The sequence below is a fragment of the Actinomadura terrae genome, assembly GCF_022751215.1.
Taxonomy (GTDB): domain Bacteria; phylum Actinomycetota; class Actinomycetes; order Streptosporangiales; family Streptosporangiaceae; genus Spirillospora; species Spirillospora terrae.
Genome location: NZ_JAICDG010000006.1, coordinates 169,315 through 226,766, shown reverse-complemented (window position 1 = coordinate 226,766; position 57,452 = coordinate 169,315). Strand labels below are relative to the sequence as shown.

At 73.1% G+C, this 57,452-nt stretch carries 49 protein-coding genes (2 of these 49 only partly in view); 21 read left to right on the top strand and 28 right to left on the bottom strand.

The genetic code is table 11. The features are described 5' to 3' along the window. Both K2F47_RS32995 and K2F47_RS32990 read left to right on the top strand, forming a co-directional pair. Window positions 1-35, top strand: the end of a protein-coding gene (locus tag K2F47_RS32995; protein ID WP_242909976.1) for a QsdR family transcriptional regulator. 637 nt of this gene lie to the left of the window's left edge; only the last 35 of its 672 coding nucleotides appear in the window; its start codon lies beyond the left edge, outside the window; it ends in the stop codon at window positions 33-35. 92 nt (window positions 36-127) lie between these two features. Continuing rightward, complete coding sequence (locus tag K2F47_RS32990; RefSeq protein ID WP_242909975.1) at window positions 128-1,486, top strand: ABC1 kinase family protein; 1,359 nt, start codon at window positions 128-130, stop codon at window positions 1,484-1,486. 21 nt (window positions 1,487-1,507) lie between these two features. Here the strand turns inward: K2F47_RS32990 and K2F47_RS32985 are convergent, their stop codons facing one another. Further along, window positions 1,508-2,353, bottom strand: a complete 846-nt coding sequence (locus K2F47_RS32985) for a siderophore-interacting protein (RefSeq protein ID WP_242909973.1) — start codon at window positions 2,351-2,353, stop codon at window positions 1,508-1,510. A gap of 150 nt (window positions 2,354-2,503) precedes the next feature. On the opposite strand from K2F47_RS32985, the gene K2F47_RS32980 reads away from it, so the two are divergent. The 7 genes from K2F47_RS32980 to K2F47_RS32950 all read left to right on the top strand — a co-directional run bounded on the left by K2F47_RS32980 (window position 2,504) and on the right by K2F47_RS32950 (window position 9,501). Then, entirely contained in the window at window positions 2,504-3,277 is a 774-nt protein-coding gene (locus tag K2F47_RS32980; RefSeq protein WP_242909971.1) for a cyclase family protein, read from the top strand. Continuing rightward, window positions 3,274-4,992: a thiamine pyrophosphate-binding protein gene (locus K2F47_RS32975; protein ID WP_242909970.1), complete on the top strand. Its 1,719-nt coding sequence runs from the start codon at window positions 3,274-3,276 to the stop codon at window positions 4,990-4,992. The genes K2F47_RS32980 and K2F47_RS32975 overlap by 4 nt, the downstream gene beginning before the upstream one ends. 84 nt (window positions 4,993-5,076) lie before the next feature. Further along, window positions 5,077-5,925, top strand: coding sequence for an MIP/aquaporin family protein (locus tag K2F47_RS32970; protein WP_242909969.1), 849 nt, complete (start codon window positions 5,077-5,079; stop codon window positions 5,923-5,925). A gap of 62 nt (window positions 5,926-5,987) precedes the next feature. Further along, entirely contained in the window at window positions 5,988-7,502 is a 1,515-nt protein-coding gene (gene glpK / locus K2F47_RS32965) for a glycerol kinase GlpK (RefSeq protein ID WP_242909968.1), read from the top strand. A gap of 125 nt (window positions 7,503-7,627) precedes the next feature. Further along, window positions 7,628-8,494 (top strand): S1 family peptidase, encoded by an 867-nt coding sequence (locus K2F47_RS32960; protein ID WP_242909966.1) that lies wholly within the window; start codon window positions 7,628-7,630, stop codon window positions 8,492-8,494. A gap of 75 nt (window positions 8,495-8,569) precedes the next feature. Beyond that, window positions 8,570-9,142, top strand: coding sequence for a fluoride efflux transporter FluC (locus tag K2F47_RS32955; protein ID WP_308198506.1), 573 nt, complete (start codon window positions 8,570-8,572; stop codon window positions 9,140-9,142). Continuing rightward, window positions 9,139-9,501: a fluoride efflux transporter FluC gene (locus tag K2F47_RS32950; RefSeq protein ID WP_242909964.1), complete on the top strand. Its 363-nt coding sequence runs from the start codon at window positions 9,139-9,141 to the stop codon at window positions 9,499-9,501. The genes K2F47_RS32955 and K2F47_RS32950 overlap by 4 nt, the downstream gene beginning before the upstream one ends. Before the next feature lie 188 nt (window positions 9,502-9,689). Here the strand turns inward: K2F47_RS32950 and K2F47_RS32945 are convergent, their stop codons facing one another. Next, complete coding sequence (locus K2F47_RS32945) at window positions 9,690-11,171, bottom strand: MFS transporter (RefSeq protein ID WP_242909963.1); 1,482 nt, start codon at window positions 11,169-11,171, stop codon at window positions 9,690-9,692. Between the two features lie 106 nt (window positions 11,172-11,277). Here K2F47_RS32945 and K2F47_RS32940 point away from each other — a divergent pair, with 106 nt between their 5' ends. After that, a complete protein-coding gene (locus tag K2F47_RS32940; protein WP_242909961.1) occupies window positions 11,278-12,159 on the top strand; it encodes a helix-turn-helix transcriptional regulator in 882 nt (293 codons plus the stop codon). A 39-nt stretch (window positions 12,160-12,198) separates the two neighbouring features. On the opposite strand, the gene K2F47_RS32935 is transcribed toward K2F47_RS32940, so the two are convergent. Continuing rightward, complete coding sequence (locus K2F47_RS32935) at window positions 12,199-13,737, bottom strand: aldehyde dehydrogenase family protein (protein WP_242909959.1); 1,539 nt, start codon at window positions 13,735-13,737, stop codon at window positions 12,199-12,201. A 127-nt stretch (window positions 13,738-13,864) separates the two neighbouring features. Between K2F47_RS32935 and K2F47_RS32930 the strand changes: the two genes are divergently transcribed. After that, window positions 13,865-16,021, top strand: a complete 2,157-nt coding sequence (locus K2F47_RS32930) for a thiamine pyrophosphate-dependent enzyme (RefSeq protein WP_242909956.1) — start codon at window positions 13,865-13,867, stop codon at window positions 16,019-16,021. Window positions 16,022-16,156: 135 nt separating this feature from the next. Next, window positions 16,157-18,070, top strand: a complete 1,914-nt coding sequence (locus K2F47_RS32925) for a glycine betaine ABC transporter substrate-binding protein (protein ID WP_242909954.1) — start codon at window positions 16,157-16,159, stop codon at window positions 18,068-18,070. A gap of 4 nt (window positions 18,071-18,074) precedes the next feature. Here the strand turns inward: K2F47_RS32925 and K2F47_RS32920 are convergent, their stop codons facing one another. Next, window positions 18,075-19,451, bottom strand: coding sequence for an NADP-dependent succinic semialdehyde dehydrogenase (locus tag K2F47_RS32920; RefSeq protein ID WP_242909953.1), 1,377 nt, complete (start codon window positions 19,449-19,451; stop codon window positions 18,075-18,077). A 105-nt stretch (window positions 19,452-19,556) separates the two neighbouring features. Continuing rightward, a complete protein-coding gene (locus K2F47_RS32915) occupies window positions 19,557-20,585 on the bottom strand; it encodes a lactonase family protein (protein WP_242909951.1) in 1,029 nt (342 codons plus the stop codon). A gap of 328 nt (window positions 20,586-20,913) precedes the next feature. Here K2F47_RS32915 and pgi point away from each other — a divergent pair, with 328 nt between their 5' ends. Next, window positions 20,914-22,545, top strand: coding sequence for a glucose-6-phosphate isomerase (pgi, locus tag K2F47_RS32910; RefSeq protein ID WP_242909949.1), 1,632 nt, complete (start codon window positions 20,914-20,916; stop codon window positions 22,543-22,545). A 66-nt stretch (window positions 22,546-22,611) separates the two neighbouring features. Here the strand turns inward: pgi and K2F47_RS32905 are convergent, their stop codons facing one another. The 7 genes from K2F47_RS32905 to K2F47_RS32875 all read right to left on the bottom strand — a co-directional run bounded on the left by K2F47_RS32905 (window position 22,612) and on the right by K2F47_RS32875 (window position 29,246). Then, window positions 22,612-22,869: an EF-hand domain-containing protein gene (locus K2F47_RS32905; protein WP_242909947.1), complete on the bottom strand. Its 258-nt coding sequence runs from the start codon at window positions 22,867-22,869 to the stop codon at window positions 22,612-22,614. Between the two features lie 134 nt (window positions 22,870-23,003). After that, the gene (locus K2F47_RS32900; RefSeq protein ID WP_242909945.1) at window positions 23,004-25,274 is read right to left on the bottom strand and encodes an Orn/Lys/Arg family decarboxylase; all 2,271 of its coding nucleotides are present in this window, start codon (window positions 25,272-25,274) and stop codon (window positions 23,004-23,006) included. Between the two features lie 132 nt (window positions 25,275-25,406). Then, window positions 25,407-26,162 (bottom strand): sugar isomerase domain-containing protein, encoded by a 756-nt coding sequence (locus K2F47_RS32895; protein WP_242909943.1) that lies wholly within the window; start codon window positions 26,160-26,162, stop codon window positions 25,407-25,409. After that, window positions 26,155-26,592, bottom strand: coding sequence for a PTS sugar transporter subunit IIA (locus K2F47_RS32890; protein WP_242909941.1), 438 nt, complete (start codon window positions 26,590-26,592; stop codon window positions 26,155-26,157). The genes K2F47_RS32895 and K2F47_RS32890 overlap by 8 nt, the downstream gene beginning before the upstream one ends. Further along, the gene (locus tag K2F47_RS32885) at window positions 26,589-26,891 is read right to left on the bottom strand and encodes a PTS sugar transporter subunit IIB (RefSeq protein WP_242909940.1); all 303 of its coding nucleotides are present in this window, start codon (window positions 26,889-26,891) and stop codon (window positions 26,589-26,591) included. Before K2F47_RS32885 ends, K2F47_RS32890 begins: the two co-directional genes overlap by 4 nt. An 88-nt stretch (window positions 26,892-26,979) precedes the next feature. Further along, window positions 26,980-28,413, bottom strand: a complete 1,434-nt coding sequence (ulaA, locus tag K2F47_RS32880; protein ID WP_242909939.1) for a PTS ascorbate transporter subunit IIC — start codon at window positions 28,411-28,413, stop codon at window positions 26,980-26,982. Window positions 28,414-28,514: 101 nt separating this feature from the next. Further along, the gene (locus K2F47_RS32875) at window positions 28,515-29,246 is read right to left on the bottom strand and encodes a GntR family transcriptional regulator (RefSeq protein ID WP_242909938.1); all 732 of its coding nucleotides are present in this window, start codon (window positions 29,244-29,246) and stop codon (window positions 28,515-28,517) included. Between the two features lie 186 nt (window positions 29,247-29,432). On the opposite strand from K2F47_RS32875, the gene K2F47_RS32870 reads away from it, so the two are divergent. The 3 genes from K2F47_RS32870 (at window position 29,433) to K2F47_RS32860 (ending at window position 32,949) form a co-directional block, all read left to right on the top strand. Next, complete coding sequence (locus tag K2F47_RS32870; RefSeq protein ID WP_242909937.1) at window positions 29,433-30,758, top strand: hypothetical protein; 1,326 nt, start codon at window positions 29,433-29,435, stop codon at window positions 30,756-30,758. A gap of 975 nt (window positions 30,759-31,733) precedes the next feature. Further along, the gene (locus tag K2F47_RS32865; RefSeq protein ID WP_242909936.1) at window positions 31,734-32,210 is read left to right on the top strand and encodes a hypothetical protein; all 477 of its coding nucleotides are present in this window, start codon (window positions 31,734-31,736) and stop codon (window positions 32,208-32,210) included. A 76-nt stretch (window positions 32,211-32,286) separates the two neighbouring features. Further along, window positions 32,287-32,949: a hypothetical protein gene (locus K2F47_RS32860; protein ID WP_242909934.1), complete on the top strand. Its 663-nt coding sequence runs from the start codon at window positions 32,287-32,289 to the stop codon at window positions 32,947-32,949. Here the strand turns inward: K2F47_RS32860 and K2F47_RS32855 are convergent. Together K2F47_RS32855 and K2F47_RS32850 are read right to left on the bottom strand one after the other, a co-directional pair. Continuing rightward, window positions 32,946-33,413, bottom strand: a complete 468-nt coding sequence (locus K2F47_RS32855) for a hypothetical protein (RefSeq protein ID WP_242909932.1) — start codon at window positions 33,411-33,413, stop codon at window positions 32,946-32,948. The genes K2F47_RS32860 and K2F47_RS32855 overlap by 4 nt on opposite strands. A 496-nt stretch (window positions 33,414-33,909) precedes the next feature. Continuing rightward, the gene (locus K2F47_RS32850) at window positions 33,910-34,140 is read right to left on the bottom strand and encodes a hypothetical protein (RefSeq protein ID WP_242909931.1); all 231 of its coding nucleotides are present in this window, start codon (window positions 34,138-34,140) and stop codon (window positions 33,910-33,912) included. Window positions 34,141-34,945: 805 nt separating this feature from the next. Here K2F47_RS32850 and K2F47_RS32845 point away from each other — a divergent pair. Then, window positions 34,946-35,881 (top strand): hypothetical protein, encoded by a 936-nt coding sequence (locus K2F47_RS32845; RefSeq protein ID WP_242909929.1) that lies wholly within the window; start codon window positions 34,946-34,948, stop codon window positions 35,879-35,881. A gap of 169 nt (window positions 35,882-36,050) precedes the next feature. Here K2F47_RS32845 and K2F47_RS32840 read toward each other — a convergent pair whose 3' ends face one another. The 9 genes from K2F47_RS32840 to K2F47_RS32800 all read right to left on the bottom strand — a co-directional run bounded on the left by K2F47_RS32840 (window position 36,051) and on the right by K2F47_RS32800 (window position 48,753). Next, window positions 36,051-36,803, bottom strand: coding sequence for a phytanoyl-CoA dioxygenase family protein (locus K2F47_RS32840; RefSeq protein WP_242909927.1), 753 nt, complete (start codon window positions 36,801-36,803; stop codon window positions 36,051-36,053). 18 nt (window positions 36,804-36,821) lie between these two features. Continuing rightward, on the bottom strand, window positions 36,822-39,419 hold the full coding sequence (locus K2F47_RS32835) for a YcaO-like family protein (RefSeq protein ID WP_242909925.1): 2,598 nt from the start codon (window positions 39,417-39,419) through the stop codon (window positions 36,822-36,824). Beyond that, window positions 39,416-40,609: a JmjC domain-containing protein gene (locus K2F47_RS32830; RefSeq protein ID WP_242909923.1), complete on the bottom strand. Its 1,194-nt coding sequence runs from the start codon at window positions 40,607-40,609 to the stop codon at window positions 39,416-39,418. Before K2F47_RS32830 ends, K2F47_RS32835 begins: the two co-directional genes overlap by 4 nt. Beyond that, a complete protein-coding gene (locus K2F47_RS32825; RefSeq protein ID WP_242909922.1) occupies window positions 40,606-42,174 on the bottom strand; it encodes a radical SAM/SPASM domain-containing protein in 1,569 nt (522 codons plus the stop codon). Before K2F47_RS32825 ends, K2F47_RS32830 begins: the two co-directional genes overlap by 4 nt. 32 nt (window positions 42,175-42,206) lie before the next feature. Beyond that, window positions 42,207-43,880 carry a JmjC domain-containing protein gene (locus tag K2F47_RS32820; protein ID WP_242909921.1) on the bottom strand — a complete coding sequence of 558 codons (1,674 nt, stop codon included), beginning with the start codon at window positions 43,878-43,880 and terminating at the stop codon, window positions 42,207-42,209. A gap of 133 nt (window positions 43,881-44,013) precedes the next feature. After that, window positions 44,014-44,265: a hypothetical protein gene (locus tag K2F47_RS32815; protein ID WP_242909920.1), complete on the bottom strand. Its 252-nt coding sequence runs from the start codon at window positions 44,263-44,265 to the stop codon at window positions 44,014-44,016. Window positions 44,266-44,509: 244 nt separating this feature from the next. Next, on the bottom strand, window positions 44,510-45,031 hold the full coding sequence (locus tag K2F47_RS32810; RefSeq protein WP_242909919.1) for a GNAT family N-acetyltransferase: 522 nt from the start codon (window positions 45,029-45,031) through the stop codon (window positions 44,510-44,512). Window positions 45,032-45,127: 96 nt separating this feature from the next. Then, window positions 45,128-47,023 carry an ABC transporter ATP-binding protein gene (locus K2F47_RS32805; protein ID WP_242909918.1) on the bottom strand — a complete coding sequence of 632 codons (1,896 nt, stop codon included), beginning with the start codon at window positions 47,021-47,023 and terminating at the stop codon, window positions 45,128-45,130. Beyond that, entirely contained in the window at window positions 47,020-48,753 is a 1,734-nt protein-coding gene (locus tag K2F47_RS32800; protein ID WP_242909917.1) for an ABC transporter ATP-binding protein, read from the bottom strand. The genes K2F47_RS32805 and K2F47_RS32800 overlap by 4 nt, the downstream gene beginning before the upstream one ends. Window positions 48,754-49,140: 387 nt before the next feature. Between K2F47_RS32800 and K2F47_RS32795 the strand changes: the two genes are divergently transcribed. Continuing rightward, window positions 49,141-49,698 (top strand): hypothetical protein, encoded by a 558-nt coding sequence (locus tag K2F47_RS32795; RefSeq protein WP_242909916.1) that lies wholly within the window; start codon window positions 49,141-49,143, stop codon window positions 49,696-49,698. Further along, complete coding sequence (locus K2F47_RS32790; protein ID WP_242909915.1) at window positions 49,695-50,201, top strand: hypothetical protein; 507 nt, start codon at window positions 49,695-49,697, stop codon at window positions 50,199-50,201. The genes K2F47_RS32795 and K2F47_RS32790 overlap by 4 nt, the downstream gene beginning before the upstream one ends. Here K2F47_RS32790 and K2F47_RS32785 read toward each other — a convergent pair. Continuing rightward, window positions 50,140-51,102 carry an AraC family transcriptional regulator gene (locus K2F47_RS32785; RefSeq protein ID WP_242909914.1) on the bottom strand — a complete coding sequence of 321 codons (963 nt, stop codon included), beginning with the start codon at window positions 51,100-51,102 and terminating at the stop codon, window positions 50,140-50,142. The genes K2F47_RS32790 and K2F47_RS32785 overlap by 62 nt on opposite strands. 81 nt (window positions 51,103-51,183) lie before the next feature. Between K2F47_RS32785 and K2F47_RS32780 the strand changes: the two genes are divergently transcribed. Continuing rightward, window positions 51,184-52,050, top strand: coding sequence for an NAD(P)H-binding protein (locus K2F47_RS32780; protein ID WP_242909913.1), 867 nt, complete (start codon window positions 51,184-51,186; stop codon window positions 52,048-52,050). A gap of 42 nt (window positions 52,051-52,092) precedes the next feature. Next, on the top strand, window positions 52,093-52,596 hold the full coding sequence (locus K2F47_RS32775) for an anthrone oxygenase family protein (RefSeq protein WP_242909912.1): 504 nt from the start codon (window positions 52,093-52,095) through the stop codon (window positions 52,594-52,596). 19 nt (window positions 52,597-52,615) lie between these two features. Here K2F47_RS32775 and K2F47_RS32770 read toward each other — a convergent pair whose 3' ends face one another. From K2F47_RS32770 to K2F47_RS32755, 4 genes are all read right to left on the bottom strand, one after another. Then, complete coding sequence (locus K2F47_RS32770; RefSeq protein ID WP_242909911.1) at window positions 52,616-53,986, bottom strand: sulfite exporter TauE/SafE family protein; 1,371 nt, start codon at window positions 53,984-53,986, stop codon at window positions 52,616-52,618. After that, window positions 53,983-55,308, bottom strand: coding sequence for a tetratricopeptide repeat protein (locus K2F47_RS32765; RefSeq protein WP_242909910.1), 1,326 nt, complete (start codon window positions 55,306-55,308; stop codon window positions 53,983-53,985). Before K2F47_RS32765 ends, K2F47_RS32770 begins: the two co-directional genes overlap by 4 nt. A gap of 65 nt (window positions 55,309-55,373) precedes the next feature. Next, window positions 55,374-56,876, bottom strand: a complete 1,503-nt coding sequence (locus tag K2F47_RS32760) for a DUF4331 domain-containing protein (RefSeq protein WP_242909909.1) — start codon at window positions 56,874-56,876, stop codon at window positions 55,374-55,376. 167 nt (window positions 56,877-57,043) lie between these two features. Further along, window positions 57,044-57,452, bottom strand: partial view of an RNA polymerase sigma factor gene (locus K2F47_RS32755; protein WP_242909908.1) — the 3' portion only. Its footprint extends 182 nt past the window's final position; the window shows 409 of its 591 coding nt (coding positions 183-591); its start codon lies off the right edge, out of view; the stop codon is at window positions 57,044-57,046.

Genomic DNA, 57,452 nt, shown 5'->3' with positions numbered 1-57,452 from the left:
CCGCCGGGGAATCTCCGCGCCGTCCCGGACGCTGAATGTCCCGCAGGGCGGATGACCGCTTTGTCGTGTTCGGTGGCCGTGAGAGGCTGGAGCCCCCGACGCGCCGCCGAACGAGGGAGGGCAGGCCGTGACCGATATCCCCCGCCGCGCCGTGACGCGGACAGCCAAGCTCGCCACGCTGCCGCTCGGCTTCGCCGGGCGCACCGCCCTCGGGCTCGGCAAGCGCACGATCGGGCGGCCCGCCGAGGCCGTCGCGCTGGAGGTGCAGCGCCGCACCGCCGAGCAGCTCTTCGCGGTGCTCGGCGAGCTCAAGGGCGGCGCGATGAAGGTCGGGCAGCTGCTGTCGATCTTCGAGGCGGGGCTGCCCGAGGAGGTCGCCGGGCCGTTCCGCGCGAGCCTGACCCGGCTCCAGGAGGCCGCGCCGCCGATGCCCGCCGCGACCACCCACCGGGTGCTGGCCGAGGCGTTCGGCGACGGCTGGCGGGACCGGTTCGCCGAGTTCGACGACCGCCCCGCGGCCGCCGCGTCGATCGGGCAGGTGCACCGGGCCGTGTGGCACGACGGGCGCGCCGTCGCGGTCAAGGTGCAGTACCCCGGCGCCGCCCAGGCGGTGATGAGCGACTTCGGCCAGATCTCCCGCCTGAGCCGCCTGTTCACGCCGCTGTTCCCCGGCGTCGAGGTCAAGCCGGTCGTCGCCGATCTCAAGCGGCGCCTGGAGAAGGAGCTGGACTACGCCGACGAGGCCCGCGCGCAGACCGCCTTCCACGAGGCCTACGCCGGCGACCCCGACATCGTCGTCCCCGCCGTCGTCGCGCAGGCCGGCGACGTGCTGGTCACCGAGTGGCTGGAGGGCACCCCGCTCTCCCAGGTGATCGCCGGGACCGACCAGGACCGGCGCGACCGCGCGGGCCTGCTGCTGTTCCGCTTCCTGCTGTCGGGCCCCGCCCGCTGCGAGATGATCCACATCGACCCGCACCCGGGCAACTTCCGGCTGCTGGACGACGGCCGGCTCGGCGTCCTGGACTTCGGCGGCGCCGCGCGCGTCCCCGCCGAGCTGCAATGGTCGATCGGGCGGCTGCTGCGCATCGGGACGCTCGGCGACCCCGACGAGATCGTCGCCGCGCTGCGCGAGCAGGGCTTCCTCGCCCCGGGCGGCGAGGTCGACGCCGAGCAGGTCGCCGCGCTCGTCGCCCCGCACGCCGCGCCGTTCGCCGCCCCGCGGTTCCGCTACTCGCGCGAGTGGCTGCGCGAGCAGACCGCGCGCGGCCTCGGCCTGGCCTCGGACCTGCGCCCGGGCGCCCTCGCCCGGCAGTTCCGGCTGCCGCCGCAGTACCTCGCGGTCAGCCGGGCCCTTTCGGGTTGCGGCGGCGTACTGTGCCAGCTGGAGGCCGAGGGCCCCTTCCGAGCCGAGGCCGAGCGGTGGCTGCCCGGCTTCGCCGACGACGAGGGGCCGGGCGCGGGCGGCACCGAGCAGGCGACCGCCTGACCCCCGGCGCCGGAACGCGGGTCAGTTCAACGCGCCGGCCTCTTCCTCCTCGACCTGGCGGTTCCACTCGCGCTTGGAGGACTGCCAGCCGTCCTCGTCGCGGCCCCGCCGCCAGTACCCGGAGATCGACAGCCGCTCCAGCGGCAGGCCCCGGTCGACGCGCAGGTGGCGCCGCAGCGCCTTGACGAAGTTGGCCTCGCCGTGCACGAACGCGTGCACGTCGTCGCCGGGGAAGTCGAGCTTCCGGACGGCGTCGACCAGCAGCTCGCCGACCTCCCCGTCGCCCCGGTGCAGCCACACGACCTCGGCGCCGCCGGGAGCCCGCAGGTCCTGCTCCTCCTCGGGCCCGGCCACCTCGACGAACACCCGCGCCGGCGCGTCCTCGGGAATGCGCTCCAGCGACGCGGCGATCGCCGGGAGCGCGCTCTCGTCCCCGACCAGCAGGTGCCAGCCCGCGTCCGCGCGCGGCGCGTAGCCGCCGCCCGGCCCGTTGAAGTAGATCTCCTCGCCCGGTGTGACCCGCGCCGCCCACGGCCCGGCGAGCCCCTTGTCGCCGTGGTGGACGAAGTCGATCACCAGCTCCACCGCGTCCGGGTCCCACGAGCGGACGGTGTAGGTCCGCGTGGTGGGCCACTGCTCCCGGGGCATCTCCTCCCGGACCTTCTCCATGTCCAGCGGGTCGGGGTAGGTGACCCCCGGCTGGGGGAACAGCAGCTTCACGTAGTGGTCGGTGAAGTCGCCCGCGCCGAAGCCGGCCAGGGCCTCACCGCCGAGGACCACGCGGATCATGTGCGGTGTGATCCGCTCGGTGCGCAGCACCGTCCCACGGTGGAGCTTCGGCCTCCTGCGCGCCGGTTCCGTCGCCATGCGCCCTCCGATGATCGATCGATATTAGGCAAGCCTAACCTGTGGGCCCGGGCGCTGGTGACGGGCGGCCGGGGTGCCTCTCCCAGGGAACCATCTGCGGTACGTTCGGTGCACGCCGGAACCGCAGCCGCCCGTGCCGCCGGAGGAACGATGTCCGTGCTCGCCCAGCTCCTCGACGCCGTCGCCGGAGGCACGGTCGAGGTCGTCGACCTGACCGCGCCCCTGTCGGAGCGGACCCCGATCCTGCAACTCCCCGAGCCGTTCGCCAACACCGTCCCGTTCTCGCTCCGGGAGATCAGCCGCTACGACGAGCGCGGCCCCGGCTGGTACTGGAACGACTTCACCACCGGCGAGCACGTCGGCACCCACTTCGACGCGCCCGTGCACTGGGCCACCGGACGCGGCGGCGAGGACGTCTCGCAGGTCCCGCCCGGCCGTCTCGTCGCGCCGGCGGTGGTGCTGGACGCCTCGTCCGAGGCCGCCGCCGACCCCGACTTCCTGCTGGAGATCGACCACGTCCGGGAGTGGGAGCGGGCGCACGGCCCGCTGCCGCCCGGCGGCTGGCTGCTCTACCGGACGGGCTGGGACGCGCGGTCCGGCGACCAGGAGAGCTTCCTCAACGCCGACGAGACCGGCCCGCACACGCCGGGGATCTCCGCCGAGTGCGCCCGCTGGCTCGCCGAGGAGACCCCGCTGCTCGGCCTCGGCACCGAGACCGTCGGCACCGACGCGGGCGCCGCGCACTCCTTCGACCCGCCGTTCCCCTGCCACTCCTACTTCCTCGGCGCGGGCAAGTACGGCCTCACCCAGCTCCAGAACCTCGCGCTGCTGCCGCCGCGCGGCGCGGTGCTGCTCGCCTCGCCGCTGCCCATCGTCGGCGGGTCGGGCAGCCCGGCCCGCGTGCTCGCGCTGGTCGAGCGATGAACGTCGCGGAGGGCGTCGGCGAGGCCCTGCTCCGGCTCGGCGCCCACACCGTCTTCGGCGTCGTCGGCAGCGGCAACTTCCACGTGACGAACGCGCTCGTCGCGGGCGGCGCCCGGTACGTCGCGGCCCGGCACGAGGGCGGCGCCGCGACGATGGCCGACGCCTACGCGCGCGTCACCGGCGGCCTCGGCGTGCTGTCGGTGCACCAGGGCCCCGGCCTCACCAACGCGCTCACCGGCATCACCGAGGCCGCCAAGAGCCGTACCCCGCTGCTGGTGCTGGCGGGAGAGGTCGCGGCGTCCGAGATCCGCTCCAACTTCCGCGTCGACCAGGCCGCCCTCGCCGCCGCCGTCGGCGCCGTCCCCGAGCGGATCCACTCGCCCGAGACCGCGCTCGCCGACGTGGCCCGCGCCTGCCGCGTCGCCGTCGCCGAGCGCCGCACGGTGCTGCTCGGGCTGCCGCTGGACGTCCAGGGCGCCGCGTTCCCGGGGCCCGCGGCCCTGGAGCGCCCGTTCGCCGGGCACCAGGCCGGGCACCAGGCGGGGCACCGGCCCCGGCCGGCCGCGGTGCCGCCGCTGCCCGTCCCGACGGCGGGCGCCGTCGCCCGGTTCGCCGACGCGCTCCAGGACGCGGAGCGGCCGGTGTTCGTCGCCGGACGCGGCGCGCGGCTGTCGGGCGCCGGCCCGGCCCTCGCCGACCTGGCCGAACGCTGCGGCGCGCTGCCCGCGACCTCCGCCGTCGCGCGCGGGCTGTTCGCCGGCGACCCGTTCGGGCTGGACGTCAGCGGCGGCTTCGCCACGCCCGCCGCCGCCGAGCTGATCGCCGCCGCCGACCTGATCGTCGGGTGGGGCTGCTCGCTGAACGCGTGGACGACCCGCCACGGCGCCCTCGTCGGCCGGGACGCGCGGGTCGTCCAGGTCGACGTGGACGCCCAGGCGCTCGGCGCGCACCATCCCGTCGACCTCGGCCTGATCGGCGACGCCGCCGAGACCGCGCTCGCCGTCACGGCGGAGCTGGAGGCCCGCGGGCACGCGGCCACCGGCTACCGGACTGAGGAGGTCGCCGCGCGGCTCGCCCGCGAGGGCCGCTGGGGCGACGTCCCCTACGAGGAGGACCCCGCCGAGGAGCCCGGCGCCGACGGCCCCCGCATCGACCCGCGCACGCTGACGATCGCGCTCGACGCCCTGCTGCCCCGCGAGCGGACCGTCGCCGTCGACTCCGGGAACTTCATGGGCTACCCGGCGATGTTCCTGGACGTCCCCGACGCCGACGGGCTCGTGTTCACCCAGGCGTTCCAGTCGGTCGGGCTGGGCCTCGCCACCGCGATCGGCGCGGCCGTGGCCCGGCCCGACCGGCTGACGGTCGCCGCGCTCGGCGACGGTGGCGCGCTGATGGCCGCCGCGGAGCTGGAGACGGCCGTCCGGCTGGGCCTCGGCCTGCTCGTGGTCGTCTACGACGACGAGGCGTACGGCGCGGAGCGGCACCACTTCGGGCCGGACGGCCACCCGCTGGACACCGTCACGTTCCCGCCCGCCGACCTCGCCGCGATCGGGCGGGGGTTCGGCTGCGCCGCCGCGACCGTCCGGGCGCCGGGCGACCTCGACGCGGTGGCCGACTGGCTGGCCGGTCCCCGCGACCGCCCGATGCTGGTCGACGCGAAGGTCACGCGCGGGCGTCCGGCCTGGTGGCTGGAGGAGGCCTTCCGCGGCCACTAGCGAGTAGTCGTGCGGTCACCGACCGTGTAAGTGACCTTCGGGTGGGAATGATCGCTGGCCTACGCCGCATCCTGAGGGGGACAGATGACGCGTGGGCCCGCGATGCCCGAACTCGCCCGGGAGCTGGCGGCCGAGTTCGCCGGCACGTTGATCCTCATCCTGTTCGGCGTGGGCGTCGTCGCCCAGGCCGTCGCCGGGAGCGGGCTCGGCGACCCGCAGAGCCTCGGCGGCCACGACAGCATCGCCTGGGCGTGGGGCATCGCGGTGACGCTCGGCGTCTACGTCTCCGCCCGGATCAGCGGCGGGCACATCAACCCGGCCGTGACGTTCGCGCTCGCGGTGTTCAAGGGGTTCCCCTGGCGCAAGGTCGGGCCGTTCTGGGTCGCGCAGTTCCTCGGGGCGTTCGTCGCGGCGCTGATCGTCCGGTGGGACTACAGCGAGATCCTCGCGAAGTTCGACCCCGGGCACACCGCCAAGACGCAGTTCGTGTTCTCCACCATGCCCGGCAACGGGTCGCTTCCGGTGGGCACCTGGGGGGCGTTCCGCGACCAGGTGATCGGCACCGCGATCCTGCTGTTCCTCGTGCTCGCGCTCACCGACCTGCGCAACTCCCCGCCGCTGGCGAACATGGCCCCGCTCATCATCGGACTCGTCGTGGTGGCGATCGGGATGGCCTTCGGCTCCGACGCCGGGTACGCGATCAACCCCGCCCGCGACCTTGGCCCGCGCCTGGCCCAGTACCTCACCGGATACTCCGACGCCTGGCGCGACCAGCACGGCGACTTCTATTTCTGGGTGCCGATCGCCGGGCCGCTGATCGGCGCCATCGTCGGCGCGGCGCTCTACATCCTCCTGATCGGGCGCAACATCCCCGAGGACGAGCCGCCGCAGCCGGGCGGCGGCGAGCCGAGGCCCGAATACGACGTCACCTGACCGGCCCCCCGTCCCCGTCGGCATGACCGAGCGCGAAACGGCGCGAGAAAGGCAGAGCCCGCATGGCTGACTTCGTCGGTGCGTTGGACCAGGGCACGACCAGTACCCGGTTCATGGTGTTCGACCACGGCGGCAACGAGGTCGCCCGGCACCAGCTGGAACACGAGCAGATCCTGCCGCGGGCGGGCTGGGTGGAGCACAACCCCACCGAGATCTGGGAACGCACCCGCGCGGTGATCCAGACCACCCTCAACAAAGCCCATCTGGGTCATGGGGATCTGGCCGCGCTGGGGATCACCAACCAGCGCGAGACCACGGTGGTGTGGAACCGCCGCACCGGCCGCCCCTACCACAACGCGATCGTGTGGCAGGACACCCGCACCGACCGCATCGCCGCCGCCCTGGAGCGCGACGGACGCGGCGACACCATCCGCCACCGCGCCGGACTACCCCCCGCCACCTACTTCGCCGGCGGCAAGGTCCAGTGGATTCTGGAGAACGTGGCGGGCGTGCGGGAGGCCGCCGAGGCGGGCGAGGCGGTGTTCGGGACCATCGATAGCTGGGTGCTGTGGAACCTGACCGGCGGCACCGACGGCGGCGTGCACGTCACCGACCCCACCAACGCCAGCCGCACCATGCTCATGGACCTGGAAACCCTCGACTGGGACGAGGAACTCCTGTCGTTCTTCACCATCCCCCACGCCATGCTCCCCACCATCAAGCCTTCTTCGGCACCCGACCCCTACGGCGTGACACGCCCGGACGTGTTGGGCGGCGAGGTGGTGTTGACGGGCATTCTGGGGGATCAGCAGGCGGCCACGGTGGGGCAGGTGTGCTTCGCGCCCGGCGAGGCCAAGAACACCTACGGCACCGGCAACTTCCTGCTTCTCAATACGGGTGAGGAACTGGTGCGGTCGCGCGCGGGGATGCTCACCACGGTCTGCTACCAGTTCGGGCAGGATCGGCCGGTGTATGCGCTGGAGGGGTCGATCGCGGTGACCGGGTCGGCGGTGCAGTGGCTGCGCGACCAGCTGGGCATCATCTCCGGCGCCGCCCAAAGCGAGGCGTTGGCGCGGCAGGTGGACGACAACGGCGGGGTGTACTTCGTGCCCGCCTTCTCCGGCCTGTTCGCCCCCTACTGGCGCTCGGACGCCCGCGGCGCCATCGTCGGCCTCTCGCGCTACAACACCAACGCCCACCTGGCCCGCGCCACCCTGGAGGCCATCTGCTACCAGTCCCGCGACGTGGTGGAGGCCATGGCCAAGGACTCGGGCGTCCACCTGGAGGTGCTGAAGGTCGACGGCGGCGTCACCGCCAACGAACTGTGCATGCAACTCCAGGCCGACATCCTGGGCGTCCCGGTCTCGCGGCCCGTCGTCGCCGAGACCACCGCCCTGGGCGCCGCCTACGCCGCCGGACTGGCCACCGGCTTTTGGACCGGTACCGAGGAACTGCGCGCCAACTGGAACCAGGACAAACGCTGGCAGCCCACCTGGACCGACGACCAACGCCAACACGGCTACGCCGGATGGAAGAAAGCCGTGGAACGGACGTACGGCTGGGTGGACGTCGAATAGCCACAGCGGAGTCACCATTCCTCAGCGTGTCCTGTCCTTCTCCGGCGGCGGGCGATGTCCTAGCATCCGGCGGGACAGTGTCGTCCCCGGCCGCGCGTCGGCGCCGGCCCGCCGAGAGGAACCACATGACCAGACGACTCGCAGGAGCCGCGCTCGCCGTCGCCGCGGGCGCCGCCGTGCTCGGCGCGGCCGGGACCGGCGCGGCGCAGGCCGGGCAGCTCGGTCAGCTCGGTCAGAGTGGACGCGGCAAGGTCGACTTCACCGGCATCGTCGCGCTCGACAACTGCTCGGGGTCGCTCGTGCGCGGGCCGCGCTCCCGCGACGCCGACGCCGCGCTGGTGATGACCAACGGCCACTGCCTGGAGTCCGGCATGCCGAAGGCGGGCCAGGTCATCGTCGGCCAGCCGTCCAGCCGGACGTTCACGCTCCTCTCCCCGGACGGGCAGAAGGACCTCGGCACGCTCAAGGCGACCCGCGTCGAGTACGCGACGATGACCGACACCGACGTCACGCTCTACCGGCTGAACACCACCTATGCCGCCATCCAGCGCCGGTACCGCATCCCGGCGCTGCGCCTGTCGACGTCCCGGCCGCACGACGGCACCGAGATCCGCATCGTGTCCGGGTACTGGCACAAGATCTACGGCTGCAAGACCGACGCGACGATCTACCGGCTCCGCGAGGGCGAGTGGACCTGGAAGAACTCCATCCGCTACGCGCCCCAGTGCCAGACGATCCACGGCACGTCCGGCTCGCCGATCATCGACGTCCGGACCCGCCGGATGGTCGGCATCAACAACACCGGCAACGACGACGGCGAGCGCTGCACGCTCAACAACCCGTGCGAGGTCGACCGGAAGGGCAACGTCACCGTGCGCCAGGGCATCCACTACGGGCAGCAGACCTACCTGCTGGCCCGCTGCCTCGGCAAGGGCAACCGGATCGTGCTGGGCAAGCAATGCGCCCTGCCGAGGCCCGCTGCCAAGCGCTGACGGCCGGGGCGTGCCCGGGCGGCGGCGGGGTGATCGGTAAACTGGTCGCCGGTTCGTCGCTGGCAGGAGTGGCCCGTGTCCGAGAGAGCCCCCGACGGCGCCTTCGGCGAGGTCGATGACGACGAGGGCGTGTCCGCCGCCGGGTCCGGCCCGCTCGTCGACCCCGACGTCGATCTCCACGTCCCCCGGCAGCGCTTCGAGCTTCGCCGGGCCCCGTGGTCGACGCTCGGCGCGATCTCGGCGGGCGGGATCGTCGGCGCCCTGTCCCGCTACGGGCTGACCGACGCCTTCCCCTACGGGCCCGGGGACTTCCCCTGGCCGGTCTTCGGGATCAACGTCGGCGGCTGCCTGCTGATCGGGGTGCTGATGGTGCTGATCACCGAGGTCCGGCGGGCGCACCGGCTGGTGCGGCCCTTCCTCGGCGTCGGGGTGCTGGGCGGCTTCACGACGTTCTCCACCTACGTCGTGGACATTCAGCGGGCCGTGGACGCCGAGGCCGCCGGGACCGCGCTCGGCTACCTCGCCGCGACGCTCGTCGCCGCGCTCGCCGCGACGGCCGCCGGGCTGCGGCTGACCCGCGCGCTCGCCCGGCCCCGCGCGGGCGACGCCGCCGCGCCCGGGGCCGCCGGGTCGGGGGAGCGGCCGTGACGATCCTGCTGGTCGCGCTCGGCGCGGCGCTCGGTGCCCCGCTCCGCTACCTCACCGACCGGGCCGTGCAGGCCCGGCACGACTCGGAGTTCCCCTGGGGGACGCTCACCGTCAACGTCTGCGGGTCGGCGCTGCTGGGGTTCCTCGTGGCGCTCCCGGCGGACGGCGGCGTGATGTCGTTCGCCGGGACGGGCCTGTGCGGCGCGCTGAGCACCTACTCCACGTTCGGGTACGAGACGGTGCGCCTCGTCGAGGACGGGGCGCGGTTCTACGCCGTCGTCAACGCCGCCGCGAGCATCGCGGCGGGGCTCGGCACCGCCTACTGCGGCATGACGGTCGCGGCGGCCGTCACCGGCTGAAGGGCAAGGGCGGGGAAGCGTGGCGCGGCCCAGGCTCGCAGTCCAGAGCACCAGGCTCCGAGCTCGCGAGTGGGCCGCGCCGTGACTCTGCCCATGCGCCGGTTCGAGTAAACCGGTAGGTATCGTCACTGTCTCCCCGGAGCCAGGGTTGTGGGACCCCCGTGCCGCCCGGCCCGGCGGGCGCCGCCCTAGCGGGCGACGTCCACCACCGGATCGTCGGCGGTGGACGCGGGACGTCCGGGCTTCTCCGCCTGTCCGCGCGCCAGGATCAGTGCGAGCGCGGCGCCGACCAGCACGACGGCGGCGAGGGCCCAGCCGGTGCCGTACTCGGCGTGCCGGGTCGACCCGCCGTCCTCGGCCATGGTGAGGAACAGCGTCCCGACCGTGGCGACGCCGACCACCTGGCCGATCTGCATGAGCGTCAGCAGCAGGCCGCTGGCGTCGGCCGCGTCCTCGGCGGGGACGTGGGTCAGCGCGACCGTGATGACGATCGGCAGGACGCCGAGGCCGAACCCGATGACCGCGGTGAGCACCTCGTAGGGCACGCCGCCGCCCGCCAGCGGGCCGACGCACAGGTAGCCGGCCGAGGCCAGCGCGAACCCGAGCGGGATGACGCGGCGGTGCCAGCGGGCGGGCAGCCGCTGCCAGGTCAGCCCGACCGCGCCGAACGCGGTGACGCACGGGACGAACGCCAGCCCCGACTTCAGCGGCGACAGCCCCAGGTCGCCCTGGAGGTGCAGGGTCGTGGTGAACAGGAACGCGCCCCACGTGCACGGTCCGAACACCAGCACCGCGCAGGCCGGGATCAGCCTCGGCGCGCGCAGTACCCGCCCCGAGATGAGGGGGCGCCTGCCCCGGGCCGCGACGCCGCGTTCCACGGCGGCGAACGCGCCCAGCAGGAGCACGCTCGCGGCGAGCGACGCCCACCCCCACAGCGGCCATCCCAGCTCGTGGCCGAGGATCAGCGGGACGACCAGCAGCAGCACCGCCGGGGTCAGCGTGGCCAGGCCGCGCAGGTCGAGGCCGCGCAGGGTCATCTCGGCGCGGGTCTGCCGGTCGCGCGGCAGCACGCGGGGCCCCACCAGCAGCAGCGCGACGCCGATCGGCACGTTCACGAGGAAGACCGTCCGCCAGCCGGTGCCGAACAGGTCCGCGCTGACCAGCAGGCCGCCCGCCACCTGCCCGATGACGACGCCGCCCGCGATGATGGCCGTGTAGTAGCCGAGCGCGCGCGCCCGCGCCGCGCCCGTGTAGTTCCGCTGGATCATCGACATGACCTGCGGCGTCATGAGCGCCGCGCCCGCGCCCTGCAGGAAGCGGAAGACCACCAGCGTCCAGGTGGAGGGCGCGAGCCCGCAGGCCAGCGAGGTCACCGTGAACGCCGCGAGGCCGGCGTGGTAGGCGCGGCGGTTGCCCGCGATGTCGCCGATCCTGGCCCCCGTGATCAGCAGGACGGCGTAGGAGATGATGTACCCGGCCACGATGAGCTGGATGCCCGCGCCGGAGGCGTGCAGGTCGGCACGCATGGTCGGCAGCGCCACGTTGACGATGTTGACGTCGAGGATGGCCATGAACTGCCCGAGCAGGATGAGGGCGAGCATGGCGCCGCCGGACCCGCTCCGCCTTCCCCGGTCGGGAACAATTCCGGGCGGATCGGTTGTCTGAGTCATGGGTACGATCATTATCGAGTTTTGATACCGGTAACGAGAGCCCGCTTATACTGGTACTGACAGCACCTGGAACGTCCGGCCAACGGGCGCGGGGCCGGGAGGCGCGATGACCGGTACGAGCACCGCCGAGGAGACCGCGGGGCGGGAGCGCCGCCACGAGCTCGGCGCGTTCCTGCGCAGCCGCCGGGAGCGGATCTCCCCGGACGAGGTCGGGATGCCCGCCGGGCCGCGGCGCCGCACGCCGGGGCTCCGCCGCGAGGAGGTCGCCCAGCTCGCCGGCGTCGGCGTCACCTGGTACACGTGGCTGGAGCAGGGCCGTCCGATCAACGTGAGCACCCAGGTCCTGGACGCGGTGGCCCGCACGCTGCGGCTGGACGGCACCGAGCACGAGCACCTGTACCGGCTGGCCGAGGTCCCGGCGGCGGCGCTGCCCGACGAGGCCGGCACGCTGCCCGCCGACGTCCAGACGATCCTGGACGGCCTGAGCCCGCTGCCCGCCGCGGTGTCCAACGGGCGCTGCGACGTCCTCGCCTGGAACGACGCCTACGCCGCGATCTTCCCGCGCGTGGTGCGGGCCACCGGGTGCGAGCGCAACACGATGTGGATGACGTTCACGCTGCCGCCGTGCTGCAACCCGGTCATGAACCTGTCCGAGGAGGCGCCGATCCACGTCGCGGTGTTCCGGCACCGCTACATCAGGCACCTCGGCGAGCCGGGCTGGAAGGAGCTCGTCCAGCGGCTCCAGACCGTCAGCCCCGAGTTCGCGCGGCTGTGGGCCGCCCACGACGTCGCGATCCCCGGGCAGCGGACCAAGGTGTTCCGGCACCGCGCCGTCGGCGAGGTGCGCACCCGCAGCACGAACCTGGAGATCACCGCCGCGCCCGGCGCCCGGATCATGGTCTACACGCCGATCGACCAGGAGAGCCGCGACCGGGTCGGCTGGCTGCTCGCCCACCCCGAGGCCGCCGCCCCCGACCACACCCACTGACGGGCCGGCCCGCTCCCGGAGTCGGCTGCCGGTGGCGCGCTAGAGGCGGAAGGCGAGGTCGGGTTCGACCCCCGGGACGTCCATCTGCGCCTTCTGCAACCGCCCGGAGTAGTCCCAGTTCACCGACTGCCAGCGGGTGAACTGGTCCAGCACCCACACGCCCGACTGGCGGCTCCCGTTGCCCGACCGCCCGTTCCCGCCGAACGGCAGGTGCGCCTCGGCGCCGGACGTGGAGTTGTTCACGCTGACCATCCCCGCCGAGACCCGCCGCCGGAACGCGAACACCTTCGCCGGGTCGCCCGTGTAGATCGACGCCGACAGGCCGTAGCCCGGCGCGTTCGCCAGCTCGACCGCCTCGTCCAGCGTCCGGTACGGGGTGACGCCGACGACCGGCCCGAACGTCTCGTGCGCGAACAGGTCGTCGCCGGGGCCGACCCCGTCCACGATCACCGGGTGGTAGTACAGGCCGTCCGCCGGGTCGCCCGCGAAGCCCGGGCGCGGGTTCGCGGCCGTGATCCGGCCGATCCCGGACGAGCCGTGCACGGTGTGGCCCGGCCCGATCCAGTCGAGGACCCGCTCGAACCCGTCCGCGAACCGCCGGTCGATCAACGGCCCGAACAGCACGTCGCCGGACGGGTCGCCGACGGCGGCCGCGCGCGCCGCCTCGTCCAGCAGCCGGACGAACTCCGCGTGCGCCGACTCGTGCACGATCGCCGTCCCGAGCGACGTGCAGCGCTGCCCGGCCGTCCCGAACCCGGAGAACAGCGCGCCCTCGACGGCCAGCGGGAGGTCGGCGTCCTCGGTGACGACCATCGGGTTCTTGCCGCCGAGCTCCAGGCACGGCGTCTGGAGGTACCGGCCGCACAGCGCGCCGATCCGCGTCCCGACCTCGGTGGAGCCGGTGAATCCCACCTTGCCGACGAGCCCCGCCTCCAGCGCCAGCTCCAGGCCCTGGAACGTCTCGGGGCCGTCGGTGTACACGACGTTGAGGGCGCCGTCGGGGAAGCCCGCGTGCGCGACGAGCCGGTAGAACGCCTCGGCGCACGCCGCCGCGTACTCGGCGGGCTTCCACACGACGGTGTTCCCGCACAGCAGCGCCGGGACGATGTACCAGGACGGCACCGCGACGGGGAAGTTCCCCGCCGTGATCACGGCGACGACCCCGACCGGGTCGCGGAAGGTGAGCAGCTGCTTGTCCGGCATCTCCGACGGCACGGTCTGCCCGTACAGCCGCCGCCCCTCCCCGGCGAAGAACGCGCACGTGTCGGCGATCTCCTGCACCTCGCCGAGCGCCTCGGCGTACGGCTTGCCGACCTCCCGGGTGACGACCCGGGCGAGGGCCTCCTTGTTGGCCTCGACGAGGCGTCCGAGCGCCGCGACGGCCTGCCCCCGGACGGGCGGCGGCGTGTCGCGCCAGGCGTCCTGCGCGGCGTGGGCGGCGCGGCACGCGGCGACGAGGTCGCCGGCTCCGGCCAGGGCCACGTCGGCGACCACGTCGGACACGTGCGCGGGGTCGACGGAACGGTACGTGCGCGGCCCGGCCGGAATCCGGGAGCCGCCGATGACGGAGGTGAGCACGGACCCAGCTTGGCCGGTTCGCCGCGTCCGCGCCAAACGGGCGGGTGCTTGGCACGGGCCGGGAGGTGTCCGATGCTCGACACCGCACCCCTTCCCGAGCGCCCCTTCCATTGAGGCAGGAGACCGCATGGCAGCCAGCGACGCCGAGCCCGCCGACGCCCACTTCCTGGAGAAGGCCGCGTCCCTCAAGCCGTCCGGCGCGTCCCGGCCGCAGGGGCCGCTCACCGGCGAACGCTGCCTGGAGCTGTTCGACGCGCAGCTCGGCAGCCGCCACCTCGACCTCGCGGCGCGGCGGCTGCGGGCCCGCGGCCACGGGTTCTACACGATCGGCTCGTCCGGGCACGAGGGCAACGCGGCCGTCGCCGCCGCGCTCCGCCCGGACGACCCGGCGCTCCTGCACTACCGGTCCGGCGCGTTCTTCCTGGAGCGCGCCCGGCAGGTGCCGGGGCGGAACGCGCTGCGCGACGTCCTGCTGGGAGTGGTCGCCGCCGCCGAGGATCCGATCTCCGGCGGCCGGCACAAGGTGTTCGGCAGCGACCGGCTCCACGTCATCCCGCAGACGTCCACGATCGCCTCGCATCTCCCGCGCGCGCTCGGCGTCGCGTTCGCGATCGACCGCGCCGGCCGCCTGGGCGCCGAGACGCCCTGGCCGTGCGACGCGCTGGCCGTGTGCAGCTTCGGGGATGCCTCCGCCAACCACTCCACCGCGACCGGCGCCGTCAACGCGGCCGTGAACTGCGGCTTCCAGGGCGTGCCGATGCCGCTGCTGCTCGTCTGCGAGGACAACGGCATCGGCATCAGCGTCCGCACGCCCCCGGGCTGGATCGAGGCCGCCTACGGCTCCCGTCCGGGCCTCGCCTACTTCCACGCCGACGGCGGCGACCTGGAGGAGGTCTACACCGCCGCGCGCGACGCGGCCGCCTGGGTCCGGGAGCGGCGCCGGCCCGCGTTCCTGCACCTGAGCACCGTCCGGCTGATGGGGCACGCGGGCTCCGACGTCGAGTCCGCCTACCGGACGCGGGCGGAGCTGGACGCCGACCTAGCCGCCGACCCGCTGCTGCGCACCGCGCGGCTGCTCGTCGACCGGGGGATCGCGACGGCGGACGAGGTCGTCGGCCGCTACGAGGCCAAGCGCGCCGAGGTCGCGGCCCTCGCCGAGGAGGTCGCGGACGCGCCGCGCCTGGCGTCCGCGCGCGAGGTCATGGCTCCGCTCGCCACCCCGGTCGCGGAGACCGCCGAGCCGCCCGCCGAGCCCGGCGGCGAGCGCCTGACGCTCGCGCAGGCGGTCAACCGGACGCTCGCCGACCTGCTGGACGAGCGCCCCGAGACGCTGGTGTTCGGCGAGGACGTCGCGCGCAAGGGCGGCGTGTACGGGGTGACGCGCGGGCTGCTGCGGCGCGCAGGAGCGGCGCGGGTGTTCGACACGATCCTGGACGAGCAGTCGATCCTCGGGCTCGCGCTCGGCCTCGGCACGGCCGGGCTGCTGCCGATCCCGGAGATCCAGTACCTCGCCTACCTGCACAACGCCGCCGACCAGATCCGCGGCGAGGCCGCCACGCTCCCGTTCTTCTCCGCGGGCCGCTACCGCAACCCGATGGTCGTGCGCATCGCCGCGTACGCCTACCAGAAGGGGTTCGGCGGCCACTTCCACAACGACAACGCCGTCGCCGCGCTGCGCGACATCCCCGGCCTGGTCATCGCCTCGCCCGCGCGTCCCGACGACGCCGCCGGGATGCTGCGCGCCTGCGCGGACGCGGCGGTCGCGCACGGCCGGGTCTGCGTGCTGCTGGAGACGATCGCGCTCTACCACGTCCGCGACCTGCACGAGGACGGGGACGGCGGCTGGCTCGCCGCGCCCGGCGCGGGCGCGGTGCCGCTCGGCCGCGCCCGCACCCACGGCACCGGCGGCGACCTCACCATCGTCACGTTCGCGAACGGGCTGCGCATGAGCCTGCGCGCGGCCCGCCGCCTGGAGCGCCGCGGGATCGGCTGCCGCGTCCTCGACCTGCGGTGGCTCGCGCCGCTGCCGGCCGCCGACCTGCTGCGCGAGGCCCGCGCGACCGGCGCCGTCCTGGTCGCCGACGAGACCCGCCGGACGGGCGGGGTGTCCGAGGCCGTCCTGACCGCGCTCGCCGACGGCGGGTTCGAGGGCCGCGCCGCCCGCGTGACGAGCGAGGACAGCTTCGTCCCGCTCGGCGACGCCGCCGGGCGCGTCCTGCTGTCGGAACGCGCGATCGAGGACGCCGCGCTGGCGCTCGTCTCCGGGGATACCGGGCGGTCCTGATTCCAGCGCGTCCGGTCACGCTGTCCGGCCTGTCCGAATCACGGGGTGCCGGAACCAACGCGTCGGGGCCGGGATCGAACCCGGAAACGCGGTGTCCGGATTCGGAGACGTCGCCTGACGGAAGGGCGGCCAGGCGTGACGGTCGAACCCCTGCGGCCGGGGGACCCGGCCTCGATCGGCGGATACGAGTTGCTGGGACGCGTCGGCGAGGGCGGCCAGGGCGTGGTCTACCTCGCGACCTGGCCCGGCTCGGCCGACGGGCCGGTGGCGCTCAAGATGCCGCACGCCCGGCCGGACGGGGACGCCCCGGCCGACCTCTCGGAGATCACGCTCGTCCGGCAGGTCGCCCGGTTCTGCACCGCGCGGATTCTGGACGCCGGAACCGACGCGGGCCGCCCCTACATCGTCAGCGAGTACGTCGACGGGCCCTCGCTGCGCGCCGCCGTCGAGGCGGACGGCCCGCTCGGCGGCGCCCGGCTGGAGCGCCTCGCCGTCGGCACGATGGTCGCGCTCGCCGCCACGCACGCCGCGAACGTCGTCCACCGCGACTTCACCCCCGGCAACGTGCTGCTGGCGGCGGACGGCCCCCGCGTCGTGGACTTCGGTGTCGCCAAGGCCCTCGGCCCCGCCGGGCGCGGCGAGCCCGGAGCGTCCGGCACGCCCGCGTTCATGGCGCCCGAGCAGGCGGCGGGCGGCGAGGTCGGCGCGGCGGCCGACGTGTACTCCTGGGCCGTCACGATGGCCTTCGCCGCGCTCGGGCCCCGCGTGCTCGGCGCGGGCGGCCCGGACGGCGGCCTCGGCCGGACGCTGCGCCTGGAGCGCCACGTGGTGGACCTGCCGTCCTGGCTCGCCGAGATCGTCGCCCCCTGCCTGCGGGAGGAACCGGGCGAGCGACCCGCAGCAAGCGAAGTCCTGCTCCGCCTGCTCGGCTACGGCCCCGACCGGCGCGCGCCCGGCCAGCCGGTCGGGCACCCGCGCACGCCCACCGTCGCCCGCCCGGGCGAGCGGCCCCCGCAACAAGAGCAGGGGGAACGGGAGGAACAGGGCGAGCGGCACCCCGGGCCCGCGTCCGGCGGCACGGTCATCTCCGCGTGGCGGCGCCACCGGCTCCTCATCGTCGCCATGGCCCTGGCGCTGTCCGGCGCGGTGGCGGTGGCCCTGACGCGGCCGTTCCCGTCCGACGGCGGGGAGCGCCGCCGCCCGGCGGCCGCCGCCCCGACCCCGTCCGCGCCGCGCAGGCTCACGGTCGGCTCGGCGAACTTCCCCGAGAGCGTCCTGCTGAGCGAGATCTACGCGCAGATCCTGGAGGCCAGAGGGCACCCCGTCACCCGCAGGCGCGGGATCGGCTCCCGCGAGGACTACTACCCCCTCGCGGTCAAGGGCGAGGTCGACGTCGTCCCCGAGTACAACGGGGCGCTCGCGTCCTATGTCGGCGCGCTGGACCTCACCGCGAAGGCCCCGGCGACGACGGCGTCGGTGAACGAGAGGCTGCGCCGGAGGCTGCCCCCCGAGCTGGAGATCCTCGACTCGGCGAAGGCGGAGGACAAGGACGCGATCGTCGTCGCGCGCCACACCGTCGCCCGCTACGGGCTGACCTCCCTCGCCGACCTCAAGGACGTCTCGGACGGGTTCGTCCTCGGCGGCACCCCCGAGGCCGAGACCCGGCACCAGGGGATGATCGGCCTGCGCGCCGTCTACGGGGTCCGGTTCAAAGACTTCCAGCCGTTCCGGCACGAGGACTTCGGGACGCTCGCCGCCCTCCTCGCGCGCGGGTCGGTGCAGGCGGGGCAGATGTTCACCACCGACCCCGCGCTGCGCGCCCACGACCTCGTCGCGCTCGACGACCCCGCGCGGCTGTTCGGCTCGCAGAACGTCACGCCGCTGGTCAACCGCACCGAACTGGACGCCGGCGCCAAGGCCGCGCTCGACGCCGTCTCAGCCAAGCTCACCACCGAGGACCTGCTGTACATGAACGCCCGGGTCGCCCACGACGGAGACGAGGTCGAGGCGGTGGCGAAGGCGTGGCTCGTCCAGAACGGTCTGCTCTAGCGGCCTACTTGATCCAGACCGTCTTGGTGTTGCAGAAGGCGTGGATGCCCTCCTGCGAGAGCTCGCGCCCGTAGCCGGAGCGCTTGACGCCGCCGAAGGGCAGCTCGGGGTAGGAGGTCGTCATGCCGTTGACGAAGACCTGCCCGGCGTCCAGCTCCCGGACGAACCGCTCCCGCTCGTCCGGCTCCCGCGTCCAGGCGTTCGACCCGAGGCCGAACCCGGTCGCGTTGGCCAGCTCGACCGCCTCCGACACGCCCCGGACGCGGAACAGCGACGCGACCGGCCCGAACACCTCCTCGTGGAACATGCGCATCTCGGGCGTCACGCCGGACACGACGGTCGGCGGGTAGTACCAGCCGGGGCCGGCCGGGCGCTCGCCGCCGCACAGCACCTTGGCGCCCTTGCCGACCGCGTCGGCGACGAGGGCCTCCACGTCGGCGCGGCCCTGCTCGGTGGCCAGCGGCCCCACGTCGGTGCCCTCGTCCATCGGGTCGCCGACGCGCCGGTCGCTCATCGCCTCGACGAACCGGCGCTCGAACTCGTCCGCGACGCCGGTGTCGGCGATGAACCGCTTGGCGGAGATGCAGCTCTGCCCGTTGTTCAGGCAGCGGGACGTGGCCGCGGCCTCCGCCGCCGCCGCGACGTCGGCCGAGGGCATCACGACGAACGGGTCGCTGCCGCCGAGCTCCAGCACCGTCGGCTTGACCTCGTCCCCGGCGATCGCGGCGACCGACCGCCCGGCGGGCTCGCTGCCGGTGAGCGTCGCCGCCCGCACGCGCGGGTCGCGCAGCACCCGCTCGACCTGCCGCGACCCGATGAGCAGCGTCTGGAACACGCCCTCGGGGAACCCCGCGCGGCGGAACAGCTCCTCCAGGAACAGCGCCGTGCGCGGGACGTTCGAGGCGTGCTTCAGCAGCCCCACGTTGCCCGCCATCAGCCCCGGCGCCGCGAACCTGATCACCTGCCAGAGCGGGAAGTTCCACGGCATGACCGCCAGCACCGGCCCGAGCGGCTGGTAGCGGACGTAGGCGCCCGACGCCCCCACGGCCGCCGCGTCGGCCGGGCGGTCGGCCAGGAACTCCTCGGCGTGCGCGGCGTAGTACCGGCACGCGTGGGCGCACTTGCGCGCCTCGGCCTTCGCCGCCGTGAACGGCTTGCCCATCTCGACGGTCATCATGGCGCCGATCTGGCCGGCCTCCTCGTCCAGGATGTCGGCGGCGGCGTTCATCCACGCCGCCCGCTCCCCGACGGGCGTGAGGCGGTAGGACGCGAACGCCTCGGCCGCCCGTCCGACGCGCTCGTCGATCTCGTCCTCGGTGAGCGCGTCGAAGGTCTGCTCCACGCGTCCCGTCGCGGGGTTGGTCGTCGCGATCGTCGTCATGTCGGATGCTCCCTGGATGTCCGTTTCAACCCTCCGGGGCGTGCCCTTGGGGGCATCCGGGAAACACCACCGGGTCCGCGCCGGAGTCCGGCGCGGACCCGCAGCTTAGGCGGGGACGACGCAGACCGGGGACGGCACCTCCAGCGGCGGCCCGCCGAGCACCGGGACGCCGTCCGCGCCGATCCGGAACGTCGTCACCAGCCCGCTCCGCTCGTTCGCGACGTGGATCCACTCGCCGTCGACGTACAGGTCGCGGGGCCAGTGCCCGCCGGAGGCGACGTCCGCGACGGGTTCGAGGGCCGCGCCGCCGTCCAGCACGCGGTGCGCGGTGAGCACGTCCGCGCCGCGCGTCGAGGTGTAGACGTACCGGCCGCCGTCGCCGAGCCTGATCGCCCCGGCCAGCGACTCGCCGTCGCTCTCCGCCGCGGTGGCGGGGGACTCGGCGACGAGTTCGAGCCGGGCGTAGCCGCCGGTGCCGCCGGCCGGGCGCAGCACGAGCACCGTCGCCGCCAGCTCGGTCAGCACGAACACGTTCCCGCCCGGGTGGACGGCCAGGTGCCGGGGCCCGCACCCGGCCGGGAGCCGGGTCTCCCCGGCGAGGCGCAGCCGCCCCTCCTCGATCCGGAACGAGCGGACGAGGTCGGCGCCGAGGTCGGTGGTCAGGATCGTCCCGTCCGGGGCGGGGGCGGTCATGTGCGCGTGCGGGCCGTCCTGGCGGTCCTGGCGCGGACCGGAGCCGTGGCCCTCCGCGACGTCGGGCTCGCCGGCGAACCCGCCGCCCGTGTCCAGCGGCACCGCCCGCACCGTCCCGGACCCGTAGTCGGCCACCATGAGGTGCCCGGCGCCGGGCGTCAGCGACAGGTGGCAGGGGAGCGCGCCCACCTCGCGCCGGCCGATCTCGTGGAGCCGCCCGTCCTTGACCGCGTAGGCGAGGACGCCTCCCGCGTCCTCCTCCCGGACCGCGTAGAGCACGCCGCCGCCCGGGTGCACGGCGAGGTAGGACGGGCTCGCCGCCGCGCCCGCGAGCTCCGGGCCCTCCAGCGCGCCGCCCGGTCCCCGCCGCACGCGGTAGACGCCCTCACCGGCGCCCATCGCGCCCGTGTACGTGCCCACCCAGAACACCCGCTCGCCCACCCGGACTCTCCTCCCGACGCAGTATGTGATCATCAATGTGATCATCCCCGCCCCCGAGACGGGCGGCAGGCCCCCGAGCCTAACGCCCCCCGGCCCTGCGCGATGCCGCAGCTCAACGACGTTTCAGCTGGTCAGCGGCGGCGCGGCGGGCAGGGGCGGCCAGCCCGGCGCAGCGCCCGTGACCTGACGAACCCGGCGGTTCCGCCCGGGGCGCGGGCGGGCTTTGGTACGGTCACGCGCGGTCGACCTATGATCGCCGTTGGGGGACGGCGGAGCGCCCGGGGGACAGCGGTGCTCGCACGGCCCCGTCGAGGAGACGAGAGAGGCAATGGCTGATATCACCGAGGCGCCCGAGTGGTCGGCGCTCGCCGAGCACCAGGCGGTGCTGGCGGGACGGCACCTGCGCGAGCTGTTCGCGGACGACCCGGGGCGCGCCGAGCGCATGACGGTCACCGCGGGGGACCTCCACCTGGACTACTCCAAGCACCGCGTCACCGCCGAGACGCTGGGGCTGCTGGTCTCGCTCGCCGAGCGCGCGGGGCTGCGCGAGCGGATCGGCGCGATGTTCTCCGGCGAGCACATCAACGTCAGCGAGGACCGCGCCGTCCTGCACACGGCGCTGCGCCTGCCGCCGGGCGAACCGCTCACCGTGGACGGGCAGGACGTCGCCGCCGACGTGCACGCCGTCCTGGACCGGATGGCGGAGTTCGCGGGTCGCGTCCGCGCGGGGGAGTGGACGGGTTTCACCGGCAAGCCGATCGCGACCGTCGTGAACATCGGCATCGGCGGGTCCGACCTCGGCCCCGCCATGGCCTACGAGGCGCTGCGCGACTTCGCCGACGCGGGGATCTCCTGCCGGTTCGTGTCCAACATCGACCCGGCCGACATCGTCGGGACGCTCGCGGACCTCGACCCCGAGCAAACGCTGTTCGTCATCAGCTCCAAGACGTTCGGGACGCTGGAGACGCTCACCAACGCCAAGGTCGCGCGGGAGTGGCTGGTCGGGCGGCTCGGCGACGCGGAGGCGGTGTCGCGGCACTTCGTCGCGGTCTCGACCAACGCCGAGCGGGTCGCGGACTTCGGCATCGACACCGCGAACATGTTCGGGTTCTGGGACTGGGTCGGCGGCCGCTACTCCTTCGACGGCGCGATCGGGCTGTCCCTCATGATCGCGATCGGCGGCGAGGCGTTCCGCGAGATGCTCGCCGGGTTCCGGCAGATCGACGAGCACTTCCGCACCGCGCCGTTCGAGGCGAACATGCCCGTGCTGATGGGGCTGCTCGGCGTCTGGTACACCGACTTCTTCGGCGCGCAGACCCGCGCCGTGCTGCCCTACAGCCAGCGGCTGTCGCGCTTCCCCGCCTACCTCCAGCAGCTCACGATGGAGTCCAACGGCAAGTCGGTGCGGGCCGACGGCGTCCCCGTCGTCGCGCAGACCGGCGAGATCTTCTGGGGCGAGCCGGGCACCAACGGCCAGCACGCCTTCTACCAGCTCCTGCATCAGGGCACCCGGCTCGTCCCCGCCGACTTCATCGGCTTCGCCGAGCCGTTCGAGGACCGCGCGGGCATGCACGACCTGCTGACCGCCAACATGCTCGCGCAGACCTCGGCGCTGGCGTTCGGCAAGACCGCCGAGGAGATCGCCGCCGAGGGGACGCCCGCCGCGGTCGTGCCGCACAAGGTCATGCCGGGCAACCGTCCGACCAGCACGATCCTCGTGCCGAAGCTGACCCCGCGGACGCTCGGCGCGCTCGTCTCCCTCTACGAGCACATCGTGTTCGTCGAAGGGACGATCTGGGGCATCGACTCCTTCGACCAGTGGGGCGTGGAGCTCGGCAAGGTCATGGCGATGGACCTGGCGCCCGCGCTCACCTCCGAGGAGCCTCCGGCGCAGGCGCCCGACCCCTCCACGGCGGCGCTCGTCCGCCGCTACCGGCAGCTGCGCGGCCGGGCCGTGTGACGCGTGCGGGCGGGGCCCGCCGGATCGCTCCGGCGGGCCCCGCCCGCGCGGTTCAGCTCTCGCGGTTCAGCTCTGCGCGTCGGGCAGCGGCCCGGCGGCCCAGCCCCGGACGTCGAGGACGGTCCGGAACTCGCCGTAGGAGATGAACCCGTCGCGGTTGGTGTCGGCCTGCTCGAACCTGTCCTGGGTCTCCGCCCGCGTCCAGGACAGCCCGAGGCTCTCCAGGACGAGCGTGAACTCCATGAGGTCGAGCCGGTCGTCGCCACCGAGGTCCGCGCGCCTGAACACGGCGAGAAGGTCGTCCTCGGTCGGCCTCGTGGTCATCTCAAGTTCCCCGTTCTGGTCCGATGTGCCCGCATCATCGCACGGCGAGCGGGCCGGTCCCACCGGAAACGCCGTCCGACCCGACCCGGTTCCCGGTCGTTCATCCCGCGCTTCCGGAATGGTGCCGTCCCCGGTCAGGTGACGACGCATTCGATCCGGTAGCGGCCGTCCTCGTCGCGGTGGGCGCCGTGGATGTCGGTGGCGAGGTAGGGGAAGGCGCGGTCGAAGTCCTCCAGCGCGCGCAGGTAGCGCAGCACGGGGCCGTCGGCGGGCCCGGCGGCCTCGCCGGGCATCAGCATCGGGATCCCGGGCGGCGTGACGACGACGGTCGAGGCGCAGACCCGGCCCGCCAGCCCGTCCAGCGCGACCCGCTCGGTGCGGGACCGGATCAGCGCCTGGTAGCACTCGGCCGGGGTCAGGACGGGCTCGGGCAGGTCGGTGAAGACCTGGTCGAGCAGCGCGCCGAGGCCGGAGTCGCGCAGCCTCCCGTGGACCTGCTCGCAGAGCGCGCGCAGCGAGATCCCGGGCGGCCCGAACCCGGGCAGCGCCTCCGCCAGCGGCACGTCGCCGTCGTAGGCGTTCTTGAAGTCGATGAGCGCGTCGATCAGCGTCCCCCACTTGCCCTTGGTGATGCCGATCGAGAACAGCACCAGCAGCGTGTGGTCGCCGGTCTTCTCCACGACGATGCCGCGCCGCTCCAGGTAGGCGGCGACGATCCGGGCCGGGATGCCCCAGGAGGTGGTGCCGGCGACGGCGTCGGCGCCCGGGCAGGTGATCGTCACCTTGATCGGGTCGAGCGCGCACTGGCCGTCGTCCAGGCCGGCGAACCCGTGCCAGGCGGCGCCGGGCTCCAGCGTCCAGCAGCGAGGGTCGGTGGACAGGAGCGCGACGTCGGCGTCCTCGAAGGCGACCGTGCCGCCGGTGCGAGGGTCGGGCGCCTCCGGCGGCTGCCAGACGCCGAAGAACCAGTCGGGGCGGGCGCCGTCCTCGCGGACGCGGGCGGCCAGCCGCACCATCGCCTGCCGGAACCGGACCGCCTCGACGATCGCCTCGCCGGTCAGGAAGGGGCCGGACGGGCCGTCCATCATCGCCGCCGCCACGTCCAGGGACGCGATCATCGGGTAGAGCGGCGAGGTGCTGGCGTGCATGAGGAACGTCTCGTTGAACCGGTCGTGGTCCACCGGCGCGCGCGGCGCGGAGCGCACGTGCAGCATCGACGCCTGCGACAGCGCCGCCAGCAGCTTGTGCGTGGACTGCGTGGCGAACACCGTCGGGCGGTCCGGGCCGGGCAGGGTCCGCTCGTCGACGGCCATGCCGTACCGGCGCTCGTACAGCGGGTTGAACCGGGCGTAGGCGAACCACGCCTCGTCGAAGTGCACCCGCGGCACCGACGCGCCGAGCAGCCCCGCGACCTGGACGGCGTCGTAGCACAGCCCGTCGTAGGTCGAGTTGGTGATCACCGCGTACGCGGCGCCGGAGCCCGCCGCGCCCGCGGCGAACGGGTGGCCCGCCAGCCGGTCGGCGACGGCCGCCGCCGTCAGCGACCCGGCCGGGATGGGCCCCGCCAGCCCGAGCCCGTTGCGCTCGGGGACCAGGTAGACCGGCCGGGCGCCGCTGATCGCGAGCACGTGCTGGACGGACTTGTGGCAGTTGCGGTCGACCAGCGCCAGCTCGTCGCGGGCGACCGCGTGGTGCCCGACGATGCGGTTGGCGGTCGAGTTGCCGTTGACGACGAAGTAGGTCCGCTCGGCGCCGAAGACCCGGGCGGCGTTGCGCTCGGCGTCGCCGATCGGGCCGGTGTGGTCCAGCGGCGAGCCGAGCTCGGGCACCGAGATCGACAGGTCGGTGCGCAGCAGCCGCTCGCCGTAGTAGTCGAAGAACGCCCGCCCCACCGGCGACTTCAGGAACGCCACGCCGCCGGCGTGGGCGGGGGTGTGCCAGGAGTAGCGGTGCCGGTCGTCCAGGCGCCGGAGCGCCTCGAAGAACGGCGGGAGGAGCCGCTCGGCGTACTCCTGCGCCGCGTGCGCGATGCGCCCGGCGACGAAGGCGGGCGTGTCCTCCAGCAGGAAGACGTAGCCCTGGATCACCTCGTACACCCACAGCGGGACGTCCCGGGGCTCCTGCTCGGCGGTCACGAGGAACACCGGCAGGCGGTGGAACCGCCCGCCCACCGCGGTCAGGACGTCCTCGGTACCGGCGGTCCCCCAGCCCACCAGCGCCGCCGCCAGCATGGCGTCGGAGCGGATCACGGCCAGCGCGTCGGCGGCGCGGTGGGTCCAGCGGACGTGCAGCCCGTGCTCGTCCAGCGCCGCGCACAGCCGGCGGAGCTGCTCGGCGACCACCGAGTCGTCGTCCGGCGCCTCGTCGACGGCGACGAGGATCGTCCGTTCCAGAGCACGTTCCATCGCGGGGCCTCCCGTTGCCCAGGGGCGGAGTTCCCGAACGCTAACAACCGTGCTGATCACCGTGTAGTGCCGGGAAGGCAACTAAAAGTAACCACTGCGGGAGAAGGGTGGCGTGCGACGGTAAGGCGCCAGTTATGTGGATGTGTCCTGGCCGCCGGTCAGCTCCGGGATCCGCCCCCGGTACCGGGCGAGGAGCGCGGCGTTCTCCTCGTCCCCGCCCGGGACGTTCGCGCTCGTCCAGCGGGGGAGCCGCACGCCCCGCGCCGAGGCGAGGTCGTCGAGGTCGGCGAGGACGCGCGACCACGTATAGGCGGCGAGGATCGTGGAGACCGCGGCGGTGCGCGGCGCCCCGGCCGGGTGCAGCGCGTCGCCCGGCGGGACGCACGTGTCCAGCACGATCGCGGCGTGGTCGGCGAGGCTCGTCGCGGTCCGCGCCGCGGCGCCGCGCGAGGCCCGCGCCGAGGTGACCGCGATGACCGGCACGCCCCGTGCCGCGCAGGCCTCCGCGACCTCGACCGGGTAGGGGTTGCGGCCGCTGGTGGAGAACACCACCGCGACGTCGGGCGGGGCGGGCGCGGCGGCCTCGACGACGGCCCGCCCGACCCCGCTCTCCCGCTCGACCCGCGTGCTGCGCAGGGCGTCGTCGAGCGGGAACACGCCGGGGTGCCAGATCGGCCGGACGGCGGCGAGGCCGCCCGCCCGGTAGAACGTCTCGCAGACCATCGCCAGCGAGTGGCCCGCGCCCGCGACGTGCACGATCCCGTCGGCCGCGACCGACTCCAGCAGCAGCGCGGCGGCCTCGCCGATCGCCGCGCCGGAGGCGGAGTCGAGGTCGTCCAGCAGGGTCCGCACCCGGTCGGAGAGCTGCGCGCGGACGGTCTCAGGCATCGGGCAGGGCCTCCTTCAGCTCGCGGGCGAGGTCGTCCTGACCGGCGGCCGCGCGGAGCCGGTCGGCGAGGCCGCCCGAGAGAGCGCGCGCCAGCGCGGCCAGGGTCCCGACGTGGACGTCGGGGTCCGGTGTGCAGAACGCCAGCAGCAGGTCCACCGGGTCGTTGTCGGGGTGGCCGAACTCCACCGGCGTTGCCAGCCGGGTCACGCCGACCCCGACGGCCAGCCCGCCCTCCTCCGGACGGGCGTGGACGAGCGCCAGCCCCTTCGTCAACACGATGTAGGGGCCGTTCTCCTCGACCACCCGCACGCACGCGTCCGGGTAGCCCTCGCCCGCCGCGCCCGCCTCGACCAGCGCGGACGCGGCCCGCACGACCGCCTCCCGCCAGTCGGCAGCGGGGACGCCGTCGGTCGCCACGGCGATCGTCATGACAGCCACCCCTGCGCGGTCAGGCGCTCGCGGAGCTGGGCCTCCAGGCCCTCCTTGTCCAGGAAGTCGCTGATCGTGATCACCACGGGCGCCAGGTCGGCGATCTCGCTGGTGTGCATGCCCTGGCCGATCACCACGTCCGGCGACATTCCGCGCGCCGTGGACACGTCGGTGTTCTCCACCCGCGCCTCCACGCCGAGCGAGCGCAGCGCGTCCTCGGCGGTCATCTTCAGCATCAGGCTTGAGCCCATGCCGACGCCGCAGACCGCGAGGATCTCCAGTTGCCGGTCCAGTGCCATATCGGGTCACTCCCTTGTCGGTTCGTTGACGTTCGGCCGGGCGCCCCGCGAGGCCGCCCCCTCGGGGCGTTCCCGTTCCGCGCGTCCGTCAGGCGTTCACGATCGCCTTGTCATCGCCCGAGCCGGCGTCCTCGGCGACGGCCCGGCGCTTCTCGGCCCGCCCGAGGACGAGCAGGGTCGCGGTCATCGCGGCCAGCGCCACCGCGGGCACCAGCCAGATCGACCCGTCGCCGACGACCGGGTCCACGGCCTTCAGCAGCCAGCCGATCGCGTACCAGTCGGGGTCGGCGAGGGTGGCGAGCTCCGGCGCGGTCCGCTCGTACAGGCCCCAGGTGACCGACTGCCCGATCGCGAGGACCAGCCCCGAGATCACGCCGCCGAGCACCGCCCCGCGCCAGCCCGCCACGACGTTGCCGAACAGCCCGGCGGCGCCGCCGACGAAGAACAGCATGATCATGGGCGGCGCGAGCGTGAACCAGCCGGCCCCCGCGAAGACCGCCAGGCAGACCAGGAACACGCCGGTGGAGACGACGAACCCGAGCATCACCGCGGTCGGCGCGACGGGGAAGACGGTCGGCGCGTCCAGCGCGGGACGCGTGCCGGGGATCACCTTGTCGCTGAACCCCTTGAACGCCGGGACGATCTCGCCCAGGAACATCCGCACGCCGAACAGCAGGATCGCGATGCCGCCCGCGAACCGCAGGCCGACCAGCAGCGCCCACACCCACGACGACAGCTTGGGGTCCATCTCGGCCGCGGCCTTGCCCACCACGGCGTTGTCGGCGAACGCGACCGCCACCAGCATGATCACGGAGATGATCAGCGCCGTGCTGACGTTGACGTCCTTGAAGAACGACAGCTGGCGCGGCAGCTTCAGCTTCTCGGTGTCGTGCTTCTCCCGGCTCCCGAGCGGGCGCGCCGCGTACCCGGTGATCAGGCAGGTGAGCGAGCTGGTGTGCGCGTACCCGAACCGGTCGTCCGGCATGACGCGGCGCATCAGGGGCCGCATCCACAGCGGCTGGACGGTCCAGTAAGCGGCCACGAACCCGGCCCCGCAGAGCACGAGCGTGAGCTGGTCCTGGCCCGGCGCGATCGTCACCAGCGACGCGACCGTGACCGTGCTCACCCAGAACATCAGGTGGCCGGTCAGGTACAGGTACCGGGCCGCCGGGAACAGCCGCACGACCAGCACGTGCACGAGGAACGCGACGGTGATGACCAGCGCGATCGTCCCGCCCTGGTCGGTCAGGAACTGCGTGAGCGAGTGGTCGGCCTTCGGCGGCGTCGTGCCCATCGCACTGGCCAGCACCGTCTGGAAGCTGGTCAGCCCGCCGGTGAACACGTCGACGCCGATGAACAGGATCACCACGCCGATCGTCGAGCGCAGCGCGCCGGCGAACACGTCCTCGAACCGCTTGCGCTGGAGCAGCAGTCCGATCAGGGTGATGAGCCCGATCAGGATGGGCACCTGGCCGAACACGTTGTCGGCCAGGAAGGTCAGGATGTCCTTGATGACGTCCATGGGTGAATCGCCTCACTTCTCGGGGGTGGGGTCGTGCGCTGTCGCCCCCGTCAGCGCGGTTGGACGATCGAGTCCCGGGGCGGGTCGCTCCGGGACTCCGGTCAGTGCGACGGTGGTCTGAGATCGAGTTCCAGGCGGTAGCGGTCGCCGCGGTAGAGCGACCGGACGTACTCCAGGGGCCGCCCGCCCGCGTCCCTGGTCACCCGCTCGAACAGGAACGCCGGCATGTGCACCGGCACGCCGAGTTCCGCCGCCTCGTCCTCGGTGGTGACGGTCGGCTCGATCGTCTCGGTGCCCGAGGCGATCTCGACGCCGCTGCCGCGGAGCAGCTCGTAGAACGACCGGCCCTCCAGGTCCTGCCTGCGCAGGCCGGGCATCAGCGCCCGGGGCATGTAGAGGGTCTCGATCGCCATCGTGGCCTCGTCGGCGAGCCGGAGCCGCCGAATGGTAAATACCTCTTCCAGCGGTGAGACGGCCAGGCGCCTGCCGATCCGCGCCCCCGCGGCCTCCGTGCGGAACGACAGGACCCGGCCGCCCGGCCGCATCCCCCTCCTGATCATGTCCTCGGTGAAGGAGGTCATGGTCAGCGAGACGGCGATCCGGGGTTCGGACACATAGGTTCCGCTCCCGTGCCGCCGGTGGAGCAGGCCCTCGGCGACGAGACCGTCGATGGCCTGCCGCAACGTCGGCCGGGAGACGCCCAGGTCGGCGGCCAGCCGGCGCTCGGACGGCAGGGCGTCGCCGACGTCCAGCCCGTCCAGCATCTCCAGCAGGCGGCGGCGCACCGCCTGCCGTTTCGTGTTCCCGTTCCGGGCCTCACCGGCGGATCGCAACCTGTTCACCTCCCGGATACGCCGTTCCTGTCCGGGCACACGATATGTCCGGTTGTTGCGACTGGTCAATACCACTTTGGCGGGTTTTGCCATGGCGTTCGCCGCCACCCCGACCTACCGTCACCGAGGATCACCCGATGTCCGGCGGAGCGCCGCGCGGGAGGCGCGGCGCGGAGGGGGCGAGCTATGAAGAGATTCGTGCGGGGCGCGCTGGCACTGGCGTTCCCCCTGGTCATGCCCATGACCCTGGCGGGGGCGGCGCACGCGGGGGCGGCGCCGCCCACCCTGGCGGGCTGGCGCCTGCTGGACGCCGAGTCCTTCGACCGGCGCCTTGACGACGCGAAGGTGCCCTGGAGGTCCGACGGCGACGGTCCGGCAAGTCCCTACAACGTCGACATGTACGACAACGACGGCGCCTTCTTCGACACGGTCGGGGGCCCGGCGTTCCAGACGCAGCTCACGAAGATGAGCACTTACCGCAAGTCGTTCACGTTCGGCGAACACGGCTGGCTCACCGCCGAACTCGCCGCCCGCGACGCCGACGGCGACGGCAGGCCGGACGCCCCGCCCACGCTCACCTCGCGCGGCGGCGTCGCCCGCCTGGACGAGCCGAGCCACCAGGCGGGCGTCGTGATCCGCTCGACGCGGGCGCTGCCCGCCGAGTACCGGGTGGAGATGACGCTGCGCGGCCTCGACTTCGGCGGGCAGCGGAACGGGTCGTGGGACTACCCCGACGGCCGGATCAACGGCTACTCGCCCCAGGGCTGCAAGACGAACTTCCCATGGGCCTCGGGCGGCGACTTCTCCCGTCCTGAGTGCCAGTGGGCGGACGTCCGCACCGACTCCAACGGCTTCTACTACATGTCGATCATGGACTACGGGCGGGTGGCGCCGCACAACAACGTGTTCGTCCACGGGCACCGCAAGGTCGCCATGGACGGCTACAACAGGTACAAGTACACCGGCGCCGGCCTGCGCTACTGCAATCCCGCGACCGGGCAGTACGAGCCCTACACCGCCGGGACGGGCAACGGCGTCAACGCCATCTTCATGACCGACGACCGCCGCTACCCGACGATGCCCGGGACCGAGTACCTGATGGAGAGCCAGTGCGGGCTCGCCAAGGGCGGCGCGATCGTCTCCACCATCGACCTGAAGCCGGAACTGCTGCCCAAGGAGCCCTACCGGTTCGCGGTCGAGCGGCGGAACGGCGCGTACACGATGGAGATGTCGGGCAACTTCGCGCACGTGGGCAAGGCGACCTTCCGGTACACGCGCTCGTTCGTCCAGGACGGCGAGCCGATCTGGCACTACAACCAGAAGCCCTCCGAGTACGACGGCCGCTACAACGCCGACTGGACCTGGAAGGGCCCCGGCGGCACGCTCGTCGACCGCGACACCTGGCCTGCCGGGTCCGCCTACCCCGACCACTTCATGATCGGCGACCCGCACATGAACTTCTACGAGGGGAGCGCCCGGGTGGACGACGTCCGCCTGTACACGCCGAAGTAGCGATCACAAGCGCCCGCGTAGCGCATGGCCACAGGGCCTTGGGAAGCCGACCTCCTCCCAAGGCTCTGTCCGCGTGACCGCGGCGATCATGACCCGCTCGTCGGCGAACGTCAGCGGCGGCAGCGGGTTCGACGTTCATCCGGCGGGACCCGGGTCACGATGACCGGCTCGGCCGTCGGACCCTGCGCCGCCGGTCGGGGGCGCGACTGCGCGTTGCGACGGCGGCCTGGCACGAGCACGTCGGCCCGGCGAGCGCCGCTGGCACCGGCACTCGCCGCGCCCCCGACCGGCAGGCACCGGCAGGTGCAGCCCTCGAGTGCCACCAGATCGTTGAACGGCGAGCGGCCGCGCACCCGTCCGTCGAATTCCAGTCGCCTCGGTCCTGCTGGGACGCAGCCGCATCATGGCCGTCATCGTTCGTGCGCTACAACGTGTTCCTCTGACGGTCGTTGGATAAACGGACCGAAAGGGCCGTTGAGGCCTCTGAAACCGGGCTGCTCAGGACAGGACGTCCAGTGTGGAAGAGATGGCCGAGGAACGCTCGTGGCCTAAAGCGCCATCGCTTCTATATTATGGTTTCCGGAACCTGGCCTCTGGGTCCGCCGACAGCGCCGTAATCGTTCTCTCAGCACGGTCGATGACCCTCGGCTGGTTCATCGTCCGCACCACCGGCGTTCGTCCTGATTCAGGCAGTACAAGCTTTTCCGGCCTTCTGCCTCCTCCTTACGCCTTGCACTTTCCCGGATTCTCAGCGCTACCCTGCACAAGGGTCCCCAGGTCATCGCCGTAAAAGACAGCGCGTCTGCCCAGCGCACTGATCAGACTTTACGTGGCCGCCACGATTGACAGACGCGCGTCGCTGATGCCGAATTCTCCGTTGTGCGTGATCTCCACGATTTGGGCGAGCGAGCGTGCTCTGTAGCGTTCCTTTAACCAATTCGGTCACGACGGTCGATGGGAACAGAAGGAGAAAGCATGAGGCTCAAGACGGCGACGCTGGCCCTTGGGACGAGCGCCTTCGCGCTCGCCTCGGTGGTGGCGTTAGGCGGGCAGGCCAATGCCGACGTCCGGGCGTCGGCGCAGCCGGCCGCGGCCCGGTTCCAGACGCAGCAGACGCAGCCCGATCACCGAGTCCGGGTCCTCCCCGGCTGGTATCTGACGCCACTCGCCTACAAGTCGGGCAAGTACGCCAAGGGCCAGGCGATCGCCCATGGTCCGTACAACGTCGCGCGGGTCGATGTGTGGACCGACCTCGCACGCAAGCGCTTCTACGGTTGGCAGCAGCTCGACACCGACCACAGCGGGGGCCGCAACACCCGCAGGGTCGCCAGCGTCTCACGTAAGAAGTGCGGCGGTACCTACACCTACCGCGTCCGGGCCCGGGCGACCGCGGTCCACAAGGGCAAGACGTACCGCGCTGCGGCGTCCGACCAGCGGCGGTTCCGCTGCTAGTCGCAGCCGGACACGTGCACCAGCACGTCTCGCCGGGCCGACCCCCATCGGCCCGGCGCCGCCCCGGAGGCGCAACGTGACCTTTGTCTTCACCACGGGCCGCGCGCCGGCGGGAGCCGCAGCCTGCGCCGCGCTGGCCGCCTCGGCGCTGCTGACCGCCTGCGACGGCAACGGCGGCGGTGCGCCGCACCGCGAGGGCCCGGCGACGGTGACCCGGCTGGAGTTCACCGAGACCTCTTACTCCGGCGGGGAAGGCCGCGAGGGCGCCGTGACCACCGTGCGAATCTGGGTGAGCCTGCGGGGCCGCCAGGCCATGACCATTCACTCGCTGACCAGCAGGCCCGGCGGGGTCAAGGTGTACGAGAGCCGCTGGGACCGGAGTCTCCCTCAGGCGTTCGCCGTCCGGGACTGGGCCACCTGCGAGGAGGGTGTGGAGGATCCGCCCGAGCCCCGGTTGGACACCCTGGACGCGCTACTCGACGACGTCCTCGGTCCCCCGGCCCGCCCGTCCGGCGCCAGGCCGGTCAAGGGGCGGCCGAACGCGTGGGAGACCGTCCGGGGGTTGCGCACGCTCCGGATCGTCCAGCATGGCGCTGCCTATTCTGACCGCGAGGTCCTCACGTTCAACGAGTCCGGTCGCCTAGTGGGCCGCATCTCGAGCGTCGGTGTGGCCCAGGACGCGCGGATGCCGGGGTGGGCGGCGGGCTGGACCCGCTGCGCCCCGTCCGTGACCGGCTAACCGGCTAGGCGGAACTGCCTGGGTCCGCGGCGGCGAAGCAGGGTGCGATGAGGGCGCGCGGCGGGACCGAGGCGGGGATCGTCCAGCGGCTCCGCGTGGTCGCCGCCGGATGCGTCGAGCACGTGGAGCCGGACGGGCGGATCGTCGCGCTCCAGGAGTGCGGCGCCGATCGCGACCGGGGCGCCGGCCGGGTGCCGCACCGCCAGGGGCGTCAGCCGTCCGCCGACGGTGCGGACGCGCATCGCCTCGGCGGACGGCGGGGCGGCGACCAGCACACGAACCGGGCCGGTCGCTGACAGTCCGACGTGGACGCAGACCGCGTCGCACGGCAGGTCGCAGTGCAGAAGCGATTCACGTTCGATGGTGGTCAGGTGGAGCCGGGCCAGCAGTTGGCCATGCTGTATCCGCACTCGCAGGGTCCACGGATAGCCGAGCGTGTCGCCGTGTTCGGTCGTCGCGTCCAAACCTGATCTCCCGTCGGGCGGAGCCTGGCCCCTATCCTCCGCCGGGCGGAGGTGATGAGCAAGCCGACGATGGGGCGGCCGGACGGCGATCAAGGTACCGGCAGGTCTGCACGCAACGTGACGCGGCGGATGCAGGGCTGGCGGTAGGGGAGCTTGTCAGACTCCGGATCAGTGTGCGGCGCAGAAGCAGAAGGAGTCACCGCACGCGTAGCACCTGGGTCTGCCCTGGCATCGACAAGTCCGCCGCGCGTCGCAGGCGACCGGCTCGGTATGGAGCTCGACGGCCTCGGCATCGTTCTCGTCGTACTCGCGACGGCAAAAGGAGCAGCTCATCATGGCGCCCCACTGTGCCAGACGCCAGGCGAGCGTATCCGCGTCGCAGCGGGCGAAGCGGGTGTTGGAGACGCCGGCCGACCGCAGCGCGCCGCTCTCTGTGCCATCGGGGGGTGAAGGGGTGGTCTCCGCGTTGTCGTCGACGACCCCGCGGAGACCTTCGCTACTCAACGGTCAGCGATGATGCCCTGTCGTTCATCCAGGTCGGGACATTCGCCGCGCCGCCGTCGTTGAACTCATGAATCCATGCGTCACCATGGCCGTTCGAGTTCGACCACAGGGTCAGCCTCGTGCATCCGGTTCTTGACGAGGGCGGAGTCCATATCGATGAGGTTCGGTCGTTGAAGGTGCTCGGAATGTTGATGGTCTGATTGCCGGCTACCGTGCCGATCATTCCGAGTGCACCCTGAAACTGTACGATGGAATAGGCGCCATCCGGTGCCGCCCCAGCTGGCCCACCGTGGCTCCTCGATCGTCGCTTACTCTTGCTGCAATGGCACCGTGATTCGCCCTAGGTCATAGGCTCTCGGTTGGAGCACGGACCCGCCGGTCGGTCAAGCCCCCCGGAGGGCGATCCGATCCCGATCATGAAGCTGCCGGCAGTATGGCAGAGAAGGGGGTATTTGCTGGCACGGCCACATTCGGCCGCGCCCCTGCCTCCGCTTCGAATCCTAACGGGATCCCGTACGGTCGAAGAGTACGTATTCCCCGTCACATCGAGGCTCAATGGCCCGAACACAGGCACGAGTGCATTGGATGATCTGGCTTGCGGCGGGCGTGGTGATCACAGGGCTGGGGGTGTTCCTTTTCGCGCTCGACCTCGATGACGCGGACAAGTACGCCAGCGTGATCGGAGCGCTGAGCACGATCGCGGGTCTCGCTCTGTCGCTGTCGGCGCTGATCCGGAGGCCGTCACAAGCAGCGCCTCCGCCAGAGGAACCCGGGGCTGCGCCAGGGCAGCGGATTCAGGGGTCCACAGTCGGCGGCGATGCCGTTCAAGTCCGGGGCGTGGGCGGTAGCGTACGAATCGGCCGGCCCCAGGCTCCACCGCCCCCAGGCGGACCACACCAGCCGCCAAGTGGGACGACTCCACCGGCAGATCCGCCTGGCATCCAGTCGATGACCGGCACGCGGATCAGCGGATCCAGCTCTCAGATCGACCAGGTCGCCGGCGACGTGGACATCGAACGAGACACCTGATGCGCGATACCACTCCACCGCGCGACGACGATCCTGCGGCCGAGGACCCCGCAGGCGACGGCCAGGAGGTCTCCGGCAGTCGCGTCGGAGGCAGCCTCTTCCAGATCCGCGACGTCCGCGGGAACATCACCATCGGCAACGCGCCACCGGGGCACCGACCTTCTCCGACGCGGCGCTGGACATGGGCGGCGGCGGTCGCGGCCACCTCGATCCTGGCAGCAGGCGGGGTGTGGATCCTGCACGGTCGGCCCCAGAGGGCGCCACGGCCTGCTCCCAGCCAGTCGCCGCTCTCGGTAACCAGATCCGTCACTCCGATTCAACGAATTCGGGCCGTCCAGGGCGACCAAGCCTTCATCTTCTCCAAGCCCGCTGCCGCGCTGCCATCACTTCCGCCTGGCTATCGCAATGACCAGCAACTCGTGGAGAAGTGGGGATACGGCAATGGCGGCGTCGATGCCGACATCACCACCCTTGAACTGGTCATCCAGGGGACGTCCGCCAAGTCGGTCGTGCTCACCGACTTCCGGATCGACGTCCTGGGCCGGGCCGCGCCTCCCCGGGCGACTTACGTCAAGGTCTTTCCAGGAGGCGATGGGGTCGATGGAAGGAACGCCACGGACCTGGACGAGGCAGCCCCGATGATCAAGGACCTGCGCAACGTCTCGGGGGAGGACACAGGTGGCACGTGGTCGTTTCCGCTCCGCGTCTCACAGGCCGAGCCAGAGGTGCTGTACTTATGGGCAGGCGCGTCCAAGCATGATTGCTGGTGGACCGCGAAGCTCCATTTCGTCGCCGACGGAAAACCCGGTTTCGTCGTGATCAACAACAAGGGCAGACCGTTCCGGACCGCCTCCTCCGCGAACTCGAAAAGGTACGCGGTCGAGGATGGGCGAGTCGTTCCCGGCGGTGGCCCCCTCGGAGGGCCCGCTGACTGAAGGACGATCAACGACCTTCAGGTCGCGCCGCCTGCCCGACGCGGCCGCAGCCTTCCGGGCCGCCGAGATGCGGTGCTGAACTCGATGGACCGCTGGCACACGCCCCGGGTGGAGAGCCGCGACGCCACGACGTTCAGTAACGCCGGCAGCCCGGGGGAGACGACGTGGGCTAGTACGGGAAGTCGCGTCGGGGTTGGTACTGCTTTCCTCCCAGCAGCTCGACCACCAGGTCGGACGGGTTGCTCAGCGCGTCCAGCTGCCCGCGCATGTCCTCCTGCGGGACGCAGAAGGTGTGGGTGTAGGTGACGAGGAGGGCGGACCGGAGGGCGGTGGTGCGGTTGGGGCGCGAGGTGTGCCACCAGGCGCCGTCGGCGAAGATCGCGCTGCCCGCGGGGCCGGCCAGGATCTCGCCCTCGTCGCACCAGGACTCGCCCATGTCGGGCAGCCGGTCCGCGCGGTGCGAGCCGGGGATTCCGGCGGTGGCGCCGTTCTCGTCGGTGAAGTCGTCCAGGAACCAGATGCACTGCCCGGACAGCGGGATCGACGGCCACGGGGGCGTCAGCGTCCAGTACGGGTGGTCGGCGTGCCAGTACTGCTCGGTCGCCCCGGGCCACAGGGAGTTCGCGGTGAACGTCGAGCAGATCAGGTCCTCGCTGAGGTAGCGCCGCCACACCGCGAGGACGAGCGGGTGCACGAGGGCGTCGACGAACACGGGGTCCTTGACCAGGACGTGCAGGACCCGCTGGTGCCCGCTCGGGTGCAGGTTCCGCGCCTTCTCCTCGTGCAGCAGCCTTTCCAGGGCCTCCCGCATCCGGTCGATCGTCGGTGCGGGCAGCAGGTTCTCCAGGAGCACGTAACCGTGCTCGCCGATGGTGCGGACGGTCGAGTCGACCTGCCGAAGGTCGAGTTCCGTTGTCGTCATGGCGGCCTCCGGACGGGGTCAGGACCAGCGGGGGAGCAGGTCGCGGAGCAGGGACAGCCGGGCGCGTTCCCCGGTGGCGAAGGGGTTGTTGCTCTCCAGGCCGGGGACGATCACCCGGACGACGTGCGCGGGGTCGATCTCCGGGTGCGTCAGGTCGAGCACGGGGACGTGCGGGAGGCCGGCGTCGGCCACCCGTCCCAGCGCCCACCACAGGTCGTCGAGGACGTCGTCGCCGGTCAACCCCTGCGTCATGGGGGCGGGCGCGACATCGGGGTCGAGCCAGAACCAGGCGTCCTCGCGCGCGACGGGACGGGGACGCTCGTGACGGCCGAGGCTGCGGGCCTGGATCGTGAGGTCCTCGCGGCCTCCCGCGACCGCGCAGGCGATCGACTGCGCCGCCTCCAGCACGGCCATCTCGACCGCCGTCCCGGGGTCGGGATGGGTGCCGTAGCCCTCGGAGCGGTTCAGGTCGCGCCAGACGGTCGCCATGAACGTGGGGATCCGGACGTCCGCCGTGATGTCCAGGACGCGGACGGTGAGCCCGACCCGGCGCAGCCGCTCCGCCACCTCGCGCGCGCGGTCCGGGACGGTGTCGAGGTCCACGAACCGGAACGGCGGCGCGCCCGTCCCGCCCGGGTTGACCAGGGCGATCTCCGCGAGGCGCTGGGCGTGCCGTTCCACGTACTCGCACAGCCCGTGCAGGAGGGCCTCCTCCCGGGAGAAGCCGGAACCGAGGCCGTTGGTGGCGATGACCTTCCGCGCGCCGCGCGGGCTGAAGCAGATGTCGCGGGGGCCGCGTTCCATTCTCAGCAGGTCGAGCGGGACGAGAACCGTCCGGCCCGAGAGGACGTCCGGGCACCGCGTCCAGGTCAGCGGCCGGTCGGGGGCGTAGGAACTGTCATAGGGAAGGGCGAGCGCCGCCGGGTCGACGGCGTCGCCGGCCACGTCGCGGTAGGGGGCCTGGACGAGGTCGGCGGCGCGCGGCACCCATTGCTCCTGGGCCCATTTCTCGAGTTCCTCCATGACGCTGCCGACGTGCGCGCCGTCCTCGCTGAGGCTCTTCCCGCTCCCGTACGTGCTGGACCAGCATCCGTCGGGACGTGCGGCCTGGGCGATCTGGACGCCGCCGAGGTCCCCGAGGTCGCCGACCATGCCGATCCGGGTGATCCCGATCGTCTTCGCCAGCCGGGTCGCGTGGTCGCGCGCCTCGGCCATGGGCAGGCAGAAGCGCCGCTCGTCCGGGGGCTTCGGCCGGGCGCGCAGCGGCAGGTCGGGATGCGGCACCGGACCGGCGGCGGGAGCGGCTCGTCCCGCCATGGTGGCGGCCAGTTCCCCGCCCGCGCGGCGCGCCCGCGCGAGCCTGTGGACGAAGGCGTCCTGCGCGGCGCGATCGCCGTATCCCCATTGGGCCCACCGCTGCCGCACGGCCTCGATGTCGAAGGCCAGGTTCGCCTTGCACAGCACCTGCCACGCATCGGACAGTTCCTCGGTGGACGCCGGACGGGGGTCCCGCTCGGCGAACAGGTTCAGTCCTCCGAGGCGCATCACCTCCCGTTTCAGCGACGCGTCGTGCAGGAAGAGCGCCGCTCGAAGCGAGCGCCGGAACGCCTGGGGATCGGCCTTCGCCCACGCCGTCAGGCCCGCCTCCGCGACGGCCTCCGCCTCGGCCCTGCGGTTGAGGGTGGGCATGTCCATGCCGAGATCCGCGAGCGTGACGCGTGCCTCCTCCGAGCTCAGCCACCCCCACCGGCGGACGGCGGTCCCGAACAGGGCCTGCGCGGCGGGCGCGTCGACCGGCCGGACGAACTCGGACGGGACGGGATGGGCGGAGCGGGCCCAGGGTTCGAGCCGCCCGGTGTAGGCGAGGAACGCGAACAGTTCCTCGTCGCCGACCCGGTCGCCGCTCTCCCAGATCAGCGCGGTTCCGGTGGTGATCGGTTCGGGGACGGGCGTCGCCGCGGTCGGGCGAGGTGCTGCGCCCTTCCTGGAGACGGGACGGGCCGCGCCGATCGCCTCCAGGACCGACTGGGCGTCCCGGTGCTTGAGGTCGTGACTCGCCAGCATGGCGACGAGGTCCGCGCCGTCGGCGCGTCCGAGCAGGCCGGCGCGGTGGACGATGTGCCGGTAGGTGCGCGCCTTGAACGGCAGTTCCAACGCGGTCGTGAGCAGGCGGTCGGCGGTGGACGCGTCGATGGTGCCCGTCCGGTGGAGGCGTTCGACGGCGTAGCGGACGTTGACGGCGGGCACCGTCAGCGGTGCGCCGGTCTCCTCGTCGAACAGCAGCGCGACCTCGTCGTCCCGCGTGACGGTGCCGTCGCGGTACCAGGCGTACACCAGCCCGACGCCGGTGACCGCGGGCACCTCGGCCGCGCGCAACGCGCCCATGCTGCCGCCGCCGTACACGACGACCCCCCGGTCGACGGCCGCGCGCACCTCGGTCGGGCTGACGGACAGGGTCTGCTCGAAGACGCCGTCGATGATCCCGACGACCGCGCCGGCGGGGATCGCGTCGAGGTCGCCGCGCCGGACCGGGCGGCGGTAGTCGGCGTCCAGGATCGGGCGGGCCTCGGCGAGCGGCATCGACGGCCCGAGGAAGACGATCGGCCGCGCCCTCACCGCGCGAACTCGCCGAACTCGCCGGTCTCCGCGGTCTCGCCGGGGCGGGCGCGGCGCAGCAGGCCGTCGGCGACCAGCTTGCGCACAACGCCGAGCGACGCGTCCGGGTCGAGCGCGCCGGGCAGGTCGGCGGCGCGCAGCACGCGCGCCTTCGCGATGTGCTCGAACGCCGCCAGGACGCCGATCGGCCCCCGGACGGCGCCGCCCGGGAAGTGGATCGTCGCGGCGTCGTCGCCGCTGGTCACGTGGCAGTCGGCGCCCCGGGCGCGGACGAGCCAGGTGTTCTCGTCGATGCCGTCCGGCCCGCCCAGCCCGCCGTCCGGCAGGACGGCGCGGCGCTCGGTCCGCCGCGCGGCCAGCCCGGCGAGCAGGCCGGGCAGTGCCGCGCCCACGTCCGGGGAGCGGAGGAGCTCGGCCAGGCCGGTGGCGAGGGCGGCGGGGTCGTGCGTGCGCGCGGCAGGGACGAACGCGTTCAGGGCGGGCAGGGCTCCCACGACCTCGTCGAGGACGTCTCGCCAGCGCAGCGGGAACAGCCTGAGCGTCACATGAAGGGAGTGCGCTTCCTCGGTGCGGGCCGCATGCCCGCAGTATTCGGGGACGTACAGCACGTCTCCCGGTTCCAGCGCGAACTCCCGAAACCGGATCTTCGCCCATTCCTGGGGGGAGATCGCGCCGGGCCGTGGCGGACCGGGCCTTTCCTCAACCATCCACGCCTTCCGGCCCTCCGTCTGGACGACCAGGCTTCCGTGCTCGTCGCGATGCGGCGCGAATCCCTGCGCCGACGGAGGCGTGGCGAAGACGTGGGCGCCGGCCGGTTTCCGGAGGACGACCCCGTGGTCGGCCAGGTCGAGTTCGACACCGCGGCACAGGTCGGCAAGAACCGGGGAAAGCCGATGTGCCTTGGTCAGGTAGAGCGTCTCGCCGCCCTTGAAGGCCTTCCTTACCTGACGCAGGTCGAGCATTCCGTCCGCGTCCATGAAGGTGGCCGGAAGGCGGCGGCGGTCGCCGTGGGCGAGGTGCAGCAGCCCCTCATGGGCGTAATGCAACCCGCCCAGCATCGCCTCGAAACCGTCGAGGTCGAGCAGCGCGGCCCCTTTGGCGGCGCCGGGGAACACGCACGGCTCACGCGTCCATTCCGTGTCGAGAAAATCCGCCACGGCCCTGGGACGGAGGAGGTCGGCGAGCGTCACGAAGAACCCGGCCCGACTTCGGACCCGACCTCCGGCGCGGCGCCCGGAACCGGCCTGTAGCGGCGGACGAGGAAACGCCGCCTGCGCAGTTTCTCCTCGGGCGTGCACGTGGTGATCAACCTGCTGCCGGTGTGCTTCTCGTCCTCGACCCGGCAGGTCCCGCCGCAGAGGTTGCGCAGGTCGCAGGACTGGCAGCCCTTCCGGTTGTCGACGGTGAAGGCGTCGGACGTCCGCTTGAGATAGTCGGTGATCTCGCTGAGCGGCAGCTGGTCGATGTGCCCGAGCGCGCCGGACAGCAGATGGCAGGGGTACACGATCCCGTCGGAGGCGACGACGAGCTGCTCGGCGTATCCGCAGCTGTTTATCTTCTGCACCTTGTTGGGGCCGTGCGCCTTGTCGTCGCCGATGCGGAGGCCGCCGAGCAGTTCGTCGACCCAGTCCCGGACCTCGTCCTCGTTCAGGTCGTGGTCGAGGTCGGTGCCGCGCCCGTGCGCCATGGCGCCGTAGCTGATCCTGAACTTCACGTCGCTGTCGCGCCACTCGTCGATGAAGGCGGGCAGCCCCGCCTTGATGGCCGCCCAGTTGTTCATCATGATCGTCGTGCTGACCTGCGTCTGGACGCCGGCGTCGAGGAGCAGCCGGATCGCGCGCGTGGCGCGGCGGAAGGAATGGCGGCCGCGGATGGCGTCGTGGATCTCCGCCGTGGGCCCGTCCACGCTGATCTGGACGATGTCGGCGTAGCGGGCGAGGTCGTCGAGGTGCTTGGGCACGGCCATTCCGTTGGAGAACAGCGTGACCTCGAGGCCGAGCTCGTGCGCGCGCCGCATGACCGGAATGCAGCCCTCGTGCACCAGCGCCTCGCCGCCGGTGAGCAGCAGTTTCTCCCCGCCGTTCGCGGCGAAGTCCTCCACCAGCCGGATCCAGCGCTCGGTGCTCAGCTCGCCGTCCTTGGGCAGGAACGGGCTGGAGCTGGTGTAGCAGTGCACGCACTGGAGCTGGCAGCGGTTGGTCAGGTGGAAGCGGGCGAACCGGTGCGGGCGGATCTTCTTGATGGAGTGGTTGCCGCGGATGCCGCGGATCATCCCGGCGAGCGCCACCCGCCCGACGAGCTTGGCCATCGCCCGCGTCGCCGCGTCCGGGGCGAGGCCGCGGGTGCGGTGCAGCTCCCGGGCCGCGTCGGCGGGCGTCGTGCCCGCGACGAGGAGGGTCAGCAGCTCGTGGTCGAGGTCGTCGGCGACCAGCAGCTTCCCGTCCTCGACGGCGATCCAGAGGTGGTCGTCGTCGACGCGGTGGTGGACGAGCGAGGAGACGAACGGGACGGGCTCCGTCGTGGACAGGTCGTAGACGGCGCGGGCACCCTCACCCGTCCGGTGCGCGGCGTCCTCCTCGGGCGCGGCCTCGGACGCGGCGGGCGGCGGCGCGGGGTCCGCCAGGCCGACGGCGCCGAACGGGGCCCGGTCCGGCGCCCCGAACCGGGGGAGCGGCGGCGGGGCTTCGTCGGGCCCGGCGAGCACCGGCCCGCCCTGCCAGGCGCGCAGGGTCAGCGGGGTCTGTTTGCCGCTCATCGCATTCCTCTCAGGTCGGACGGGGATCGTGATCAGCGCAGCCGGGGCCCCGCGACCCACGCCACGAGCGCGCGGCGCATGCCCCGCGTCACGGGCGTGACACGGTGGTCGATCATCGACGGGAAGACCAGGACCGAGCCCCGCTCGCGCGGCAGCTCCTCGGTCTCGACGCCGAACATCTGGAGCGCCCCGCCCTCGTAGTCGGCCGGGTCGGACAGCTGGACGATCACCGTGATCTTGCGGGGGGAGTCGAGCTGGTCGTGGCTGTAGTCGTTGTGCCGGTGGAAGTGCCCGTTGCCGGGGAGGTACTCGACGTACTGCGGGGCGCGCTTGATGCCCGTGAGGTCGAAGCCGTAGACGGTCCGCGCCGCCTCGTCGGCCACGTCCTCGATCAGCTGGTACGCCCACGCCGTGCTCGGCCCGTGCGGGACGTGCCGCATGTCCGCGCGCCGGTGGGCGGGGTGGCCCGCCTCGTCCACCGTGGTCGGCGCCGACAGCGGGAACTCGTGGCACGCGGCGACGAGGTCGTCGCATTCGGCGCCGGTGAGCCGCTCCCGCAGCCGCATCCAGCCGAGGTGGTGGCCGACCGCCGGGCCGCTGTCACGTACCAAGGACAGGTCGCGCGTGGACCGCGCCGGGGCCGCCGGCCGCTCGGCCCGGACGGCGGACTGGACGACGGGCTGGACGACGGCGGGCGCCGACGGCTCCTCGTCGACCGCCGCGTCCACCGGCTGGAAGATGCCGTGTCTGACCAGGATGCGGGTCAGCTCGACGGCGTCGTAGTGCGCGCCGACCGACGGCAGGTGGTGGGGGGCGAAGGACTCGGCCTTCGCCACGTGGTCGAGGACGGGTTGGAGCCGCCCGTCCAGGCGCAGCGTGCCGCCGGGGAAGGTCAGCCGCGCGAGGCCGCCCTCGGTGCCCGACTCGCTCGGCATCAGCGGCACCCGCCGGACGACCGTGTCCGGCCCGACCGCGGCGGCGGCCGCGTCCGCGACCAGCCGCCCGCCGGGCAGGGGGTCGAGCCCGGTGATCCAGCGGAGCCTGCGGTCGCGCAGGTAGGCGGCGGCGTCCAGCTCCGGCAGGCCGGTGGAGGCGAGGCCGTCGGGCCCGGTGACCGAGCGGCGGAAGGGTTCGAGCGTCCGCAGCATGTCCGCCAGGGCGTCCGCCCGCGAGACGGTGTGCACGCCGAGCGTCAGGTGGAGCGACGCCTCGTCGGTGGTGTGCGCGACGTGGGGGAAGCCTCGCGGGATCGACAGGACGTCGCCGGCCTCCAGGGTGGTGGAGACGACCGGTTCCGCCTCCTCCGAGGCGCCCGGCTCGAACACCTGCCACCGTTTGGCGCCGTGCAGCTGGACGACGAGCACCGAGTGGTCGTCGTGGTGCCGGTCGAAGCCCTGGGCCCGCGGCGGCGTGAGGTAGGCGTTGGCGGTCACGGGGGCGGAGGGGAGCAGGCCGTGTTCGAGCAGGTCGAGCTCGATGCCCCGGCACAGCGCCGCGACCGGGGCGCTGCGGGTGGCCAGGCGGGTGAGCAGCAGCGTCGTGCCGGACCGGTAGGCGGCCAGGACGTGCCGTCCCGGAACCCGGTCGGCGCGGTCGGCGACGACCGGCCGCGCCACGCCGTCCTGGACGAGGCTCAGGTCGGCGCCGCCGCCGCAGGCCAGCCGCTCGAACTCGGTGAGCGTGAGCAGCCGGCCGGCGAGCGGCATTGCCGCCCCGCGGAGCGACAATGCCTCCCGTTCCCAGCTCGTTCGGAAGAAGGTCGGGACGTCCCGATCACCGAGAACCGCGGACAGTCCCCAACCGTCGGTGTCCACGAGGATCAACTCCGAACCGCGGGGTTCAGCAACTCGGCCCACCGGGGTTGGAGATGCATCCGGTGCTCGCGGCGACCATTCCGTAGCTCTGGTTCTCCACGTCGACGTCGATGCTCTCCAGGGAGATCGACATGGTCTCCGGAACCCGCATCGCCTCGTCGGCGGCGGTCCCGGCGGCGGAGCCCCTCAACTGCACGAGCGGGCTGCCGACGCCCTCGTACGCTTCTGCCACGATCGTTCCGTCGACCGGCTGCGACGAGTCGGTGTACTCAAGCAAGGCGCGCTCCTCACTGATCAGGCTGGATCGGTGACCGTTCGGTCACGCACTGAACGCGCTTTTGAGTCTGACTCGCCGATGGAACGTTTGCAAGATCTCCTGTCGACCAAATTTCCCTGACGGCGGGTTCGATTTTCCTACTGGAACTCGGACCATCGATCATGATCTTCGGAATGACCGAATCAGAAAATGGAGTGGCCGAAAAGAGATCGCGGTATCAACCGCCCCGGTTATCACTCCGGCCTCAGGCGCGCAGCCGCCGGAGCATGACCGCGGAGCCGGGCGAGTCCGGCATCGGCCGCTCGCCGATCCGGGAATAGCCCCACGTCGCGTACAGGGCCTCGACCCTCGGGCGGTCGGAGTCGACCAGGAGCACGGCCAGGGCCTCGGGCCGGTCCTCGACCAGCGCCGCGTGGAGCCGCGCGGCGGTGCCGGTCTTCCGCCAGCGCGGGACCACCATCAACTCGGCGACGGCGAAGGTCGAGGTGTCCGCCGGCGGCGCGGCCAGGTGCTCCCGCCACCACTCGGTGCCGTCCGGCATCGGCGACCCGTAGGCGAGGCCGACCGGCTCGTCGCCGTCGTAGCCGACGACGCACGCGAACCCGGGCTGCCCGCCCCAGTGGTCGACGAGCCAGGGGAAGCGCTGGTAGGACGGCTCGTCCTTCTCGTCCGCGTAGGCGCCGGCGTGCACGTCCAGGAGCGTCTGCCGGATGGCGGGGAGGTCCTCGTGTCCGAAACTGCGAAGGGCGACGGGGGCGGTGCTCAAGGGCTGCTCCATTCGATCGGAGGGCGGTCCGGCGCTGTTTTCCAAGTGTGCGAGTGATCAGGTCGCGGCCGGTAGTCGCCGTCGCGCCCCATTTCCTCAGTCGATTTCGGGGGCGGCGGCGAACTGCGCCGCGTACAGGCGCGCGTAGGCGCCTCCGGCCTCCAGGAGTTCGGCGTGCGCGCCCTGTTCGACGATCGCGCCGTGCTCCATCACGAGGATCACGTCGGCGTCCCTGATCGTGGAGAGCCGGTGCGCGATGACGAAGCTCGTCCGGCCGCTGCTCAGGGTGGCCATCGCGCGCCGGACGAGGATCTCGGTGCGGGTGTCGACCGAGCTCGTCGCCTCGTCCAGGACGAGGATCACCGGGTCGGCGAGGAACGCCCGCGCGATCGTGATCAGCTGTTTCTCGCCGGCGCTGACACCGGCGCCCTCGTCGTCGACGACCGTGTCGTACCCGTCCGGCAGGGTCCGGACGAAGCGGTCGGCGTGCGCGGCGCGGGCGGCGTCCTCGATCTGCCGGCGGGTCGCGCCCGCGCGGCCGTAGGCGATGTTGTCGGCGATCGTGCCGCCGAACAGCCAGGCGTCCTGCGGCACCATGCCGACGCGGGAGCGCAGGTCGTCGCGGGACATCGCGGCGATGTCGGTGCCGTCGAGCAGGATCCGCCCGCCCGTCGTCTCGTAGAAGCGCATCAGCAGGTTGACCAGCGTGGTCTTGCCCGCGCCCGTCGGCCCGACGATCGCGACCGTGCTGCCGGGCTCCACCTTCACCGACAGGTCCTCGATCAGCGGCTCGTCCGGCTCGTACCGGAACGAGACGTTCTCCAGCGACACCGACCCCCGCACCACCGCCGGACGTTCCGGACGCGCCGGGTCGGGCTCCTGCTCCTCCGCGTCCAGCAGCTCGAAGACCCGCTCGGCGGACGCGACGCCCGACTGCACCAGGTTCGCCATGCTCGCCGCCTGGTCGAGCGGCTGGGTGAACTGCCGCGAGTACTGGATGAACGCCTGCACGTCACCGATCGACAGGTTTCCGGACGCCACGCGCAACCCTCCGGCGACCGCGACCAGCACGTAATTGATGTTGCCGATGAAAAGCATCGCGGGCTGGATGATCCCGGAGAGGAACTGCGCGCGGAAAGAGGCACGGAAAAGGGCGTCGTTGTGCTCTCGGAACTCCGCTTCGGCCCCGGCCTCGCGGCCGAGTGATTTCACCACGGCGTGCCCGGTGTAGTTCTCCTCGATGTAGGCGTTGAGCGTGCCGGTCGTCCGCCACTGCTCGACGAACCGCGGCTGCGCGCGCCGGCCGAGGCGGGCCGCGACGACGACCGAGAACGGCACGGTGACCAGCGCGATCACGGCCAGGAGCGGCGATATCCAGAACATCATCGCGAGCACGCCGACGATCGTGAGCAGCGCGTTGGCCATGTGGCCCATCGTCTGCTGGAGCGTCTGGCCGATGTTGTCGACGTCGCCCGTGGCGCGGCTGAGGATCTCCCCGCGCGGCCGTCCGTCGAAATAGGAGAGGGGCAGCCGCGCGAGTTTGGCCTCGACGTCGGATCGCAGGCGCGACACCGTCCGCTGGATCACGGTGGTGGCCAGCCGGCCCTGGAGGATGCCGAGGACGTCGGCCAGCAGATAAATGCCGAGGACGGTCAGCAGCGTCATTCCGACGGCGTGGAAGTCGACGCCGTGGCCGGGGGTGAAGTCGGTCCCCGAGAGCATGTCCGCGACGCCGTCGTCACCGCGTTCCCGCAGTTTCCCGATGACCTCGGCCTTGCTCGCGCCCTCGGTCTCATGGCGTCCGACCACCCCGGCGAAGACCAGGTCGGTGGCGCGGCCGAGGAGCAGCGGCCCGAGGACGGTAAGCGCGACGCTCCCGGCCGTGAGCAGCAGCACCGCGCCCGTCAGCGCGCGCTCGGGCCGCGTCAGCCGCGCCAACCGGCGTCCCGAGCGGCGGAGGTCCATCGGCCTTCCGGCCTCTCGCCCGGTCACCCGGCCTCCTGCTCGGTGAGCTGGGACAGGACGATCTCCCGGTACGTGGCGTTGCCCGCCATGAGCTCGCGGTGGGTGCCGGTGCCCACGACGCGTCCCTCGTCCAGCACGACGATCCGGTCCGCGTCCCGGACGGTCCCGACCCGCTGGGCGACGATCACGACGGTCGCGTGCGCGGTCTCGCGGGCCAGGGACGCGCGGAGCGCCGCGTCCGTCGCGGGGTCGAGCGCCGAGAACGCGTCGTCGAACAGGTAGATGTCCGGGGCGCGCACGAGCGTCCGCGCGATCGCCAACCGCTGCCGCTGTCCGCCCGACACGTTGGTGCCGCCCTGCGAGAGCGGGGCGGAGAGCCCCGCGGGCAGCGCCTCGACGAAGTCCCTGGCCTGGGCGACCTCCAACGCGTGCCACAGCTCGGCGTCGGTGGCGTCCGGACGGCCGTGGCGCAGGTTGCCCGCGATCGTCCCGGAGAACAGGTACGGGCGCTGCGGCACCAGCCCCACCGTCCGGGAGAGCAGCGCCGGATCGAGGTCCCGGACGTCCACCCCGCCGACCAGCACGCGGCCGCCGGTGGCGTCGAACAGCCGGACGACGAGCCCGAGCAGCGTCGACTTCCCGCTGCCCGTCGAGCCGATCACCGCTGTCACCTCGCCGGGCCCGGCCGCGAGGTCGACGCCCCGCAGCACCCTCGCCTCGGCGCCCGGATAGCGGAACTCGGCGCCGCGCAGCTCCAGCCGCCCGGCCTCGCGCAGCTCCCCGACCGGCCGCCTCGGCGGGACGACGCTGGACGCGGTGTCGAGCACCTCCTGGACGCGCTCGGCGCAGACCTCCGCGCGCGGCACCATCATGACCATGAACGTCGCCATCATCACCGACATGAGGATCTGCGTCAGGTAGGCGAGGAACGCGGTGAGGGCCCCGATCCGCATGTCCCCGGTGTCGACGCGGTGCGCGCCGACCCACACGACCGCCACGCTGGAGGCGTTCACCACCAGCATCACGGACGGGAACGTCAGCGCCATCAGCCGGCCCGCCCGCAGCGCGACGTCGGTCAGCTCCGCGTTGGCCGCGCCGAAGCGCTCGCGCTCGTGCCCGTCCCGGACGAACGCGCGGACGACCCGGATGCCGATGATCCGCTCGCGCAGCATGCGGTTCACGCCGTCCACCCCCCGCTGCGTGGTGCGGTAGAGCGGGCGCAACCGGCGGACGATCAGGCCGACCAGCAGCCCCAGCACCGGGACGACCGCCAGCAGCAGGCCGGACAGCGGCACGTCCAGCCCGAGCGCCATGACGATCCCGCCCAGGCCCATGACCGGCACCGCGACCATGGTCGTGAACGTCATCAGCACCAGCGACTGCACCTGCTGGACGTCGCCGGTGGTCCGGGTGATCAGCGACGGCGCCCCGAACCGCCCCAGCTCCCGCGCCGAGAAGCCCTGGACCCGCCGGAAGACCGAGGCGCGGAGGTCGCGGCCGATCGCCGTCGCGGTCCGCGCGCCGAGGAACACCGCCCCGATCGCCCCGGCCATCTGCGCCAGCGACACCGCGAGCATGATCAAGCCCAGTTCCAGGACCCGGCCGGCGTCCCCCCTGACCACCCCGTCGTCGATGATCTCGGCGTTCACCACCGGCAGATAGAGGTTCGCGACGGTCGCGGCCAGTTGCAGCAGCGCCAGCAGCGCGACATTCGCCTTGTACGGCCCGATATGGGCCCGCAGAAGTCGGATCAGCACACACGCACTCTCGATATTGGATGTATCGCACCGTTTTGGGCGAGCTTTAAAGGCGGGCAATAATGATCATACAAGTGGATTCATGGGGGTTGGTGGAAGAGTTCAGTGCCTTCTCGGCCAGTGCCGACAGTTTCCGAAATAGCGCGGGTCGCCGTGGCGGCTGGAAGGCGTGAGCTGACTGAAAACCCTGGATCGCACGGGCGGACGCCGCCAGCGCGGGCTGTCGGCGTGCCAGGACGGCGCAAGCGCGGTGATTCCGGACGTCCATCAGGCCGGATCCGGCCGTCGGCGTGACGCGGTGCGCGCGGTGCCCCAGAATGAAGCCATAACGGCGTTACACAAAGATCGCGGTCCCCGCCGCGTCGCCGCGGCAGCGAGGAGTAGCCCATGGCCGCCATCGCCCACCGGCCCACTTGGATGACCCGCCTCAACGCGGGCGGTCACCGGGCCGGCCTCAACGTGTTCTTCCTGATCGTCCTCGGCCACTGGGCTGAGCACCTCGTGCAGGCGTACCAGATCTGGGTGCTCGGCCGGCCCGTCCCGCAGTCGCGCGGCATCCTCGGGCAGTGGTTCCCGTGGCTGATCAAGTCCGAGGCGCTCCACTACGGCTTCGCGGTGGTGATGCTGGTGGCGTTCATCCTGTTGCGCCCCGGCTTCTCCGGACGGTCGCGGACGTGGTGGAACATCGCCCTCGGCATCCAGATCTGGCACCACTTCGAGCACCTGCTCCTGCTCGTCCAGGCGCAGAGCGGCCATAACATCGCCGGCCGTGCCGTGCCGACGAGCATCATCCAGCTGCTGGTCCCGCGCGTGGAGCTGCACCTGTTCTACAACGCGGTCGTGTTCGCCCCGATGGTGGTCGCCATGCTGCTGCACCGGCGGGACGCGAAGGCGGCCGGCCCGGGCGGCGCCCCCTCCTGCGACTGCGCGCTCGCCCGCGCATGACGGCCGTCCGGGAACGGGCCCCGGCGGGACGCGGCGCACCGTCCCGCCGCGTCCCGTCCGGGTTCACCGTCACGGTCGCGACCGTCGCCGCGTTCGTCCTGCTGTTCTACACGGTCCCGAACGTAGAGCCGGTCTGGCGGGCGGCGCGCGGCGACGGCGCGCCGGGCGCGTTCACCGCCGCGCGCGTGTCGTGCGTCAGCCACCCCGGGCACGAGGCGTGCTCCTGGTACGGCACGTTCACGCCCGCGGACGGCGGCGCGGCGCGGGAGACGACGATGTACGGTGCCGGGCGCGGCGACCTCGCGGCGGGGGAGCGGGTGCCCGCGATCGACGTCGGGCGCGCGAGCCGCGTGTACGCGCCGGCCGGGTCGCACGAGTGGATCCCGACCGGGCTCGTCCTGCTGGCCGGTGCCGCCCTGCTCTACCCGCTCGCCCGCCGGGTCAGCGGGCGGGCGCGGCGGCGGGACGGTGCTCCGGCGAGGTCCGGTACTCCTGCGGGCTGACGCCGCGCTCGCGCTTGAACGCGGTGCTGAGCGCGAACGCGTTGCCGTAGCCGACCTGCCGCGCCACCGCCTCCAGCGTCGCGTCGCTCTCGCGCAGCAGGTCGGCCGCCTGGGCGAGGCGGACGCCGGTCAGGTACGCCATCGGCGGCTCGCCCACCAGCTTCCCGAACCGCTGCGCGAGCGCCGCCCGGGAGACCCCGACGCGGGCGGCGAGGTCCGCGACCGTCCACGGGTGCGAGAGGTCGTCGTGCAGCAGCCGCAGGGCCGGGCCGACCACCGCGTCGCCGTGCGCCCGGTACCAGCCGGGCTTCTCGGCGCGCGGCCGTGAGAACCACGCGCGCAGCGTCCCGATGAGCAGCAGGTCCAGCAGCCGGTCGAGGACCACCTCCTGGCCCGGCTCGTCCCTGCCGATCTCCTCGCCGAGCAGACCGACCAGCGGCGACTCCCACGTGTCGCCCCGCACGACCGCGAGCGCCGGGAGCGCCGCCAGCAGCCGCTGGGTGACCGCGCCGCGCATCTGGTAGGTGCCGATCAGCATCTCCGTCCGGCCGTCGGGCGCGTTGCCCCAGGCCCGCACGCCGAGGTCCATCGCCTCCGACAGGCTCGTGCCGTCCGGGGTGGTGCAGTGCTGCCCCGGGTGGATCACGATCTCCGGCGCGGTGCCGGGGTCGTCGGCGACGGTGTACGGGTCCGGCCCGCGGATGATCATCACGTCGCCGGGGTGGACGTGCTCGGGCCCGCCCTCGTCGGGGATCACCCACGCGTCGTCGCGGACCATCGCGACCAGCGTCAGCGGCGCCTCGTCCTGGATCCGCACCGACCACGGCGGGTCGAGCACGCAGCGCAGCATGAACGCGCCGCGTGCGCGGGGGCCGTCGAGCAGATCGGTCAGGGCGTCCATGACGCCAGCGTAGACGCTCGCGTATGCGGACGAGCTTCTCGACGATGTTCCCGGAGGCCGCGCCCCGGTTGACTCATAGCCATGACGAACAGCGAGAAGACCAGCGGAAACATCACCACCACCCCTGTCGAGAGCGGCCTGACGCTCGTCCTCGGCGGCACCGGCAAGACCGGGCGGCGCGTCGTCGAGCGGCTGGAGGCCATGGACGTCCCGGTGCGGATGGGGTCCCGGTCGGCGGCCCCGGCCTTCGACTGGGAGGACGGCTCCACCTGGGCGCCCGTCCTGCGCGGCGTCGAGCGCGTCTACCTCGTCTTCTACCCCGACCTCGCGGTCCCCGGCGCGCCGGAGGCGATCGCCGCGTTCACGGCGGCGGCGGTGGAGGCCGGGGTCCGGCGGGTGGTCCTGCTCTCCGGCCGGGGCGAGGACGAGGCGCAGGCCTGCGAGCGGATCGTCCAGGAGTCGGGCCTGGAGTGGACGATCGTCCGGTCCAGCTGGTTCGCGCAGAACTTCAGCGAGGACTACCTGCTGGAGCCGGTCCAGGCGGGCGAGGTCGTGCTGCCCGCGGGCGAGGTGCCCGAGCCGTTCGTCCACCTGGACGACGTCGCCGACGTGGCGGTCGCGGCGCTCACCGGGGACGGGCACCACGGCGAGGTCTACGAGGTGACGGGCCCCCGGGCGCTCACCTTCGGCGAGGCCGTCGCCGAGATCGGCCGCGCGGCCGGGCGCGAGGTCGCCTACGTGCCGGTGAGCACCGGGGACTACGCCGCCGCGCTCACCGAGCACGGCCTCCCGGCCGAGGTGGTCGCCTTTCTGACCTATCTTTTCTCGACGGTTCTGGACGGCCGTAACACCCCCACCGCCGATGGCGTGCGGCGGGCCCTCGGCCGCGAACCCCGGGACTTCGCCGAGTACGCCGCCGAGACCGCCGCCAGCGGCATCTGGAACTGAACCACCGGACCTGAACCACCGAAACGGACTAACGGAGCAATCATGAAATTCTCTCTCACGGCGGCCTCGGCGGCCCTGTCGATCCTGATGGCCTCGGGGATGGCCGGCGCGTTCTTCGTCTTCTCCTGCGGAGTGATGCCGGGCCTGAACGCCGCGAAGCCGTCCTCGGCGATCAACGCGATGCAGACGATCAACCAGAAGATCCAGAACCCGCTGTTCGTCGGGGCGTTCATGCTCCTGCCGGTCCTCGCGGTCGTCGCGGGGGTCCTGCTGATGTCGCTCGGCCAGAAGTCGGCGGCGATCCTGTTCTTCGCGGCCGCCGCCGTGTACGTCGTCGGCGCGCTGGTGCCGAGCTTCGCGGTGAACATTCCGATGAACAACGACCTGGACGCCGTCAAGATCCCGTCCGGGACGCACGAGGCCGCGAAGATCTGGTCGGACTACTCCGGGCGCTGGACGGCCTGGAACACCGTCCGCGCCGTGTTCAGCTGGGCGAGCGTCCTGCTGATGGGCGCCGGGGCCTACGTCTGGGGGAAGGGCGCGTGATCCGCGGGCGGGCCTGGCGTCACACCAGTGGCGCCAGGCTTCGCGCTGTCAGCCCCACCCCCAGCAGGACGACCAGCGCCGCCGTCACGACCGGCAGCAGGCGCGGCGCGAGGAGCGGCCGCAGCGACGGCAGCGTCCGCGCCAGCAGCCGTCCCGTCCCGGTGACCAGCATCCCGACCGCCACCAGCATGAGCGCCAGCCCCGCCCCGTAGGCGAGGACGAGCAGCACCCCGAACCAGGCGTGCCCCAGCGCGTGCGCGCCGAGCAGCACGACGACGGCGGAAGGGCTGGGCATCAGCCCACCGGCGAACCCCACCAGCACCATCCCCCGCCTTCCCCCCTCGTGCCCATGTCCATGCCCATGGCCGTGACCGTGCCCATGACCGTGGCCGTGGCCGTGGTGGTGCGGGCGGCGCAGGGCGCGCCGCAGGAGCGAGACACCGGCCAGCGCGACCAGGACGCCCGCCCCGGCGCCGAGCCACGGCAGCAGCTGCGGCGCCCCGAGGGACGCGCCGGTCGCCGCGAGCAGGCCCAGCGCGAGGACCCCGGCGGTGTGCGTGACCGTGACCGTGAGCCCCAGCGCCAGCACGTCCCGGCGGGACCGGCGGCCCCGCCCGGCGGCCTGCGCCGCCATGATCGTCTTGCCATGGCCCGGCGCCAGGGCGTGCGCCGCCCCGAGGACCACGGCCGCGAGCAGCGCGAACACCGCGAAGCCCGGGGTGAGGTGGCGGCGCGCGACCAGGCCGGTGAAGGCGCGGGTGAGCGGGTCGGCGCCGCGTCCGGAGGTCCCCGGCCCGATGGGCGCGGGCGCGGACAGCGGCGGGCCGCCCGGACGCACCTCGGCCGTCGCCGCGCTGCGGTCCGACGGCGACGCGAGCGGATCGCGCGGGTAGCGGGTGAGCCGCGAGGTCGGTGACTCGCGCGGCACGTCGGACGAGGTCAGCGTCATGCGGTCGCCCACGGCCGTCACCTCGCGCCAGCCGGGGCGGCCCCCGTCGCCGGTGTCGCGGAACCCGAGCCTGCTGCCGCCGAACGGCGCGCTGAGCGCGCACTCCAGCCGCAGAGTCCGCAGCCCCGCCTGCCCGGGCCGCGCGGACGCCGACGCAGTGCGGACCACCGCCGCGACCGGCCGTCCGTCCTCGGTGATCTGGAACGCCGCGGCCGAACGCGCGCATTCACGCCGGGACCAGCGGCGCAGGTCCGTGCCCCCGTGCAGGACCTGCGCCGCCGGGATCTCCGCCAGATCCTGGACGTGGTCGATCCGCAGCTCGTGCGGCGCGACGACCAGCCCGTCGTAGCGGTTGACGGAGAAGTTTCCGAGCGGATGCCCCGCCGGCGCGGCGAGCCCGGTCGGCGCGGCGAGCCCGGCCGCGAGGACGAGCGCGATCACGAGGCGCCGCCGAGGGAGGCGAGCGCGGCGCGGGCGCGGGGCGCGTGCAGCGGCGAGAAGGACGGGTTGAGCCGCAGCGCCGCCCCCAGGTCGCGGCGCGCCGCCGCCCGCTGCCCGAGAGACCGCTCGATCATTCCCCGGTGGTAGAGGAACGTGGCGTTGCGGTACCCGGTCGCGGCGGCCTGCCGGGCGTAGCCGACGGCCTCGGCGTCGCGCCCGTTGGCGTGCAGCGCCCAGGCGAGGGCGTCGGCGACGTGGACGCTGTGGCGGCGCGCCCACTCGGCCCGCGCCGCGCGCAGCGCCTTCGCCGGTTCGCCGTGGTCGGCCTCGAACAGCGCCGTCTCCAGGTCGGGCGTGACCCCGTTCGCCCAGGCGAGCGCGCCCCACGCCGAGGCGGCCGCGTACTGCGGGGCGGCCTCGTCCCGGCGTCCCGCGGCCTCGCGTAGCTCGCCGAGCCAGGTCAGCCGTCCGGGCAGCGGGGAGCGGGCGACCAGGGCTTCCTGGTCGCGCGCCGCCCCGGCGAGGTCGCCGGTCGCCGCCCCCACCCGGGCCCGCCCGTCCAGCGCGCCGAGGTCGGCGGGGTCGGCCTGGAGCGCGGCGGCGAACTCGCGTCCGGCGGCGCGCGTGTCCCCACCGTTCCAGGCGAGGTCGCCGAGCTGCGTCCGGACGTAGGCGATGTCGCCCCGGTCGGTGGCCGAGGACGCCGCGAGCCGCAGCACGCGCCGCGCCTCGTCCGTCCGGCCGTGGAGTTCGCGGACGTAGGCGAGCCGGGCGAACACGGGGATGCCGGGCGCGGTGGCGTCGGCGTGCTCGGCGGCCTTCAACGCGTCCGGGTAGCGGCCGAGCTCCACCAGCGCGTCCACCCGTACTGCCAGCGCGCGAGCCCCGTAGGGGTTGACGGCCAGGGCGCGGTCGGCCTCGGCCAGCGCCGTCCGGAAGTCGTGCCGCGCGGCGGCGAGCGCGGCGCGTCCCGCGTGCGCGGCGTCGTTGCCGTCCGGGCGCAGCCGCAGCGAGCGGTCCAGGGCGTCCGACGCCTTCGGGTAGAGGGACGGGTCGGCGGTGACCCGCGCCCGCTCCACGTAGCCCAGCCCGAGCGCCGCCCAGCCGGACGCGTCGCGCGGCTGGTCGCGCAGGTGCCGCCGGAGCCGGTCGATCGAGCCGCCGAGCGTCGCGGCGGGCGCCTCGGCCGCGACCGGCCCGGACCGGGCGTCCGGCGCGGGGGCCGGGCCCCGGAGCCGGATCGTCGCGGCCAGGGTGAGGCCCGCGACCAGCGCCGCCACCAGCCCCGCCGGCAGCAGGCGCCGCAAGAGTACAGATGCCATGAGAGTTCCTTCGCAAGGCCCGGGGCCCGGCCGGCGCGGGGGAGCGGCCGGGCCTGGAACTGGTCTCAGCGGACGGGGCCCCGGCGGCGCCGGAACCACAGAGTGCCGCCTCCGGTCAGGAACACCGCGCCGATGCCGAGCGCGAGGGCCGGGACGATCGGCGCGCCGCCGCCGGTGTGCTCGGTGCCCGCCGCGGGCACGGCGTCGAGGCCGGTGGACGCCTTGCGCACGGTCTCCTGGCGCGGCGCCTTCTGCACGGTGGACCCGGACGTCGGCAGCGCCACGTACGGGAACGGTCTGTCGAGCGGCACGTCGTTCGCGTCGACCCGGTCGCCGAGATCGGACTTGCGGCCGAGCAGCTCGCCCTCCACGACCTGGAGCGAGATGTCGACGGTGTCGTCGGTGAGACGGCGCCCGTTCGGGTATCCGGCGACGTCCCCGTCCAGCACGCCGAGCCGCTTGGGGCTCGCCGCGGGCGGGATCGAGGTGTTGAGCCGGATCAGCTCGGCCGGACGGACGTTCGGCGGCTGATTCAGCTTTGGCACCCCGGTCAGGAACACCTGCACGAGGTCGTTGCGCGGCGTCGGCGGCGCCGGGATCTTGTAGATCCCCTCGATCAGCCGCGGTAGTTCGGGGTTCGTGACGTACGGCGCGAACTGCGCGTCGTTCCACGGGACGGACGCGTTGAACCTGTCCTTGTCCTTCACCGGGACGACCAGCTCGTTCACCAGCGGCATGCCGAGCCGCGACACCTGCGTCCAGTCGCCCGCCGCGTTCTGCCGCTGCACCGCGGAGTACACCCCCACGACGGGCCGCCCCGGAGTGACCAGCGCCTTCGTCGGGATCTGGAGCGCCACCGACTGGACGTTGTAGCCGCGCAGCGTGTCATTGCCGACCTCCTTCAGGTTCCCGCCGTACAGCAGGTCGAAGACGCGCAGGTCGAGGAAGAACGGGTCGTCGGCCTGCCCGGCGAACACGCGCGCGCCGTCCGGCAGCCCCCGGGTCGCCTGCTGCCGCAGCGTCCGGTAGTCGGGCATCGACGCCCGCCCGACGTTGGACGGCGCGACCGGCACGCCGCTCGCCAGCGTCCGCGTGTCGGTGACCTTCCCGTCCTTGCGCTGGATCAGCGTCAGGTCGTAGGTCTGGCGGAAGTTGAGGTTCGGGTCGTCCAGGCTCCGCACCGGCCCGGTGTTGTAGAGGAACGTGTTCTGGTTGCGGTAGGAGTCCTTGAAGCTGAACCGGTAGGTGAACTCGGGCAGCGAGTCGCCGTCGTTGTCGACGTTGATCTCGTACCGCGCGTCCTGGGCGAACTTGTAGAAGTTGGGCCCGCCCGCCGGCTCCTCGAACGGCAGGAAGTTCGCCACCAGCGTCGTGGTGTCGGGCCGGTCCGGGCTGACGAACGCGTAGACGTCGGTGTTGTCGTACTGCGGTTGCCCGGAGATGAGCGGCGCCTCGCGGTGGCTGGACGCCGTCGCGGCGCCCGGCCCGAGGCCGGACAGCCCCGCCGCCGCGAGCGCCGCGCCCGCGGCGAGCAGCGCGGCGGCCCTGAGATGTTGAGGTAATGACATCGCTGAGTCCTTCCGGCGAGTCTCGCGGCGCCCTTTTGGTGCCGCTGATAACCCCACTTCGGAACCGCGCGCCTTTCGGATGACCGCCTGGCCACATTGGGACACCCGTCCGGCGCTCCGCCCACCGCCCGCGTCTAACGCGGGCCGTCACGGAATACGGCGGGCCGTCACGGGATGAGGCCCTCGCTCTCCAGCAGCCGGCCGACCCGCGCGAGCGCGCCGCGGATGCGGGACTTGGCCGTCCCCTCGGGGATGTCGAGGGCGGCCGCCACCTCGCGATAGGTCATGCCGCGGTAGTAGGCGAGTTCGAGGACGTCGCGCATCGGCGGCGGCAGCGCGTTCACCGACCGCTTCACCCCGATCGCCAGCTCCCCGGCGAGGACCGCCTCGTCCGGGCCGCCCGCGTCCGCCGGTTCGGGCGCCTCCCCGGGAGGACGGCTCCGCCGCACCTCGCGCCGCACCCAGTCGACGGCGCGGCGGTGGGCGAGCGTCGCCAGCCACCCGCGCAGCGACCCGCGCGCCGGGTCGAACGCCAGCGGACGTTCCCACAGTCCGGCGAAGACCTCCTGCGTGACG

Bases quoted from the DNA above. Each gene is read 5' to 3' on its own strand.
- pgi (WP_242909949.1), top strand. From the start codon at position 20,914: ATGGCTGATATCACCGAGGCGCCCGAGTGGTCGGCGCTCGCCGAGCAC.
- K2F47_RS32840 (WP_242909927.1), bottom strand. From the start codon at position 36,803: ATGACGACAACGGAACTCGACCTTCGGCAGGTCGACTCGACCGTCCGC.
- K2F47_RS32820 (WP_242909921.1), bottom strand. From the start codon at position 43,880: ATGCCGCTCGCCGGCCGGCTGCTCACGCTCACCGAGTTCGAGCGGCTG.
- K2F47_RS32980 (WP_242909971.1), top strand. From the start codon at position 2,504: ATGTCCGTGCTCGCCCAGCTCCTCGACGCCGTCGCCGGAGGCACGGTC.
- K2F47_RS32975 (WP_242909970.1), top strand. From the start codon at position 3,274: ATGAACGTCGCGGAGGGCGTCGGCGAGGCCCTGCTCCGGCTCGGCGCC.
- K2F47_RS32920 (WP_242909953.1), bottom strand. From the start codon at position 19,451: ATGACGACGATCGCGACGACCAACCCCGCGACGGGACGCGTGGAGCAG.
- K2F47_RS32985 (WP_242909973.1), bottom strand. From the start codon at position 2,353: ATGGCGACGGAACCGGCGCGCAGGAGGCCGAAGCTCCACCGTGGGACG.
- K2F47_RS32945 (WP_242909963.1), bottom strand. From the start codon at position 11,171: ATGACTCAGACAACCGATCCGCCCGGAATTGTTCCCGACCGGGGAAGG.
- K2F47_RS32960 (WP_242909966.1), top strand. From the start codon at position 7,628: ATGACCAGACGACTCGCAGGAGCCGCGCTCGCCGTCGCCGCGGGCGCC.
- K2F47_RS32940 (WP_242909961.1), top strand. From the start codon at position 11,278: ATGACCGGTACGAGCACCGCCGAGGAGACCGCGGGGCGGGAGCGCCGC.
- K2F47_RS32845 (WP_242909929.1), top strand. From the start codon at position 34,946: ATGCGCGATACCACTCCACCGCGCGACGACGATCCTGCGGCCGAGGAC.
- K2F47_RS32765 (WP_242909910.1), bottom strand. From the start codon at position 55,308: ATGGCATCTGTACTCTTGCGGCGCCTGCTGCCGGCGGGGCTGGTGGCG.
- K2F47_RS32930 (WP_242909956.1), top strand. From the start codon at position 13,865: ATGGCAGCCAGCGACGCCGAGCCCGCCGACGCCCACTTCCTGGAGAAG.
- K2F47_RS32775 (WP_242909912.1), top strand. From the start codon at position 52,093: ATGAAATTCTCTCTCACGGCGGCCTCGGCGGCCCTGTCGATCCTGATG.
- K2F47_RS32780 (WP_242909913.1), top strand. From the start codon at position 51,184: ATGACGAACAGCGAGAAGACCAGCGGAAACATCACCACCACCCCTGTC.
- K2F47_RS32900 (WP_242909945.1), bottom strand. From the start codon at position 25,274: ATGGAACGTGCTCTGGAACGGACGATCCTCGTCGCCGTCGACGAGGCG.
- K2F47_RS32885 (WP_242909940.1), bottom strand. From the start codon at position 26,891: ATGGCACTGGACCGGCAACTGGAGATCCTCGCGGTCTGCGGCGTCGGC.
- ulaA (WP_242909939.1), bottom strand. From the start codon at position 28,413: ATGGACGTCATCAAGGACATCCTGACCTTCCTGGCCGACAACGTGTTC.
- K2F47_RS32760 (WP_242909909.1), bottom strand. From the start codon at position 56,876: ATGTCATTACCTCAACATCTCAGGGCCGCCGCGCTGCTCGCCGCGGGC.
- glpK (WP_242909968.1), top strand. From the start codon at position 5,988: ATGGCTGACTTCGTCGGTGCGTTGGACCAGGGCACGACCAGTACCCGG.
- K2F47_RS32970 (WP_242909969.1), top strand. From the start codon at position 5,077: ATGACGCGTGGGCCCGCGATGCCCGAACTCGCCCGGGAGCTGGCGGCC.
- K2F47_RS32865 (WP_242909936.1), top strand. From the start codon at position 31,734: ATGAGGCTCAAGACGGCGACGCTGGCCCTTGGGACGAGCGCCTTCGCG.
- K2F47_RS32825 (WP_242909922.1), bottom strand. From the start codon at position 42,174: ATGAGCGGCAAACAGACCCCGCTGACCCTGCGCGCCTGGCAGGGCGGG.
- K2F47_RS32850 (WP_242909931.1), bottom strand. From the start codon at position 34,140: ATGATCGGCACGGTAGCCGGCAATCAGACCATCAACATTCCGAGCACC.
- K2F47_RS32795 (WP_242909916.1), top strand. From the start codon at position 49,141: ATGGCCGCCATCGCCCACCGGCCCACTTGGATGACCCGCCTCAACGCG.
- K2F47_RS32895 (WP_242909943.1), bottom strand. From the start codon at position 26,162: ATGCCTGAGACCGTCCGCGCGCAGCTCTCCGACCGGGTGCGGACCCTG.
- K2F47_RS32890 (WP_242909941.1), bottom strand. From the start codon at position 26,592: ATGACGATCGCCGTGGCGACCGACGGCGTCCCCGCTGCCGACTGGCGG.
- K2F47_RS32870 (WP_242909937.1), top strand. From the start codon at position 29,433: ATGAAGAGATTCGTGCGGGGCGCGCTGGCACTGGCGTTCCCCCTGGTC.
- K2F47_RS32785 (WP_242909914.1), bottom strand. From the start codon at position 51,102: ATGGACGCCCTGACCGATCTGCTCGACGGCCCCCGCGCACGCGGCGCG.
- K2F47_RS32905 (WP_242909947.1), bottom strand. From the start codon at position 22,869: ATGACCACGAGGCCGACCGAGGACGACCTTCTCGCCGTGTTCAGGCGC.
- K2F47_RS32790 (WP_242909915.1), top strand. From the start codon at position 49,695: ATGACGGCCGTCCGGGAACGGGCCCCGGCGGGACGCGGCGCACCGTCC.